The 57,671-nt window shown below is 33.7% G+C and carries 38 protein-coding genes, 1 tRNA gene and 1 pseudogene; 22 read left to right on the top strand and 18 right to left on the bottom strand.

What is annotated here, in order from left to right:
* Window positions 1-135: 135 nt before the first annotated feature.
* Entirely contained in the window at window positions 136-951 is an 816-nt protein-coding gene (murI, locus tag FcAc13_RS10455) for a glutamate racemase (RefSeq protein ID WP_187756170.1), read from the bottom strand.
* Between the two features lie 334 nt (window positions 952-1,285).
* Between murI and metK the strand changes: the two genes are divergently transcribed.
* From metK to gorA, 4 genes are all read left to right on the top strand, one after another.
* Complete coding sequence (gene metK / locus FcAc13_RS10460) at window positions 1,286-2,440, top strand: methionine adenosyltransferase (protein WP_187756171.1); 1,155 nt, start codon at window positions 1,286-1,288, stop codon at window positions 2,438-2,440.
* 56 nt (window positions 2,441-2,496) lie between these two features.
* Entirely contained in the window at window positions 2,497-3,021 is a 525-nt protein-coding gene (locus FcAc13_RS10465) for a SprT family zinc-dependent metalloprotease (RefSeq protein ID WP_187756172.1), read from the top strand.
* Between the two features lie 145 nt (window positions 3,022-3,166).
* Window positions 3,167-4,009, top strand: a complete 843-nt coding sequence (locus tag FcAc13_RS10470; RefSeq protein ID WP_187756173.1) for a 23S rRNA (adenine(2030)-N(6))-methyltransferase RlmJ — start codon at window positions 3,167-3,169, stop codon at window positions 4,007-4,009.
* A 117-nt stretch (window positions 4,010-4,126) separates the two neighbouring features.
* Complete coding sequence (gorA, locus tag FcAc13_RS10475) at window positions 4,127-5,482, top strand: glutathione-disulfide reductase (protein WP_187756174.1); 1,356 nt, start codon at window positions 4,127-4,129, stop codon at window positions 5,480-5,482.
* A gap of 155 nt (window positions 5,483-5,637) precedes the next feature.
* Here the strand turns inward: gorA and dacB are convergent, their stop codons facing one another.
* From dacB to rsmB, 5 genes are all read right to left on the bottom strand, one after another.
* Window positions 5,638-7,086 (bottom strand): serine-type D-Ala-D-Ala carboxypeptidase, encoded by a 1,449-nt coding sequence (gene dacB / locus FcAc13_RS10480; protein WP_187756175.1) that lies wholly within the window; start codon window positions 7,084-7,086, stop codon window positions 5,638-5,640.
* A gap of 165 nt (window positions 7,087-7,251) precedes the next feature.
* A complete protein-coding gene (locus FcAc13_RS10485) occupies window positions 7,252-8,244 on the bottom strand; it encodes a hypothetical protein (RefSeq protein ID WP_187756176.1) in 993 nt (330 codons plus the stop codon).
* 12 nt (window positions 8,245-8,256) lie between these two features.
* Window positions 8,257-8,886 (bottom strand): penicillin-binding protein activator LpoB, encoded by a 630-nt coding sequence (gene lpoB, locus FcAc13_RS10490; RefSeq protein ID WP_187756177.1) that lies wholly within the window; start codon window positions 8,884-8,886, stop codon window positions 8,257-8,259.
* 10 nt (window positions 8,887-8,896) lie between these two features.
* Window positions 8,897-10,249, bottom strand: a complete 1,353-nt coding sequence (locus FcAc13_RS10495) for a COG3014 family protein (RefSeq protein WP_187756178.1) — start codon at window positions 10,247-10,249, stop codon at window positions 8,897-8,899.
* 82 nt (window positions 10,250-10,331) lie between these two features.
* The gene (gene rsmB / locus FcAc13_RS10500) at window positions 10,332-11,624 is read right to left on the bottom strand and encodes a 16S rRNA (cytosine(967)-C(5))-methyltransferase RsmB (protein ID WP_187756179.1); all 1,293 of its coding nucleotides are present in this window, start codon (window positions 11,622-11,624) and stop codon (window positions 10,332-10,334) included.
* Window positions 11,625-11,883: 259 nt separating this feature from the next.
* Here rsmB and FcAc13_RS10505 point away from each other — a divergent pair.
* The 6 genes from FcAc13_RS10505 (at window position 11,884) to FcAc13_RS10530 (ending at window position 21,756) form a co-directional block, all read left to right on the top strand.
* A tRNA-Phe gene (locus tag FcAc13_RS10505) sits at window positions 11,884-11,959 on the top strand.
* Between the two features lie 538 nt (window positions 11,960-12,497).
* Window positions 12,498-15,089, top strand: a complete 2,592-nt coding sequence (locus tag FcAc13_RS10510) for a type I restriction-modification system subunit M (RefSeq protein ID WP_187756180.1) — start codon at window positions 12,498-12,500, stop codon at window positions 15,087-15,089.
* Between the two features lies 1 nt (window position 15,090).
* On the top strand, window positions 15,091-16,335 hold the full coding sequence (locus FcAc13_RS10515) for a restriction endonuclease subunit S (protein WP_187756181.1): 1,245 nt from the start codon (window positions 15,091-15,093) through the stop codon (window positions 16,333-16,335).
* Between the two features lie 9 nt (window positions 16,336-16,344).
* Window positions 16,345-19,536, top strand: a complete 3,192-nt coding sequence (locus tag FcAc13_RS10520) for a type I restriction endonuclease subunit R (RefSeq protein ID WP_187756182.1) — start codon at window positions 16,345-16,347, stop codon at window positions 19,534-19,536.
* Between the two features lie 231 nt (window positions 19,537-19,767).
* Window positions 19,768-20,676: a restriction endonuclease gene (locus FcAc13_RS10525; RefSeq protein ID WP_187756183.1), complete on the top strand. Its 909-nt coding sequence runs from the start codon at window positions 19,768-19,770 to the stop codon at window positions 20,674-20,676.
* Between the two features lie 60 nt (window positions 20,677-20,736).
* Window positions 20,737-21,756 carry a hypothetical protein gene (locus tag FcAc13_RS10530; RefSeq protein WP_223064589.1) on the top strand — a complete coding sequence of 340 codons (1,020 nt, stop codon included), beginning with the start codon at window positions 20,737-20,739 and terminating at the stop codon, window positions 21,754-21,756.
* Between the two features lie 259 nt (window positions 21,757-22,015).
* Here the strand turns inward: FcAc13_RS10530 and FcAc13_RS10535 are convergent, their stop codons facing one another.
* From FcAc13_RS10535 to FcAc13_RS10545, 3 genes are all read right to left on the bottom strand, one after another.
* Window positions 22,016-23,545: an AMP-binding protein gene (locus FcAc13_RS10535; protein WP_187756184.1), complete on the bottom strand. Its 1,530-nt coding sequence runs from the start codon at window positions 23,543-23,545 to the stop codon at window positions 22,016-22,018.
* A complete protein-coding gene (locus FcAc13_RS10540) occupies window positions 23,542-24,381 on the bottom strand; it encodes an SDR family NAD(P)-dependent oxidoreductase (RefSeq protein WP_187756185.1) in 840 nt (279 codons plus the stop codon). The genes FcAc13_RS10535 and FcAc13_RS10540 overlap by 4 nt, the downstream gene beginning before the upstream one ends.
* A gap of 896 nt (window positions 24,382-25,277) precedes the next feature.
* Window positions 25,278-25,775, bottom strand: coding sequence for a hypothetical protein (locus FcAc13_RS10545; protein ID WP_187756186.1), 498 nt, complete (start codon window positions 25,773-25,775; stop codon window positions 25,278-25,280).
* A 1,467-nt stretch (window positions 25,776-27,242) separates the two neighbouring features.
* Between FcAc13_RS10545 and FcAc13_RS10550 the strand changes: the two genes are divergently transcribed.
* The 6 genes from FcAc13_RS10550 to FcAc13_RS10575 all read left to right on the top strand — a co-directional run bounded on the left by FcAc13_RS10550 (window position 27,243) and on the right by FcAc13_RS10575 (window position 40,340).
* Window positions 27,243-30,035: a DUF2339 domain-containing protein gene (locus FcAc13_RS10550; RefSeq protein ID WP_187756187.1), complete on the top strand. Its 2,793-nt coding sequence runs from the start codon at window positions 27,243-27,245 to the stop codon at window positions 30,033-30,035.
* A 7-nt stretch (window positions 30,036-30,042) separates the two neighbouring features.
* On the top strand, window positions 30,043-31,437 hold the full coding sequence (locus FcAc13_RS10555; protein ID WP_187756188.1) for a DUF3999 family protein: 1,395 nt from the start codon (window positions 30,043-30,045) through the stop codon (window positions 31,435-31,437).
* A gap of 528 nt (window positions 31,438-31,965) precedes the next feature.
* A complete protein-coding gene (gene hsdR / locus FcAc13_RS10560; RefSeq protein ID WP_187756189.1) occupies window positions 31,966-35,487 on the top strand; it encodes a type I restriction-modification system endonuclease in 3,522 nt (1,173 codons plus the stop codon).
* Between the two features lie 111 nt (window positions 35,488-35,598).
* Window positions 35,599-37,200: a class I SAM-dependent DNA methyltransferase gene (locus FcAc13_RS10565; protein WP_187756190.1), complete on the top strand. Its 1,602-nt coding sequence runs from the start codon at window positions 35,599-35,601 to the stop codon at window positions 37,198-37,200.
* A gap of 2 nt (window positions 37,201-37,202) precedes the next feature.
* Window positions 37,203-38,594, top strand: coding sequence for a restriction endonuclease subunit S (locus FcAc13_RS10570; RefSeq protein ID WP_223064590.1), 1,392 nt, complete (start codon window positions 37,203-37,205; stop codon window positions 38,592-38,594).
* Entirely contained in the window at window positions 38,595-40,340 is a 1,746-nt protein-coding gene (locus FcAc13_RS10575) for a hypothetical protein (RefSeq protein ID WP_187756191.1), read from the top strand.
* 138 nt (window positions 40,341-40,478) lie between these two features.
* Here the strand turns inward: FcAc13_RS10575 and FcAc13_RS10580 are convergent.
* Window positions 40,479-41,875, bottom strand: a pseudogene (locus FcAc13_RS10580) (RtcB family protein).
* A 571-nt stretch (window positions 41,876-42,446) separates the two neighbouring features.
* Here FcAc13_RS10580 and FcAc13_RS10585 point away from each other — a divergent pair.
* Both FcAc13_RS10585 and FcAc13_RS10590 read left to right on the top strand, forming a co-directional pair.
* On the top strand, window positions 42,447-43,304 hold the full coding sequence (locus FcAc13_RS10585; RefSeq protein WP_187756192.1) for an NgoPII family restriction endonuclease: 858 nt from the start codon (window positions 42,447-42,449) through the stop codon (window positions 43,302-43,304).
* Between the two features lie 17 nt (window positions 43,305-43,321).
* The gene (locus tag FcAc13_RS10590) at window positions 43,322-44,317 is read left to right on the top strand and encodes a DNA cytosine methyltransferase (RefSeq protein ID WP_187756193.1); all 996 of its coding nucleotides are present in this window, start codon (window positions 43,322-43,324) and stop codon (window positions 44,315-44,317) included.
* A gap of 77 nt (window positions 44,318-44,394) precedes the next feature.
* Here the strand turns inward: FcAc13_RS10590 and FcAc13_RS10595 are convergent, their stop codons facing one another.
* The 6 genes from FcAc13_RS10595 to FcAc13_RS10620 form a co-directional block, all read right to left on the bottom strand.
* Complete coding sequence (locus FcAc13_RS10595) at window positions 44,395-44,568, bottom strand: hypothetical protein (RefSeq protein ID WP_187756194.1); 174 nt, start codon at window positions 44,566-44,568, stop codon at window positions 44,395-44,397.
* A 9-nt stretch (window positions 44,569-44,577) separates the two neighbouring features.
* On the bottom strand, window positions 44,578-44,808 hold the full coding sequence (locus FcAc13_RS10600; protein ID WP_187756195.1) for a hypothetical protein: 231 nt from the start codon (window positions 44,806-44,808) through the stop codon (window positions 44,578-44,580).
* A 650-nt stretch (window positions 44,809-45,458) separates the two neighbouring features.
* Window positions 45,459-45,911 carry a MarR family winged helix-turn-helix transcriptional regulator gene (locus FcAc13_RS10605; protein ID WP_187756196.1) on the bottom strand — a complete coding sequence of 151 codons (453 nt, stop codon included), beginning with the start codon at window positions 45,909-45,911 and terminating at the stop codon, window positions 45,459-45,461.
* Window positions 45,912-45,915: 4 nt separating this feature from the next.
* Complete coding sequence (locus FcAc13_RS10610) at window positions 45,916-46,344, bottom strand: SRPBCC family protein (RefSeq protein WP_187756197.1); 429 nt, start codon at window positions 46,342-46,344, stop codon at window positions 45,916-45,918.
* 476 nt (window positions 46,345-46,820) lie between these two features.
* Complete coding sequence (locus tag FcAc13_RS10615; protein ID WP_187756198.1) at window positions 46,821-48,395, bottom strand: alpha-glucoside-specific PTS transporter subunit IIBC; 1,575 nt, start codon at window positions 48,393-48,395, stop codon at window positions 46,821-46,823.
* 121 nt (window positions 48,396-48,516) lie between these two features.
* Window positions 48,517-49,845, bottom strand: coding sequence for a 6-phospho-alpha-glucosidase (locus FcAc13_RS10620; protein WP_187756199.1), 1,329 nt, complete (start codon window positions 49,843-49,845; stop codon window positions 48,517-48,519).
* 254 nt (window positions 49,846-50,099) lie between these two features.
* On the opposite strand from FcAc13_RS10620, the gene FcAc13_RS10625 reads away from it, so the two are divergent.
* The 3 genes from FcAc13_RS10625 (at window position 50,100) to FcAc13_RS10635 (ending at window position 53,151) form a co-directional block, all read left to right on the top strand.
* A complete protein-coding gene (locus tag FcAc13_RS10625) occupies window positions 50,100-50,816 on the top strand; it encodes a UTRA domain-containing protein (RefSeq protein ID WP_187756200.1) in 717 nt (238 codons plus the stop codon).
* 650 nt (window positions 50,817-51,466) lie between these two features.
* Window positions 51,467-51,709, top strand: a complete 243-nt coding sequence (locus FcAc13_RS10630) for a hypothetical protein (protein ID WP_187756201.1) — start codon at window positions 51,467-51,469, stop codon at window positions 51,707-51,709.
* 587 nt (window positions 51,710-52,296) lie between these two features.
* Window positions 52,297-53,151 carry an SIS domain-containing protein gene (locus FcAc13_RS10635; protein WP_187756202.1) on the top strand — a complete coding sequence of 285 codons (855 nt, stop codon included), beginning with the start codon at window positions 52,297-52,299 and terminating at the stop codon, window positions 53,149-53,151.
* Window positions 53,152-53,672: 521 nt separating this feature from the next.
* Here FcAc13_RS10635 and FcAc13_RS10640 read toward each other — a convergent pair.
* Together FcAc13_RS10640 and FcAc13_RS10645 are read right to left on the bottom strand one after the other, a co-directional pair.
* Window positions 53,673-54,902: an RbtT/DalT/CsbX family MFS transporter gene (locus FcAc13_RS10640; RefSeq protein ID WP_187756203.1), complete on the bottom strand. Its 1,230-nt coding sequence runs from the start codon at window positions 54,900-54,902 to the stop codon at window positions 53,673-53,675.
* 251 nt (window positions 54,903-55,153) lie between these two features.
* A complete protein-coding gene (locus tag FcAc13_RS10645) occupies window positions 55,154-56,110 on the bottom strand; it encodes a sugar phosphate isomerase/epimerase family protein (RefSeq protein WP_187756204.1) in 957 nt (318 codons plus the stop codon).
* Window positions 56,111-56,486: 376 nt separating this feature from the next.
* Here FcAc13_RS10645 and FcAc13_RS10650 point away from each other — a divergent pair, with 376 nt between their 5' ends.
* A complete protein-coding gene (locus FcAc13_RS10650) occupies window positions 56,487-57,407 on the top strand; it encodes a ribokinase (RefSeq protein ID WP_187756205.1) in 921 nt (306 codons plus the stop codon).
* Window positions 57,408-57,671: the final 264 nt, after the last annotated feature.

Raw genomic sequence — 57,671 nt, forward strand, 5'->3', positions numbered from 1 at the left:
TCAAAATTTTCTTCTACATACTGTTTGAATCAGAATTCCTTTCGTCGCTCTCAATCAATCAGTGGATGCGCATTATAGCGTCCTTTTCAGTTTGATCAAGTACAAAATGCAATTTTATTTCCGAAAGTGCAGTATTTAAACATCATCAACATTAAGATGTTGATATTCAACAAGATTATATTTCGCTATACTTTTGAGCACATTAGCCACTTGTGGATTAAATAACGTACTATTTACTTTATTAATTCCTTTATTACCATTCAATTTTGTTAAATCAAAATTGTCTTTCAATAAATGATAGACTCGTGAAGCTATCGCATAACCTGAATCTATAAATGAGGCTGATGGAAAAAGGGTTGCCAATTCATCTTTTATAAAAGGATAATGAGTACAACCAAGTACAATGGTATCAGGGGGAACCGTCAGTTGTAACCATGGCTGCATTAGATTTTTTAATTTTAGCATATCTACAGCGATTCCTTCTAATTTACGTTCAGCAAATAATGCCAATTCAGATAAACCTAGTAATTCAATATGGTAGCCTTGGGCAAATTCAGAAATTAAGTTTTGAGTATATTGCCGTTGTATGGTTGCTTTTGTTGCTAATAAACCAATACATTTATTTTTTGTGATTGTTGTTGCGGGCTTAATTGCAGGAACGACGCCTACAATTGGTATTGAAAAAGCTTGTCTTAGTGATGGTAGGCATATCGTGCTGGCTGTATTACAGGCAATAACAACAAGATCAATCGGATAAAGCGCAAGTTCTGCGCGAATGACTTTATTCACGCGTTTTATTAAAAACGCGTTTGATTTATCACCATAAGGAAATGCTTGGTTATCAAATAAATAAAAATAGTTTGCATTGGGAATTCTTTGCTGTATTTCATTATATACTGATATTCCACCAATACCCGAATCAAAAACAAGTATGTTAGGCACTCTACTCATTACATCGCCTATTTAACCATAATGGAAAAATCGAAAATTGTACGTTACGTATATGCTAAGCAAATTTTAATTTAATGCAATACTCCACCTCTAATTGATGTTTTTTCAGCTAACCAATCTCGATCCATTCGTTAAAAAACATGTACTATCGATACAATTGTTAATATTGGTCATCTATTTAATTAACGAAATTTAACCATGAAATTTTCTAAAATTAGCTGGTTTTTTAATACTGAGTTGATTAGAATAGCCATCTAGACGCTAAAACTGCTAGATAGATAATAATAAATATCGTCTTTCTACGCGCCCATTTAAAATTTAAGAGGGTATAATCATGTCAGAATATTTATTTACTTCTGAATCTGTATCAGAAGGCCATCCTGATAAAATTGCAGATCAAATCTCAGATGCCGTACTAGATGCCATTCTCAAGCAAGATCCAAAAGCTCGAGTAGCCTGTGAAACCTATGTTAAAACAGGTATGGCTTTAGTTGGTGGTGAAATTACCACTTCGGCTTGGGTTGATATTGAAGAATTAACCAGAAAAACTATACAGGACATCGGTTATACCAGTTCTGAAATGGGATTTGATGCTAACTCATGTGCAGTATTAAATGTGATCGGTAAGCAATCCCCTGATATCAATCAAGGTGTTGACAGAAAAAATCCTTTAGAACAAGGTGCAGGTGATCAAGGAATTATGTTTGGCTACGCTACTAATGAAATGCCTAATTTGATGCCTGCTGCGATTAGCTTTGCTCATGAATTAATGAAACGTCAGGCATTAGTTCGTAAAAACGGTTTATTACCTTGGCTAAGACCTGATGCCAAAAGTCAAATTACCTTAATTTATGAAGATGACAAAATTAAAGGTATCGATGCTATCGTTTTATCAACACAACACGCAGAAGAAATTACGTTAGACGTGTTACAAGAAGCTGTAATGGAAGAAATTATAAAACCGGTTTTACCAGCAGAATGGCTAACTTCACGTACTAAATATTTTATCAATCCGACAGGACGATTTGTCATTGGAGGTCCAATGGGCGACTGTGGTTTAACAGGGCGTAAGATCATTGTCGACACATATGGTGGCGCAGCTCGTCATGGAGGTGGAGCATTCTCGGGGAAAGATCCTTCTAAGGTTGACCGTTCAGCAGCTTATGCAGCAAGATATGTAGCTAAAAATATTGTGGCAGCCGGTTTAGCTGATCGTTGCGAATTACAAATATCCTATGCGATTGGTATAGCAGAACCAACTTCTATCTATGTTAATACCTTTGGCTCTGAAAAAGTCCCGCATAAAACAATTGTTGGATTAGTTAAAGAGTTTTTTGATTTACGACCATATGGACTAATCAATATGCTTGATCTCATTCAACCAATTTATCAAAAAACGGCCTCATATGGACATTTTGGTCGTGATGAATTCCCATGGGAACGTACTGACAAAGCTGAGTTATTACGTGATGCTGCAAATTTGAAATAAACAATAATTAATTACTTTCACGACATCACTGTGAAAGTCTTATAACGATGCGGCTAATGAATCATTCCAAGGTTCCTATTTTGTTACATAATCAAGTGATATCATGTTTAAAAAAACATATATCACTTGCAAATTTGTTTTTTAAAACAGACATTAACGAGCCCTTAATTCAGTATAAAAATAAAGGTAGTATTGCTGGTAGCGCTATATTAAGTAAATGGCAAATTCAAATTAACTCTATAATGTTAATCGAACATAAGCTAGATTTTATTTATGAAGTAATACCTCATGAATTAGCGCACCTTATCGTATATCAACAATACGGTCGCGTTAGCCCACATGGTAAAGAGTGGCAATTTGTGATGCAGGCTGTTTTCAATTGCGTCCCTAAACGCACACATGAATTTACCATTCCGTTATCAATACAAAAAAAACGCTATCGTTATATTTGCCAATGTCAGGATTATTGGTTGACCACAATTAGACACAATCGTATCCAACACCAAAAGGCGAAATATTATTGCAAGTTATGCCATACGTTATTGCAACTCAATAAGAATGATGTTAACAATTCAGAATAATGTTTTACACTTTATAGTTAAAAATACTATTCTATTAGAATAGATAACCTATTAATTTTATTAACCAATATTTAATAAGCAATATTATGATACAAACAAGCCTGTATTTGATGATTAAAAAACCTAAATTTAGAATGAGACCAAAATGTTAAGTTATCGTCATAGCTTCCACGCTGGCAATCACGCCGATGTATTGAAACATACCGTTTTAACATTATGTATCAATTATTTAAAAGAAAAAGAAAAACCATTTTTGTATCTTGACACCCATTCGGGGGCGGGACGATATTTACTGCAAAGTGAATATGCTGAAAAAACAGAAGAATATCTCGCCGGTATCGGACGCATATGGCTACAAGATCACTGTCCGGAATTATTAATGCCCTATTTATCCGTACTTCAATATTATAATCGTACTGAAAAGTTAAAGTATTATCCCGGTTCACCACTTATCGCCAAACAAATGTTAAGAGAACAAGATAAACTTAATCTCACTGAACTCCATTCAACCGATTATCCTCTTTTGAGGCAAGAGTTTATTAAAGATAAACGAGCAAAAGTACTTAAAGAAGATGGTTTCCAACAATTGAAGTCAAAACTGCCACCTGAATCACGTCGCGGCATTATTTTGATTGATCCTTCTTATGAAATAAAGGATGACTATCAAAATCTACCTAAAGCACTACTGGAAGGTTATAAACGTTTTGCCACCGGTAGTTATTTAATTTGGTATCCGGTTATAAATCGTTCTCAAACGCAACGAATGATTAACCAAATCACCAATTCTGGAATTAGAAATATTCTACAAATTGAGTTAGCCATTAAACCGGATAATAATCAGAAAGGTATGACAGCTTCAGGCATGATTGTGATTAACCCACCATGGAAATTACAACAACAAATGGCAACTATACTTCCTTGGTTACGTGAAAAGCTTGACCCCAGTAATATAGGTCATGGCTTAATTGAACAACTAGTTGCAGAATAGAGATAGATTAATGGTTTATTAATCGTTTTAATCTATCGTTTTGTTCTGATATTGTATCTTTTTTTATTGTTCTATTTATGACATAGTTAGAAAACTATTAAACACAGGATTTAGATAATGACAATAAAACATTATGATTATATTGCGATAGGTGGTGGCAGTGGTGGTATTGCTTCAATTAATCGTGCAGCTTCATATGGTAAGAAATGTGCCATAATTGAAGCAAAAGCTCTAGGTGGTACATGTGTAAATGTTGGGTGTGTACCAAAAAAAATTATGTGGTATGGTGCACAAATTGCTGAAGCAATCAACTATTATGGACCTGATTATGGTTTTGATACTGAAATTAAACATTTTAGTTGGCAAAAACTAGTTGCTAGTCGTTCCGCTTATATTGACCGAGTTCATCAATCTTATGATCGAGTATTAACAAAAAATAATGTAGACGTCATTAATGGTTATGCTAAATTTATCGATGCGAAAACATTAGAAGTGAATGGTAAGCACTATCGTGCTGATCACATTTTGATTGCCGTAGGCGGTAAACCAATTATTCCTAATATTCCTGGTGCCGAACATGGTATAACATCAGATGGTTTTTTCGCGTTAACGGAACAACCAAAACGTGTGGCTGTAGTTGGTGCGGGTTATATTGCTTGTGAAATTGCCGCTGTGCTTCACGCATTAGGAAGTGAAACACATCAATTTATTCGTAACGACACACCATTGCGGACCTTTGATCCATTAATTATTAATACATTAATGGAAGTGATTAGCACTGAAGGGTATCAACTCCATACACAATCAATACCAAAATCTGTGGCAAAAAATCAGGATAGCTCGTTAACATTAACCCTACAGAATGGTAAACAATGTGAAATTGATTGCCTAATTTGGGCTATTGGCCGTGAACCTGCTACTAACGGAATCAATCTTGAATCAACAGGAATTGAATTAACTGAAAAAGGTTTTATTAAAGTCGATAAATATCAAAATACTAATATTAAAGGGATCTACTCAGTTGGCGATGATACCGAAGCTGCGGCTTTAACCCCTGTCGCCGTAGCTGCTGGGCGTCGACTATCTGAACGTCTATTTAATAATAAACCTGATGAACATTTAGATTATACCAACATCCCAACGGTAGTATTTACCCATCCACCGATTGGAACCGTCGGCTTAACAGAACCACAGGCTATATATGCTCACGGCCAAGACAATGTAAAAATTTATCAGTCAACATTTACAGCCATGTACACCGCTGTCACACAACATCGTCAACCATGTAAAATGAAGTTAGTTTGTGTTGGCGAAGAAGAAAAAATCGTCGGTATTCATGGAATCGGTTATGGTATGGATGAAATACTGCAAGGATTTGCTGTCGCATTAAAAATGGGAGCAACCAAAAAAGATTTTGATAATACAATCGCCATCCATCCAACTGCAGCCGAAGAATTTGTAACTATGCGTTAATCATGTATAACACGATGAATGTATAACATTGATATATTCATCGTGGTATCTTTGAAAAACTATCCAAATTACATCTTTTATTACTAATTGGTTATAATAGATCAATCACACTCGATAAAAATCAACTCAAGCAGATTTATCTTCATAATGATGAATCATTTCTGAATAAATTTTTGATAAAGCGCTTTTTCGAAATTAATAATGGCAGTATTAGTCGGCTCATTATTGTTTTTCACATAATTGTAACCAGTAATAAATTGCACAAATGCAATATATTTATGCTCTTCTAATTTTATAAAACCGGCTAAATTATAATTACCTTCTAAATGTCCTGTTTTAGCATAAATGACTGATTTAAATTCTTTACCAGTGAAACTTTTACGATATTGTAATGTACCATCAACTCCTGCAATTGGCAGTTTATCAATTAAATGCAACGTCTCATCATTCGCTGCGATAAATTGTAAAATTGACATTAATTTCTTGGCATCAATAAGATTTAATCGCGATAGCCCTGAACCATCATTTAATACCGCATTTTCTAAATTAATATTTGCTTTAGTCAATAAAATCTCTTTCGTCGCATCACTGGCACTTTTCCATGTTCCAGGTACTTTAAAATGATGAGCGCCAATCGTTCTAAATAAAGTATCAGCGATTAAATTATTAGATTTTTTTAACATCATCGTTAACAATTCTGGTAATGGTTCAGATTGATTAATTGTCAATGGTATTAAGGCTTTTTTCAGTGGTTTTTTAGTTTCTCCAATTTTTCCGTTAAATTGTATATTTTTCTTTTTTAACTGGGATTTTAAAATTTTGCTAAAATAGTCAAGATGATCCATGATGGCAAACTTGAAATAACTTTTATTATGACTCTGTTTTATACAACCTGTTAAATGATAATGATTTTGGGTCCTAGGAATAATATCTAATTCACAATATTTATCAGCTAACGATTGGGACTCTTTAGCAATAGTACGCACATCACTGGTCAATGTTATTGGGTATAGTGGTGATACAGAAATAGTGGCTTTTTCACCAATTTTTTTACCCGGTAAAATTCCAGCATAGAAATAATTTTCGTCGATGAGCATCGCCGAAGGCGCTGTATTATACGAAGCGGTTAAATTATTCCATGACCATCCTAATGCTTTATCGTGACCATTAAATATTGAAGTATCAATAATAATATTCCCACTTATTTTATCTATTCCTTTTAATTTTAATACGGTCAGCATTTCACCAAGCTGTATCCGAGTAAAAGTCGGGTCACCACTCATTTGAATAACTAAATTACCTTTCAATTGCTTATTTTCAATTTTTCCATCCGTTAATATCTTGGTGATAAAACGAAAATCATTACCCAATTCTAATTGAGCGGCTAATGCAGTAATTAATTTTTGCAAGCTAGCCGGTTGTCTAAACTGACCATCTTGATAACTTAAAATTGTAGTTGGATTTTTTTCGACGGATTGCACCAATATCGAAATATCAGTACCATCAGGTAACAAGGATAAATAAGGAGCTAACTTCGCTTTATCATCGGCAAAACTATAAGTTGCCATAAAGCTCATCATTAGCATGATGAGTACTTGTCTCATGTTCATGCCTAACTGGTAAAACATTTAAATATATTAATATAAATTAAGTAATTAGACCAAATGTATTTAGTCATAAAATAACGATATTTTAATTCCTTAATCAGATTAACATCAATAATCGATAAATTAAAATATCATTCATCATAATATTAGGCTATAAAACCTTCAATCATAAGGTAATATTACACCACCACTATCGTTGCGTATTACCAATTCAGGAGCTGATGGCATACTTACTGGTATAATTTTACATATATCGCCTTCAGCCACTTGTCCTTCAAGAATTTTGCCGTAACTCAGCACACTGCTTGTTTGAATTATTAACAACTTACCGACGTTAGTTTGTTCATTTCCCAATACGCTATTAGTATAAACATCCTTTATCTTTTTGCCGATCCGAATTACATCACATTGCGTATCAACCGCTAAAGGTTGATCCAATATTATTTGTTCTCTGTCTGCTTTTAATACCCGAATAGGATAAATTTCATTGAGCAATTCATGGGTCACCAGCTCGGCAATTACTCGGATGGTATTATTCATCGTGGTGGTTAAATGCTCTCCATAGGTTGTACTTTTTAACTGATAATGTAATGTTCGACTGAAAACAATTTTATTTGTTTTAGATTCAATAAGTTGATACGCAAGTTTTGCTGACACGCGTTTTTCCTCAACACCTTGACCGGTTGCTTTTAATATCCGTACAGTCTCTTCAGCATTAAGATGGCTCAAGGTACTTTTAAGATAAAATTCAGCTTGAGCTCGCTTGTTAGAATAAATCGTATTGTTAGTGTTTTGATCAGATGCTAAATCTGATGGCTCATCATAATTTAATATCTCAAAACGATGTGAGTCATGCAAAGCATTCGTTATTTCGTGTGTTACCGTTTCAGAAAGCTGACGAGAAGAAACCGATGATTGATTTTGTTCAATAGCATCATCGATTTGAGCCGGCAAAACCACTAGTTTGTAACGTTCTGTTTGTTGTTGACCCAATCCATTTTCAAAAAGTGTTGTTTCATCAGCAATTTCTGCTAAATACGCCGTAGTTTGTTGTGCCTCATCAGAAGACGCTAGGTTTTCTGATTGCGCACTACACGCTGATAAAATAACCGTAGCCATAAACCCCATACTTAATTTTAATATTCTATTCATCATGATTTAATCCGATTACCATGCTGTTGATTTATTACTTCCTAACTTGCGTACCACACTTTCATTTTCCCAATAAGCTAAACCACTTTTAATATCCGTTAAAGTAAGTTGCAAGTAATATTCTACTAGCTGCTTATTTTTACCAGTTCGAGCAATACGTTGGGCTATTTTACCTGTTAATGATAAATCTGGTGCATATAATGTTCCTTTACCTGCAATGGTTTGTTGTTTAAATTCATCATTATCTCGCAATTCACGGACGTCATAAATTAAGTCATCAACATTTTTATTATCACCAGCAACTGCTGTTGTAACGACAGCTTTACCAGATTGCAACATACCAATACGAATTTTCTTAACTAGCATATCGGTATCAATGCGGATGGTCGTATCATTAATCATTTTACCTATTGCCACAACATAACGACCACCACCGGGTTTATTAAGTGCATTACTTGTCAACAATGAGTTTAATGACTCTTGAGCGGCTTGCTCAAAGTCTTGATTATCAAGTCCTAATGTAACCGCATCTTCAGCATTATCCTTAGTGACATATTCAACATTAGAAGAACACCCCACTAAAGTTAGTGTTAGTCCTAAGGTTATAGCAGTTATAGTTTTATAAAATGGTTTTGTTATTTTCATTAATATAGCCTCATTGATGGTAATTGATATTTTTTTGGATAATATGAACCTTAAAGTGATCGATTATATCCGATTTAATGTAAATTATTGCATCACGATCAGTTGATAATGGTGCTATTGTGGTTAATATTGAGCCATCTGGTTTATAAATATTGATCGGTTGGTTAGCCAATTTGGTTCTGGCAATTTGAAAATTTTTTGGTAATGTTCGCCATTGTCGTATATCAGCTTTATCTGTCGCAAGTTGATAAAATAAACCGATCCATTTCCCGCCATATTCAGCAAAATTGTCCTCTAAATAATATTGTATCGCAACTTTACTCGCCATATTCAGCATCGCATCAGTATAAACTGCTGGCAACTTTTTATTAAATTCAATTTGAATAATACTATCCATATTAGCGATTTCAGTGGTCTTTTGCTCATTCAATAATAGATAAGGATAAGACGTTGACCGTTGCTCAATGGTTGGTAAACTGACTTGAGCAGACACAACTTTATTAGTAAATAAATAGGCTGGGAATTCATAGGTAAACGACTGCTTAAGCATACCTTGCCCATTTTCATAAATAAGCCAAACATAATGCGTTTTTTTGGTTGAATTTTGTTCAATTAAGTTCAGATCTCGTTTAACTTGTTGCTGATTTGGTAACATGCGTAAAGTCTGTTTAAATAAATCACTCGCTTTACTGTAATCATTATCTAAATAAAAGAATAATCCACTCATATAGGTGGCAAATGGATTAATAAAATCTGGATAAATACTTTGTGCGGTGATGTCTCCCTCATAATCTGTGATTTCTGACGAACTATTTGGTAGCATAGACACCTCAGAACGCACACGAGAGCGGTTAAATTCCTGATAAGCTTCAGTAATCTCTTTTTGGAAATATTCACCGGCACGTCTTTGCCGATCAAGTGCCCGGTTGAATTCAATACGCGCGTTATCAAAATCATCTAATAGCATAAAGTCTAAACCTTTATAAACATTCATCATGATTTTTTCATAATTTTCGCCACGATAATTATTAACATTATTATTAATTAAAATGGATAAAACCGAACGTTCAGCACCTTTAATTTCCAGTTCTAATTCTTGTTGTTTAAAAATGGCTTCTGCCGTATCGAAAAATTCAATACTTTTCTGATAATCACCACAATGATAAGCTAACGCACCACCATTTAATGACCATAACAACGGATCACGTTCAATCTTATCTTTGATATCTGAATAATGACAATCATCAGCATAAAACTGCTGTTCATAATGGTTGAGATCTTTTTTATAATTATTTAAAGCATTACAACCATTTAGAGTCATCAAACTCATAATAATAATAAAGCTAAATATTAGTTCTTTCATCTATATTACTAAAAATTATTAGTATAATTTGATTATCATAGCAGAGATTGCCACAATCTATACATTACTGCGCATGAATTGTTCAAGTTTTGATTAATTTAGCATAAAAGAAACCATCACCACCATTAATGGTAGGTAAATACTGAATAATATCATTTACTAATTTCGCATCTGGCACAATAGCTAAAAAGCGCTCAATTTGTAAACGATTTTCATCAGGCAAAATCGAACACGTCGCATAGATTAATGTGCCACCCGATTTCAGATATGGCCAAATATTGGTTAAAATTTGAAATTGCAATTGAACCAGCTCAGCAATATCGCTTTCACGACGCAACCATTTAATATCAGGATGACGTCGAATCACGCCAGTTGCTGAACAAGGCGCATCTAATAAAATGCGATCGAATTGTTGCCCATGGGCCCACTGTTCCGGCGCTATGCCATCACCAACGATGACTTGCGCATTCAATTTCAAACGACTAAGATTTTCATCAATCCGTTTCACTCGCTCTGGATCAATATCAACAGCTAACACATTTGCTTGCGGCGCCAACTCCAAAATATGGGTAGTTTTCCCTCCAGGAGCGGCACACAAATCTAAAATTAACTCACCATTTTGAGGCTCAAGCAAAAAAGCGGCCTGTTGCGCGGAACGATCTTGTACCGTAACCACACCTCGCTCAAACTCTGGCAACTTATTTACTCCAACCGGCACATCTAATTGTAATGCGCTAGATAGCTGTGGATCACTTGTTGATGAGATATTCTGTGATTGCAGTAACATTTGATAATCTGGCACAGAATAATATTGTCGGTTTACACGCAGCCACATCGGTGGTTTTTGGTTATTATTATCAATAATCGTTTGCCAATCATTTGGATAGGCGTGCTTAATTCGCTTTACTAACCAACTTGGATGCAAGGAAGTATTTCCCTTAGCTAAAAACAGCTGCGTTAATTCAGCCTTCTCCCGTAAAAAAGTGCGTAAAACACCATTAACCATGCCCTTTAATGCTGGCTTTCTAAGTACATTCACGCCATTGACCGTATCACCGACTGCCGCATGTTCAGGCACTCGAGTATAAAGAATCTGGTATATTCCTACCATCAATAAATAATGAATAATACGATTTTTACCAGTAAGTGGTTTCGCCATTAATGATTGAATATAAAATTCCAATTCTGGTAATACGCGCATAATACCAAAACAGATCTCCTGCACTAATGCTCGATCTTTATCAGTGATGTTATTCGCTTGCTGCGATAAAGCACTACTTAATGAACTACCTTGATCTAAAACATCATAAATAATTTGGCTACAAATAGCCCGCAAATTATAAGGTTTAGGTTTAATTTGAGTCTTTAATACCATTGTATAAAACGATTACAATTAAAATTGTTGATAAGCATAACGTAATCCAATTTACTGTAAAGTCATTTTATTGTTAAAACGCTTTTAATTAAGTATAAACACGGTATTGCACTGCCAATTAACACAATATTTAACCAATAAATAGACACAAAATGGTCAATGTGTTATTTTTCAACCAATCAAACAATATTTTTAGAAAATAATAAATAAATGGGATTGACGAATTAAAGTTAATCATGTTTAATATGCATCCATTGTTGCCCGGATAGCTCAGTCGGTAGAGCAGGGGATTGAAAATCCCCGTGTCCGTGGTTCGATTCCGCGTCCGGGCACCAATTCCAAAAAAAGAACACCAGCGAAAGCTGGTTTTTTTGTGTTTGAAATTCCGCTAAATATATTCTCTATCTTTTTTAAGCATTTTCGTTGTAATACCAATGATAGTTATAATACTTGGAAATTCACTTTAAAAAATAAACTAAAATAAGATTAATCCACTAGTTCTAATTAGCGTTCATATCAGTTCCATTATTTTAGATAAAATAAACAGTATCAAAGAGCTTAAGCAGCAATTCAAAAAAACGATAATAGCGACATATAAAATAACTTATTTATGGTATATGGCTAAGAATGGCGTTTATGGATTTTTGAGGTATTCACCTGTATTATTATACTCAAAATAAGTCAATTAGGTTGTTCGTCAAAAGCATGAACTAGCTCGGCTAGCAAGATAAAACATTGCGGATTGGCGTTATGGCGCCTAAACGATTCAATTTTAAAAATTAGTTCATTTTGATAAAAATTATCAAAATTTATATTGTAAAGATAATTGTTAGATTTTATCTGATTTCGATAACATCACCAAACAGGATAAAAATGAATAAACAACAATTGGCTGCTAAGATTTGGGAATCTGCCAACCAGATGCGTTCTAAAATTGAGGCGAATGAATATAAAGATTACATTCTTGGTTTTATTTTCTATAAATATTTAAGTGATCAGTTAGTACAATTTGTTTCCAAAGAAGGCATGACACCAGACGATATCAAATTGCTTACTGAAGCCGATAAAGATACGGTAAAGTTCGTGCAAGATAACTTAGGTTACTTTATTGCCTATGATAATTTATTTTCCACTTGGATAGATCCCAAATATCCATTCGATGAATCTAATGTACGTGATGCACTATCAGCATTTAGCCGTTTAATTTCACCAACCTATAAAAAGCTCTTTGAGGGAATTTTTACCACTTTAGAAACCGGTTTAAGTAAGCTCGGTGAAAGTGCAGGTAAACGTACCAAAGCTATCAGTGATTTACTTCAATTAATCAAAAGTATTCCAATGAATGCTAATCAAGGATACGATGTATTGGGTTACATTTACGAATATTTGATTGAAAAATTTGCGGCGAATGCGGGTAAAAAAGCTGGTGAATTTTATACACCGCATGAAGTTTCAGTACTGATGTCAAACATCATCGCTCATGAATTAAAACATAAAAATACTATTAAAATTTACGACCCAACATCGGGGTCAGGTTCTCTGTTAATTAATATCGGTGAGGCGTTCCAGAAATACGGCAAAAATAAAGACAGTATTACCTATTATGCTCAAGAATTAAAAGCGAACACTTATAATCTTACTCGTATGAACTTAATTATGCGGGGTATTAAAGCCAGCAACATTAAAACCCGTAATGCCGACACATTGGAAGAAGATTGGCCTTATGTTGACGACAGTGACCCACAAGGTTCATATGACCCTTTGCATGTTGATGCAGTAGTATCAAATCCACCTTACTCCCAAAGCTGGGATCCAAGTTTTAAAGAGAGCGATCCTCGTTATTCTCGTTTTGGGCTCGCCCCCAAAACCAAAGCCGATTTTGCGTTTTTGTTGCATGATCTATACCATTTAAAACCCGATGGTATTATGACGATTGTTCTTCCTCATGGTGTTTTATTTAGGGGGGGTGAAGAGGGCGAGATTCGTAAGCAACTTATTGAACAGAATCATATTGATACAATTATCGGTTTGCCGGCAAATATCTTTTTTGGTACCGGTATTCCGACGGTAATTTTAGTACTTAAACAAAAACGTCAAAATACTGACGTATTGGTAATTGATGCCTCGAAACATTTTATTAAAGAAGGAAAAAATAACAAACTGCAAATTAGTGATATCAAACGTATTACAGATGCGGTGATTAATCGTGAAAGTATCGATAAGTTCTCGCAACTTGTTAGCAAGGATACTATACGCGCTAACGACTTTAACCTTAATATTCCTCGCTATGTGGACTCTTCAGAAGCGACACCAAACTGGGATTTACATGCCACCATGCTGGGCGGTATACCTAACAGTGAAATTGCTGAATTACAGCACTATTGGCAAACTTTTCCAGCGCTGCGTAACAAACTGTTTGCTGCTAAATCAGCGGCTTATAGCGAGCTGGCTATCGATAAACAAGTCGTCAATGTCACTATTGCGCAGCATCCACAAGTGTTGGCATTTATTGACGCCTATAATCAAGCCTTTAACGGTTTTGATACATACTTACAAACGCAATTAATTGAAAATTGGCAGAGTGTTAAACGTAATCAGTGTGAATCGGCGTTAAGTGCTGAATTATTTAACCGTTTAGCGTCAAATAACCTAATCGACAAATATCAAGCTTATCAGTTTTTAAGTGATCAATGGCAAATCATCAGCGTTGATTTAGAAATGATGCAAACAGAGGGTTTTTCGGCCACTAAACAAGTTGATGCCAATATGGTGATCAAGAAAAAAAACGGTCAAGACATTGACGTACAAGACGGTTGGAAAGGTCATATTTTACCGTTTGATTTAGTGCAAAAGACTTATTTGAACGATGCTTTACAAGCTTTAGCTGAAAAGGAAACTCGCTTAGCTGAAATTGCGAGTTTGCTGGAAGAGATTCTAGAATCGCTCACCGAAGAAGAAAAAGAACAAGATATCATTAAAGAGAGCCAAGATGGTTTTGCCAACACCGAAGTTAGTAAGGCCGCCAAAAACTTCTTAAAAGAGCAAAAAGAGAGCAAAATCAAGTTTGTTGAAGAAAGCTATGAGCACAAAATAATTCAAGCTAGTCGGTTGATTGACGAAGAAAAAACATTAAAGAAAACAGTTAAAGACGCCGCTATTGAGTTGCATCTAACAACCAAAACGACTCTTGAAAGTTTAACTGATGAACAGGTGAACAATCTACTATGCCTTAAATGGATTACCCCATTATGCAGTGAACTTGCCACAATGCCAAACGTAATAATTAACCAACTCACTACTCAAGTACAAGCACTTGCCGATAAATATGCCGTGACCTATTCGCAAATAGCTAATGAAATTAAAACCACCGAGCAAGAGTTGGCACAGATGATAGGTGAACTCACTGGTAATGAGTTTGATATGCAGGGCCTTGACGAACTCGCTAGCTTGTTAAAGGGTGAATAAGATGAGTGTGGATAGACAGTTGCCAGAGATACGATTTGAGGGGTTTAACGGAGAGTGGAATTCTCTTATTTTAGGTGAAAATGCTAAATTTACTAAAGGACAAGGATATTCAAAAGGAGATTTAGTTGAAAGTGGATCACCAATCATTTTATATGGACGACTTTATACAAATTATCAAACAGTAATTACAAATGTCGACACATTTGTAACGGAAAAAGATAAGTCCACTAAAAGTATTGGAGGAGAAGTTATCGTTCCTGCTTCGGGTGAATCATCTGAGGATATATCAAGGGCTGCAGTCGTTAGAATGAAAAATGTAATTCTTGGAGGAGATTTGAATATTGTCTTACCCAACAAAAATATTCATTCAATTTTTTTAGCCTTAGTATTATCAAATGGACGTGTAAAAAAAGAACTCTCTTCTAAGGCGCAAGGAAAATCTGTTGTCCATATAAGAAATTCAGACTTATCAGATTTAAACATTATCGTACCTTCTGAAGATATAGAACAAACCCAAATCGGGAACTACTTTCAAAAACTCGATAACCTTATCAACCAACACCAAAAAAAGCATGATAAGCTTTGCAATATTAAAAAAGCCATGCTGGAAAAAATGTTTCCCAAGCAAGGGAAAATCATTCCAGAAATTCGTTTTAGAGGGTTTAGTGGGGAGTGGGAAAATAAAGGAATAGAGGAAATTTCTAAAGTTTTCATAGGGTTGGTGACAACAATGACTACTTCATATAGAAATCAGGGGGTATTATTGATAAGAAATTCGGATATAAAAAATAATAGATTTGAGTTTTCGGATAGTCCAATTTATTTAGATAAAAAATTTGCGGATGAGAACTCAAGTAGAAAATTAATGCTGGGTGATGTTATAACTGTTCATACAGGGGATGTCGGTACGTCAGCAGTTGTTACTGAAAAAGAGGAAGGTTCAATAGGATTTGCAACTATTGTTTCAAGACCAAATAAAAATATTGTTGATTCAAATTATTTAAGTGTATTTTTTAATACGGATATTCATAAAAATTTTGCAATGAATGTCTCTACCGGAGATGGTAGAGCTAATTATAACTTAAAGGATTTTTATAAATTAAAGGTTCCACTTCCAGCTATTGATGAGCAAATAAAAATAGGATTATTAGTTCAAAAACTTGATGCCTTAATCAACCAACACCAACAACAAATCACCAAACTCAATAATATCAAGCAAGCCTGCTTGAGCAAAATGTTTGTTTAAGGAGAAACAATGATAACCTTTAAAACTGAAGCCCAATTTGAGCAGGCCTTTATTGATGTCCTTACCCAAAAAGGGTGGGAACAGGAAATACTTAAAAATAAAACTGAGGCGCAATTGTTGCAAAATTGGGCAACTATCTTGTTTGAAAATAATCGCCAACAGGATCGGTTAAATGATGTGCCCTTAACCAATACTGAAATGCAACAAATCATTGAGCAAATCAAAGAGCTTAAAACACCGATTAAACTAAATGGCTTAATCAACGGTAAAACCATTGCCATCAAGCGAGATAACCCATTAGATACCTTGCATTTCGGTAAAGAGGTCAGCTTAAAAATTTACGACCGCCAAGAAATTGCCGCTGGTCAAAGCCGTTACCAAATTGTGCAACAACCCAAATTTGAACGTGGTAGCCCTTTGCGTAATGACCGTCGTGGTGATGTTATGTTACTCATTAATGGAATGCCGGTGATTCATGTAGAGCTAAAGCGCAGTGGTATTCCGGTTAGCCAAGCTGTTAACCAAATTGAAAAGTACAGCAAAGAGGGGATATTTAGCGGGCTGTTTTCGCTTATCCAAGTATTTGTGGCTATGGAGCCTGAGGAAACGAAATACTTTGCCAATCCGGGGGCAGATGGCAATTTTAACCCTGATTATCAATTTCACTGGGCTGATTTTAATAATGAGCCGATGAATCATTGGAAAGATATTGCTTCGACCTTGTTGTCTATTCCTATGGCACACCAATTGATTGGTTTTTACACTGTTGCTGACGATACCGATGGCATCCTTAAAGTGATGCGTAGTTATCAGTATTATGCTGCCAATGCAATATCGGACAAAGTTGCCAAAACCAATTGGCAACAACTTAGTAATACTGCAAATAATTCAGATTGCCTCGGTGGTTATGTATGGCATACTACTGGCTCAGGTAAAACCATGACCAGTTTTAAATCGGCGCAGTTAATTGCCCAATCCAAAGATGCCGATAAACTAATTTTTTTAATGGATCGAGTTGAACTCGGTACACAATCCCTTGCAGAGTACCGCAATTTTGCCAATGATGGTGAAGACGTTCAAGCTACAGAAAATACCAATACGCTCATTACCAAATTGAAAAGTAGTAATCCAGCCGATACATTAATTGTTACTTCCATTCAAAAAATGAGTAATATTTTTGAAACGGTTAATGATGAAGGGACGGCTACTAACTCTGCCGATATTGAAAAAATTCGTACCAAGCGCTTAGTGTTCATTATCGATGAGGCTCATCGATCAACGATGAGTGGCGGTAATGAAGATAAAGAAGGCATGTTGGTGCGAATAAAAAGGACTTTCCCTAAGGCACTCTTTTTTGGTTTTACTGGCACACCGATTCATGAGGAAAATCAGATCAATCTCAATACTACCGCTGATGTGTTTGGTAACGAACTACATCGTTACAGTATCGCCGATGGTATACGCGATGGCAACGTACTGGGTTTTGACCCCTATAAAGTTTCTACGTTTAGAGATATTGATTTGAGGGAAAAGGTAGCGCTTGAGCAAGCTAAAGCTAACACCATTATAGAGGCCATGAACGATCCCGTAAAGAAGGAAAAATTTAATTATTTTATGAATGATATGCCTATGGCTGGCTATAAAGATGCTATGGGTAAATATCACAAAGGCATTGAAGACTATATACCGAAAAGCCAATATTTATCCGATGCGCATCAAGAAAAGGTTGTCAGCGATATCTTAGATAAATGGGAAATACTCAGTCAAGGCAATAAGTTTCATGCTATTTTAGCTACAAGCAGTATCGCCGAAGCCATTGATTATTATCGACGATTAAAAGCAGCCAAACCGGAACTGAAAGTGTCCGCCTTATTTGATCCACATATTGATAACAGTGGTGATGAAAATCGAGGCCCAACCTTTAAAGGGGATGGTTTAGAAGAAATAATAGCCGATTATAACGCACGTTACAGTCAGAATTTTGATTTTGCCCGCCATGCTGCTTTCAAAAAAGATTTATCGACTCGTCTTGCTCATAAAAAACAATACAAACATATACATACTGAGCCTGCAAAACAGTTAGATTTATTGATTGTAGTAAACCAAATGCTTACCGGTTTCGATTCTAAATGGCTTAATACGTTATATTTAGATAAGGTTATTGAAAATCAACATATTATTCAAGCGTTCTCGCGCACTAATCGCTTGTTTGGTCCCGATAAACCTCACGGCATCATTCGCTATTATCGTTACCCACACACCATGGAACGGCACATCAACGATGCGGTAAAACTCTACTCAGGTGATAAGCCGATCGGTTTATTTGTTGATAAGTTAGTAAACAACCTTGAGGCTATGAATGAATTTGTCGCAGATATTCGAGAGCTGTTTATTAACGCTGGTATTGATAATTTTGAAAAACTGCCAGAGGATATTGATACTTGTGCTAAATTTGCAAAATTATTTAATACGTTTAATCAACACTTAGAAGCAGCAAAAATACAAGGATTTAATTGGAAACAGTCGATCTACTCCTTTACTGAAAAGGATAAACCGTATGAGGTAACATTAGCTATAGACGAACAAACTTACTTGAGTCTCATTTTACGTTACAGAGAGTTAGTTGCAAAAGGCGAAAGCATTGGTGCGAGAGGGGGGGATGTCCCTTTTGATGTCAGTGGTTATTTAACGGAAATCGATACCGGTAAAATCGATGCCAACTATATGAATAGTCGATTTGATAAATATTTGAAAGAGCTGAATCAAAATTCAATCAATATTGAAAACACCTTAAATGAGCTGCATAAGTCATTTGCTTCACTTTCTCAAAGTGAGCAAAAGTACGCTAAACTTTTTTTACATGATTTACAACGTGGTGATGCGCGGTTAATTGATGGTCACACTTTTAGGGATTATATCAATATTTACAAAGATAACGCTGAAAATGCGCAAATGAATATGGTGGTTGATGCGCTTGGTTTAGATAAAAAACTACTTTTAACGTTAATGAGCGATAGAGTGAATGAGAATAATCTCAATGATTTTGGTCGATTCGATGCCTTAAAAGAAACGGTCGATAAAGCAAAGGCGAAAGCCTATTTTGAAAAACAAGACGGCATCACAATATCATTATTTAAGCTCAATATTCGCATTGAACAGTTTTTGAAACAATTTATTTTTTCACGAACAGATGATCTTTAAGATGACGTTGTTTGTAGGGATTTTTTCAAATTAAATTTTTTAAATAAGTTTTAATCTAACCATTACGACAAACTTTGGTTTTTTCGATTCAATTCATAACGTTTTGTAACGTTATACAACAGATTATAGAGTTTTTTTCTCTATTGATATGAATAAGTTGAATTTAATGGGACCGATATAGATGGTTGTGATAAGCTTAAAAATATCATCCATTATATTAAGGAGAAATAAATGGCTATTCCCGATTATCAAACGCTTATGCTACCACTTTTAGAATGGTTATCCGATGGAAAAGCGCATACGACAAGGAAAACGTATGATCATTTGATTCAGCTATTCAACTTAACACCTGATGAAGCAAATCAATTACTCCCTAATAGCAATCAAGCGATTATTGAAAATAGAATCGGTTGGGCTAAAACCTATCTGAAAAAAGCAGGATTAATTGATAACGCTAAACGAGGTATTTGGCAAATAAGTGAATTGGGATTAAAGTTTTTACAAAGCAAGCCTACGCGATTAACAAATGAAGAGTTAATGCACATACCAGAATTTGTATCATTTAAACAATCATCGTCTGCCACTCCAACGCAAACAAAGCCAATTAACGTTGAATCAGAAAACACACCGACAGAACTTATGGATTCATCCTATCAAGAAATTCGAGGCTCACTTGTCACTGATCTACTGAGTTCAATTAAAACGTGTTCACCTGCATTTTTTGAACGGTTAGTCTTGGACGTTATGCTTGCTTTAGGTTATGGTGGCTCTCGCCGTGATGCAGGGGAGGCAACTCGCATAGCAAAAGATGGTGGCATTGATGGGATCATCCGAGAAGATAAGCTTGGACTTGACATGATTTATTTACAGGCTAAAAAGTGGGAAGGTACTGTCGGCCGACCTGAAATACAAAAATTTGCTGGCGCCCTACAGGGTGTAAAAGCTAGAAAAGGCGTGTTTATTACAACTTCCAATTTTAGCAATGAAGCAATTGATTACGTAACACATTTAGAGTCAAAAATTATTTTAATTAATGGTAGTCAGTTAGCAGAGTTAATGATTGATCACAATGTTGGGGTTTCAACAAAGCAGACTTATGAAGTAAAGCAAATTGATAGTGATTACTTTGAGGAGGTTTAGTAAAAGGTATTTCCTATATGAGTTTAATGTCATCATAAATCGATACTTTATTAACGCAAAATGAAAAATAATGCGGAATTAGTAACCGTTGCTCCGATAAATTTTTCCAGCATTTATCCAATACAACGATTATTAAATATAGAAAAGGGAAATAATATGGAATCTGCTCGTGATAAATTGACAAGACAAATTGTTGAAGCTGAGGATTTATGGAAGCTAAATGTTGTTGACCCTAAAGGTTATGAATGTTGGGGGTGCGGTATTGATATGGCACCCCGTTCATGGCGTAAAGAAAATAAATTGCGTCCAAATTTCTCTAAATATCCAAATCAATCTCATGCTGAAAATTGTGATGCAGACGCAGAAGAGAAAATTATTAATCAAGGGATAGGAAAAAAACAGAGTATCAAAGATAAATTAGAAAACACGCCTGGATTATCGCCTTCAGGATTAGTTCTGATTGAAAAAAGAGAGCATGTGGGGGATTCAGTAAATCCAAATAGCAAAAAGACATCCTCATCAGTTAATACAAATAGTAAAAACCAAGATCTAAATCATGATCTTAATAAAAAATCCAGGCGGGCTGCTAATACTATTCGTCCAATATGTCGGGCTTTTGTCAACTTTCCTTACGATCGTAATATGTCTTTAAATGTTCCCGAAGTTTCTGGTTATAATTATATGACAATTTTCAAAAAAATTGAAAATAATGCGATTAAAAAATATAACGAAAAGAAAATTTTTTATTCTCCATTGCAATGGAATAAAATCATACATAATGATGAGTTATTGATTATACCGTTGACTGCTGGAATTTGGACTGACAATAAACCAGAACGTACTTATAAAATTCACATCGATTGGTCTACATGGTCTCAAGCTAAAAAAACAATGTTATTGAATGAACTCGAAGCCGCTCAAGACGAGGCAAAGCAGGCTAAAAAAGAAAATAAGAAAGATAAAGCTTGGGTCTTTTTTATTGGCGAACAAGATGAAGAAAACGATGATATTTTTTATCTAAAAGATCAAAGGCTGATTTGTTCTATTGTTGGTCATATTATTTATCCACTCAGAAAATAGATTTTCGGAGACATTAAGAAAAATCATAACAAAAAATAGTACAAAAAGAGAAGTTAACATTAGTTTTTCTTCACGTCTCTAACAATTCCAATCAGAACTACACTTTTGCCGATAAAACTTAGTTATTATGGTGATTTGTCATTAATAATATTTGGTCTAATTTTATTATTTTATTAGTTTGCCGCTTTTTTACCATCTAATAAGATGATGTTTGCAATATTATATAAAACAAAGAAAAAAGAAGATATCTAACTATATTTTATACATTACTAGAATGAGTGAAAAACAGCTGTTGTAATTTTTTACGGTCTATTTTTCCAACGCTTGTCATCGGTAGTTCGTCGATAAAAATGATTTTTTTTGGCATCTGATAACGGGCTATTTTTGATTTAAGCCAATCCTGTATTTTAGTTTCGGATTGTTCGGTATTAGGATTTAAAACAATAAAAGCGACCAATCTTTGCCCGAATTCTTCATCCGGCACACTTATCACTGTTACATCATTAATTTCCGGATGAGTTGATAAGCAGTGTTCAAGTTCATATGGATAAACATTTTCACCACCTGAAACAATCATATCATCAACTCGACCTGCTAAAAAGTAATAACCGTCAGCATCTTGATAGACTAAATCTCCTGTTGAAACCCAATGGTTGCCTACAGTTGACCAAGCACATTTAATAAACAGCTCATGGTGTTTTTGTGATTCATTGTTTTGCTTCTGTAATTTAGTTGATAATCCTCTCAGCGGTTTACCAATGGTTTCTGGCTTGATAGAGAGATCATCTGGCGAGGCAATCATGCAAATACCTGCTTCTGATGTGCCATACAAATTGAATAATATCTTTCCAAGCGTAGCAATGACTTGATCAACTAATATTGCTGTAATTGGCGCTCCTCCAGTAATAATACATTTTAAACTAGTGAGTTGATGTTTAGAGCATTTCAACATCCTATTTAACATTAAAGGAACAAGTGTGACCACCTCTATTTGGTTACTAGCAATTAACCCACATGCTTTTTGACTATCAAATTTTTTTGTTAAAAACATTGTTGCACCTAATAACACAGCTATACATAAACTTGCCATGCCATACCCATGATAAATAGGCGTTGCAATATAGATTTTTTGATAACGGAAAAGATTTAGTTTCACCAGTAGTTGACAAAATGGGTTAATAAAATTTTGTGCCTTACTATCGCGTTCTGCTAATTTAAAACGTCCTGTTGTGCCACTCGTTAACACTGTAATTTTTGAGAAGTGGGTCGTTTTAATTTTTACATCAATTGTCGAGGTAGAAGCTAATAGAGAGTGAATTGACATGAGGCTTTCATGATAAATGGGTAAACTTTTTACATTTGATAAACACGCTATTTCTGGATCATGAATTATCCAGTCAAAACCGACATTTTCGTGAATGGACTTAAGTTGATTTGTCGACAGTTCAGTATTGATAAGATAAACATCAACGCCTAATCTTGTCATAGCAAATAAAGTGTGAACTAAGAGTAGGTGGTTGTGCGCTATAATAGCGACTTTTTGATGACGCTTTATTTTAAAATTAATCGCTAATTGTTTGGCAAGGTGCTGAGATTGATTAAAAAGGGTACGATAATCAGTGCCAGTGCCGTTCTCATCGATAGCAATTTGGTTAGGAGAAAGTTTTTGACGAACATAAAGCAACGCCATTAAATTGATACCAACAATATGAATGCTATTTAATAAGTGCCAAATGCCTAATAAAGTTAATAATTTCTTTTTATACAGCGCTTTAATAAGTTTTATCATAGCTTTTTCTTCAAAAAATAACGGTTCAATTTAACCCAAATATTATTAAAAAATAATGAGGCAAGTTGAACTATAATGGTCCACCATGGTTTATATTGATGTTTTTTTGTTTGTAATAAACGGCAAATTATGGCTGCAGCTTCATCAGCTTGCAAGGCAGGAAATCTCTTATATATCTTAGTAGGTTCAATCATTCGTGTTTTAACAAGAGGTAAATAAGCTGTTGAAACCTTGATTTTCTGATTTTCCAATTCTGGCCTTGCACAGTTTAACCATTGGTCAAAGGCCGTTTTTGAGGCTTGATAAGCAGCCCAATTAGCCGTTGGGGCTAAAAGTACGTTTATGGCGGAAACATTAATAATTTGCCCTTGATTACGCTGTAAATGGGGAATTAACGCCAAGCAGAGTTTGACCGGTGCATAATAATTTAACTTCATCGTTCTATCAAAATCATGCATACGTGATAATGATTGCAGTATTGGTCGACAAATTGATTTGCCAGCATTATTGATTAAGATATCAACAGAGTATCGCTGTAAATTAGTCATTAAATTATCCAATTGTTCCGATTCGCGCAAATCAACCGAAAATATATCAATCTTAGCTTTTTTGTGAGCTAATGACTGCTGTATATTTATTAATTTATCATGTGTTCTAGCAACTAAAATAAGATGGCATTGAATATTGGCTAAAAGATTAACCAGACTTTCACCAATTCCATAGCTAGTGCCGGTAATGACAATCACTTTATTTTCTAATTGCCGATTTAATTTTGAATAATTAGGCTTAACGATTGGAAAGAGTACACAATTGAGAAGATTTGAGGAGTTGAACATTTTTGTACTGCCGGTAAACAATTGCGCATAGTATAAGGTAAACATTCAATCAGTCAACAAGTTAATGTTTTTTAAAATAAGTTGATTTTAAAGTTTATATCTAAATAAAAAACAGCCCTTCCTTAAGAAACTTGAAATTATTGTATTGATCTCTAATTGTCAGTATTTCAAGCTTGTTTCTTACTAGCTTGCTTGTCTCCTATTTAATGAAAAAAGAAACCCTAATTTTATTGTTAGAAATAAATGAATTTTTTAATAAGGTATTAAATTTATAAAAAGATAATATTTTTGGGTATAACCGTGCTGAAAAAATCCCTAACACTGATAGGTTTTTGATATCTATATTCGATACCACCAACTATACCTATCAAGTTAAGGATATTACCGCATATACATTCTAGCTTCTAAAAGTCCTGCCAAATTACTATTATATCAAAACTTAGAAAATGCGCTTCTATTATGTATTTGAACACCAATTCCCAAAAACACCAGCGAAAGCTAGTTTTTTGTATCTAAATTTTCTTATTATAATTTTTTCATCTTGTTTGACTAGTCAACAAAATTCATTAGAAATCAAACTTCAAAATTATTATAATCCAGCTCATGATTTAAAAACGTGATAGGTAAAATTGATCTGAATCACAGATCCACACATCTCTTGAACAGAAACTTGGTCTATTAAAATGTATTTATAATTTTAAAAATCGTGAATTGACCGAGTTATAAAGTAAACTCACCAAAAAAAGGAGATTATTAATAATCTCCTTGTTCATTTTTTAGGATGCAATATTATAACAATTAGCCCCAAAAATTAGTGAGTTACTGAGGTTAATTTTTACAATATAAAAAAAGCATTTTAGTCATTTTAATAAAAAACACATATGTTTATTTCTAAACTATCTAAGACTTTGCTCATAGATATTTATATCGCTAATAACCTTTTTTTGCGTATCTTTATCCCAAGTTTTAAGTATTGTTATGAGAGCTTTACTTTGCTCTATTTCTCCATCTTGATTTTCACTTAATATATAGACTTTGGCGGTCGTCTTAATTCGTTTTTGATAACGATCTAAAAATAGACATAGTTTTTCTTTTAATTCTTTATCTTGTTCTTTTGATGGAGTAATTTTCCATTTTTTTAATATTGCGTCTGTTTGTCTACCATCTAACTTATTTTGATTTTTATTTTCATATTCCTCTAAAGACATTTCTTGATAACCTATAAACTTACTTGGTGCAAATATCCAATTTCCTAATTCATCCTTATGGGCAAACCAATTTGTAAATTGACCTAAAGCATTAACTAGATCATTTTTTCCATTTTTTTTATTTAATTCAATTTGAAATTTCTTTATATTTTCGATAACTTGGTTAATATTAGTAGTTAATAACATTTTATATCTCCTTTGTTTAATAATTTAACTCATTCGATTCATGAATCGGATGCATTGTATGAAATGAATGTTATTAGGTCAAGTTTTAATTTAAGAATATTTAATTTAATTCTGAGAGATATTTGATAAATTAAAAAAATCAAATCATTAAAGATAAGAACACAGATACATTTCCCTATCTCAAATTTGCTAACTCAACACCTCTAATACTTAAGCGGTATCTTAGATTCCATGTTCGATCGACACCAATCAGCAAATTTTATGACCTGCTTTTAGCCGTTTTTTATGTCTAAAGTCTTTTCTGATAACCCTTGCTTTTTTAATGCCCAACCAAGTTCCAACGCAATTTATCTAAATAAAGCTAAAAAGTAAGTATAGTCAGGTAACTAATGGTTTTAGCTACCTTCAGTAAACAGATTAAAATTTTTGTAAGCAATCCCACAAAATAATATAATATTGTTTACATGGTTTAATTTATATCAAAACTGCAACAAAAAATGACTGATATCATCATTTAGAAAAGGATAAACAACTTCTCCCCCCTAGTTGTAACAATGAGATTGCACTTTATTCATAACATCATTCCGTTTTTGATATGGGTATATAATGGGCTTGATAATAGCTTAAACATCAAAGTATTAAGTGGCGTAAATGCCAATCAAATAGCAGAAAATTATTTCTGCAATTTTGCAAGCAAAATAAAGAAGGAACAACAAAAAACTCATACACCAGAACATTTATCTGTTGTTATTCGTTATCTTACTAACCCCCTGATTTTAAAAAAAGGGATTAACAAAACCGCAATGTTTAAGCGACGAAGATTTCAGTCCAGAATTTGAGAGAGACAAGAAAAAAATATCCAAAAAAATAACAAAAATGATTAAAAATTAGCTTTAAATTTAGAGATGATAGTAAAATTTATCAAGACCAGCCTCTAATATTAATTATTTTTGTTGATTAGGATTCAATTATTTGCCTTTGTTTCCTTGGTTTTTATCATAAGTTTATTTGTTTATTGTGTCCCTTTATTTTTGTTTTTCATATCTGCTGGATGATTTGCTTTTTTATTCATCTTTATACTTCTTTCTGATTATTTTTTAATTAATAAAACTTGATATATTTTCTATGATATCAGAATAACTATAACATCATATTAAGGGACTTTAGGAACAAATAAGAGTTATACCAATTAAATTTTTTCAAAAAATCTAAATAAGACATCAAATATAAAGCGAAATTGATTATCTTAATTTAAATACCGTCTTCTCACTATTTTTTACAGCAGGAAATTGCTAGTAAGAAATAAAATTTATTCTGATTTTTAAAAAGGTTATTTATCTTTTTTATTTATGTTTCATGTTTCTTAGATAATTCCATCTTTAATAAAATTGTAAATCGATTTATTTATTTATCATTGTGCATTAAAATGGCGAATTACTATCCAGAATAACATATGAGAAAGTGATAATGGGATATGATATTGATATACTCAGTATAATATTAAGTTTGATTGCTATAATAATGGCTTGTAATGTATTCACCAACTTATCTTACTTAAAAAAGCAAATTAACCAGATACAAACGCAATTAACCGAGTTAAATAAGAAAATTTACCCATCTGAGATAAGTGAAAAAAAAGAGATTACGGATACAGCGGAAATAGCAAATACGGCGATTCCTGAACCGAAAATTAGCAGTGAATCAATAGTCCACACACCGATAGAATTAGAAAATAACTCGCTTCAAACCAATACTGACAATCAGCCAATCATTGGAAAAACACCATCGTTGTCATTAAAAGAATCTGAAATCATTATCTCATTAAATGATGAAATCCCCCCTAAACAGCAATCTATGCATCAACAGGGTTTTAATTCCCAAGAAAAACAATATCTTGATTTTATTAACTATTTTATTACATGGCTGTTTAAAGGTAATGTTGTAGCCAAAGTCGCCATTATCATATTGTTTTTCGGTCTATCTTATCTGTTTAAATATAGTATTGATCATGGATTATTATCACCAGAGATTCGTATATTAGGCGCTTTCGTTTTAGGAATTGTACTATTAACTTTTGGATGGCGTTTACGTCAAAAGAAACAACCTTACGCATTAATATTACAAGGTGGTGCCATTGGCGATTTATATCTAACCATATACGCTGCTTTCAAACTTTATCAACTCATTCCTTCAACATTCGCCTATATTTTACTGCTCGTCATATGTGGAACGAGTGTTTTATTTGCGGTATTACAACGTGCAATCAGTTTAGCTATTTTGGCTAGCGTTGGTGGCTATCTTGCACCCATTTTATTATCCACAAATTCCGGTAACCATATAGCCCTATTTAGTTATTATTTAATGATTTCTAGTAGCTTTCTCATCATCGCCCACTGGCAATCATGGCGAATACTAAATTTAATCGGTTTTGCCTTTACCTATATAGTATCTTTAATATGGGGTTATAATAACTTTCGTCCAGAATTTTATGCCGAATGTCAGTTTTTTATTTTAGCTAATATGTTGATCTATGGTGTTTTAGCTGTGTTGCTGTCTGTTCGCTATGCAAATAAAGAATCCAATCAAAACATTATCGATTTAATCTTACTGATAGGTACACCGCTACTAGCTTTCTTATTACAATATGCCATTACTAAACAATGGGAATTTGGTCCAGCATTTTCTGCGCTTGGGTTTGGGTTATTTTATCTTACTGGCTCTTACATTATATTACGCCGTTATCCACTATTTACCAAAACAGTATCCTTATACGGGCTAGCAATTGGTCTTTCATTTAGCAATCTGACCGTTGCACTGGCATTTGATCCTCAATGGATAGCTTTGATTTGGTTATTTGAAGGTTCTGCATTAAGTTGGGCTATGCTTACACAAAAACAGCCCCGTTTAGCGTGGTGTGGCGCCTTAATTACATTGTTAGGTTTCTTTTCCGGAAATATATACCTTTCTTCTTATTTAGAGAACAGCCCCTATATTATCGCTTTTGGGTGTATAAGCATCTATATGCTGTTTAATGCATGTTTATGGCATTATTATCAACCGTTAGACTTTTCAACCAAGATAATAAAATTATTATTTATAACCCTTGCCGGCATTACGTGGATTATCTGGATTGTGAGCAGTATTATGAGAATAAACGAAATAACCGCAAAACTGCAAGCGATTACTTTATGTTTTATGATTTCGACATGGTTATGGTATATCATCGGTCAGAAAATTAACTGGCGTATTCTCAATAATGCGGTTATCATCCTTTGGCCTATTCTCTTCATTTCACGCCTAACAATCATTCGTTTTATTTTCGATGACACGGTATTAAACAGCAGTCTTTGGTATTTATTCTGGCCAATCGCCTTCTTAAATGCATATTTTTATTTATATCTTTCAGTAAAACGCCATATTGCATTGCCAAAATGGCTTTTATTGGCATTACATATCAGTCTATTTTGGATAACGTTGGATTGGTTATTCGATGGAATAGAATTATTGTTTATTTTATTGCCAATGGGATTAGCAACGGTTGAGTTTAGCGTATTACTGGCAACCAATAGTAGTATTGTTTTATTATTCTACATGTTAGTTAAACGACGTATTATTACAACACCGTATCTTGCTAAAACCTATTGGTTAATTGGTTTAACTCCGATAATTCTATATTTAGTCTATCAGTTATTAATCGGTATATTTATGAACGGAAAAATTAATAATTGGTACTATATACCATTTATTAATCCACTGGAGATAAGCGCAATATTTGCCTTAATGATGCTCGGTGTCTGGTTAAAATTAGCTGAAAACCATTTGCGAATAAATAGCCAATCAACCAACATGGCGAACTTAAGTGCATCATTACCAAATATCATTTTAATATTATTAACTTTGCTCACTTTTTTATGGGCAAATAGTCTGGCATTAAGGTGCTTAAGTCAGTGGTTCAATATTGATTGGTCATTTTATTTTTTATGGCATTCAAATATTGTTCAAGCAACATTGTCATTGATTTGGACATTAATTGCCGTCGCATTAGTAACTACTGGCCACCGTTATTCAAACCGGAAACTATGGTACACCGGTGTCTTCATCCAATTAATTGTGGTGATTAAATTAATATTTGTAGATAGTGTTGAACTCGATGGATTGTTACGTGCATTTGCTTTTATTGGCGTGGCGTTATTAATGTTATTAATAGGTTATTTGGCTCCGGTGCCTCCAAAAATAAAACAGCTATCTAATGAGGAATAAATAAATTATGAAAAAACGATTAATGTATGCATTACTATTGTTTAGTGGATTAACTCAAGCTGAAGATACGCTAGATAATTATCTCTTTGGTGCCATAATTGAAACCGCCAATGAGACAAGCATGTATAGTCGTATTGATATCCCTGAAGATATGTATATTCACACATCATCTACACATTTAGATGATGTGCGAATATTTAACAACAAAAAGCAACCGGTTCCTTTCGCGTTAGCCAATCAGTACGAACAAAAAGAAAGCATCCAAACGTTTCCTGTGATCATTTACGCTCTGGACCAACAACCCAAAAAACCCCAAAATAGCTCGCAAGATTCATTAGATGTTGATCAATATCATGTTAATATTAATAGCAAAGATATTCAGATTAATGTTGATAAAAAGAAGGGTAAAAATATATTCACAGCCAATTATTTATTGCAAATTCCAGATAACATTAAATTAGAGTCTGGCGCTATCCGTCAACTAACGCTTGATTTTGATGATAACGAAAATCCTAATTGGCAAGCGAAAGCAAAATTGCTTTACAGTTATGATTTAAACAATTGGCAAATAGCTAGTAGTAACATCCCTTTAATGTCATTAACTGACCAGAATAATCATCAATCCCTCAAAGTACACACGATTGATATCCCCGCACAAAGTAACGACCAGATACGTTATTGGCTTATTACTTTAACTTCAGATCAGTATATAATTCCGACAATTAAACAGATTGAATTTACATCGAAAATCAGAATTCCTCAACAAGTTCAATATCCGCTTAAGTTCGATTTAATTGCATCCGATCATGAAGAAGCTATTTATCAACTGCCTTCACCACAGCCGGTAAATGAAATTACTATTGAATTACAAAGTTCGCGTACCATTTTACCGCTCAGCATCTTTTATAAAGCTACCGATAGTGATAAAGATAAATCGTGGCATAAACTTAATGACTATATAATCCGTCGTAATGGTGATCAAGATGAACCACAAAAAATCATCTTACACGATGCGAATATAACAATGAAACAATTAAAAATAAAAGCTATCAATGCTAGTTTTACGACTGCACCTAACATTATCGCTTATCGTAATCGTATCAATCTAATCTTCAATAGTGGTGACAATGGACCATTTACTTTAGCTTGGGGCTCAACACAAGCAACCCGTGTAGCATTACCACAACATGTATTAATTCCTGAAACACAATCAATAGCAGATTTACCAGAAGCACATATTGGTAAAATCTTCAAACTTGCTGGTAAAACTGACATAGAATCACAAAACAGTAAAAGTACTATGCTTAATTGGGTAATTTGGCTGTGTTTAATTGCCGGTGCTGCTTTTTTAGTTATATTAGGATTTAAACTATTTACCGAAATCAAAAAGTCACCGCAATAATTCGCCACAACTGTAATCACATTTATCGAGATTAATTGATGAATGTGATTCACCTTTCTTTTACTATTATCACGAGAACGAATAGTATATTTGGCAATATCATATTTATTCAGCGTATTTACATGTTGATGTTGATAAACTACACGATCACTAAAACACTTAGTCGTTAATATTTCGCATATAATGATAGATTTTCATTTAACTCTGATGCTATTTAAATAATTTATTAGAATAAACAATTAATTATAGATAATTGTCTTTATCATACTCACCTAAGTAATCAAAATATTAACTGTTTTTGCGAACTTACTAATAGGCTGTTTTTTCTATTTTTATATTAAAGATAAGTTGTTAAGTGCTAGGTTAACTGCTGGGCGTCGGTTTGCAACACTCATTCTTATCCATATTGCTTAAAAAATTCGTAGAGATTATTTTGTGCGTCAAAAAATAAAAATAGCTATAAAATTAGACAAAATTTGCGATAATAAAAAAGAGAAAGGGATATAACGTCAATGGAGATAGTGCTTAATGATAATAATTAAAGAGCAATCGAATTTTGGTTTTTTAGCTGAACACGATCCACTGTTTGTCGAATTAGCGTGTACAGCAGAGCGAGCATTTAGCAGTGATCCTAATACCACATTAATAAAATTACGGCAATTAGCTGAAGCAATGGCACAACATATTGCTGCCAAGGCTGGTATTGAATTTAATGAACGCACTTCTCAGTCTGATTTGTTGTATAAGATTAGTAATGAACTCAAATTGGAACCCATTATCCGTAATCTTTTTCATACATTACGTATTGAAGGGAATAAAGCTACTCATCAATTTAAAACCAAGCACAAAGAAGCAAAAGATGGACTTTTAGTTGCTTACAAATTAGCGATATGGTTTCACCAATCTTTTAGTCAAGCTGGTGTGCAATTTAAACCAGGACCTTTCAAACCACTTGCTGATCCTAGCGAGCACTTGCGCAGTTTACAGTCAGAAATCAGTAAACTTAAAATAGAACTAGAACAAGCCAATATTGAACTCAATTCCAGTCAACAATTTAATGAATTACTCGCTAAAGAAAAGACTGAATTTGAAACCTTAGCGTTAAAAATGGATGAAGAGGCGCGATCCCTATCTCAACAGGCCCAAGAAAATGAGGCAATGTTACTCAAACAACAGAAAGAATATGAAATAAAGATTAAGGATTTACAACAAGCACTTGCTTTACAAGATGTAAAAGCTCAAAAAGTATCTCGTAATACAATAAGTAAGAAAGCTAAAAAAGCAAGTCAACAAATAGAATTAAGCGAAGAACTCACACGAATTTTAATTGATATGCAGCTTATTGAAGCGGGTTGGCAAGCTGACACCGAACAGTTAAATTATAAAAAGGGTACTCGCCCAGAAAAAAATAAATATTTAGCCATTGCCGAATGGCCGACAGAACATAAAGGCGAAAAAGGATGGGCTGATTATGTTTTATTTGCGGGATTAACACCAATTGCAGTTGTTGAAGCTAAGAAAAAGAATAAAAATGTTTCCGGAAAAATCGGTCAAGCTGAACGTTATAGTAAAGGCTTCCAAGTATTACCACCATTGATTGGTGCCTGGGAACTTGAAAAAAGAACGATTGCTTGGCCTGATGAATCAGATTGCCACTACAAAATTCCTTTTGTTTATTCTTGTAATGGTCGTCCATACATTCAACAATTAGCTGAACAGTCAGGAACATGGTTTCGTGATGTTCGTGATGGCGCCAATTTAAAGCGTCCTTTATTATCTTTTCATTCGCCGCAAGGACTCTTAGATCTACTTAATCGTAGTCGAGAAAACGCTGAACAACAACTAAAACAAGAACCATTTGCCTATTTGCAATTAAGGGATTATCAAGAAAAAGCAATTGTTGCGACAGAAAATACCCTTTCCAAGGGGATACGAACCGCTTTACTTGCGATGGCAACAGGAACAGGTAAAACTCGCACAATTATAGGATTGATGTACCGCTTTTTAAAAACTGAACGATTTAAACGAATTCTATTTTTAGTCGATCGTACCGCTTTAGGAAAACAAGCAATAGATTCCTTCAATGAAGCGCCATTAGAACAAAACCTTACTTTATCTAAAATTTATAACTTAGCCGAGCTTGGTTCTATGGCTACTGAAGCTGAAACACGAATACAAGTGGCAACCGTGCAAGCAATGGTCAAACGCATTTTTATGAGCGATAATCCACCTTTAATCGATCAGTTTGATTGCATCATAATTGACGAGGCGCATCGTGGTTATACATTAGATCAAGAGATGACAGAAGGTGAGATGGCAATACGTGACGCCACGCAATATTTATCAAGTTATCGTCGAGTATTAGATTATTTTGATGCGGTAAAAATTGCGCTAACGGCAACACCCGCAAAACATACTAGCGATATTTTTGGTAAGCCTGTTTATATTTATTCATATCGAGAAGCTGTTGCCGATGACTGGTTAATTGATCATGAACCGCCAATACGTTACCAAACTTTATTAACACAAAATGGTATTACGTTTACCAAAGGTGAAAAAGTCAGTGCCATCAATACGCAAACCGGTGAAGTTGAAACCGCTGAATTAGAAGATGAGCTTAATTTTGAAGTCGACGCGTTTAATCGTCGGGTTATAAATGAAAACTTTAACCGAGTAATTTGCGAACAATTGGTGAATGAACTCGATCCGTTTGGTGAAGAAAAAACATTAATCTTCTGTGCTACCGATCTACATGCAGATATGGTTAAACGCTTATTAGATGATGCATTTAAGAATCTCTATAATGGTGAATATAATCAAGCAGCTGTCGCTAAAATTACCGGGCAGAGTGATAAAGTTAATCAATTAATCAAACAATTTAAAAATGAACGCTATCCAAATATAGCTATCACTGTTGATTTATTAACAACGGGTATTGATGTGCCTAAGATTTGTAATTTAGTCTTTATGCGCCGAGTCAAATCCCGTATCTTATATGAACAAATGATTGGTCGCGCAACAAGACGATGTGATAGTATAGGTAAAACGGTATTTCGAATATATGATCCGGTTGATATTTATGCCGCACTAAAAGACGTTAATACTATGCAACCGTTAGTTAAAGATCCTAATATCCCCCTTGAACAATTAATTGAGGAACTAAGTGATCCTAAATTATTATCTAAAGCATTACAAACACCTGGCGATATGGCGGGTGAAACTTATGCTGATGTAATTTTAAATCAATTAAATCAAAAATTAATGCGAATCTTGCGTAAGGCAGAGCAAAAAGCAGAAAATAAACCTGAATTAAGACAAAAGTTAGATGAATTACAAACCTTATGGGATGTTGAACCGAAAAAACTACATAATTATTTACATGAAATTGGTCCTGAATCTGCTGCGAATTTTATCAAACAACATCATGGGTTAATTAATCAATTAAATGAAGTCAATCGATTGCTAGGTAGTGAACGTTTACCACTCATTTCTCAACATGAAGATCATCTTCGAGAACGCTCGCAAAGTTATGGCTCTCACCAAAGACCCGAGGATTATTTAGACAGTTTTAATCATTTCATTCATAATCAATTAAATGAAAGTGCTGCGTTGTCTGTGGTTGTTAACCGCCCACGTGATTTAACCCGTGCGCAATTGAAAGAAGTTAAACTGTTATTGGATGGTGCAGGTTATTCGGAAGCTAATTTACGCACTGCCGTACGCAATCAAACTAATCAAGATATTGCAGCGAGTATTATTGGTTATATCCGACGTGCTGCCTTGGGCGAACCATTAATTCCTTTTGAACAACGTGTTAAACAAGCCATGCAACAAATCTACCAAAGCCATAGTTGGACACCGGCTCAACGCAATTGGTTAGATCGTTTAGCCAAACAAATTATCTTTGAGATCGTTATTGATAAAGAATTTATTAATCAACGCTTTACTGATAGTGGTGGTGCTAAGCAGCTTGATAAAATATTGGGCAATCAACTTGATACGGTATTAGATGAATTAAGCGAGGCTATTTGGTCAGCACTTACCGCATAATATAGCAAAGTCACTTGAAGTTGCTAAAATATACATTTACTCTAATTCATAATGGCGATGAAAATACTGGTCTTGCCTATTAAGTATACGAGTATAAACTTGGGATAAAAAATGACTAATAACAATATTGTACAAAAACTGTGGAATTTATGTGATGTATTGCGTGATGATGGTATTAACTATTCAGATTATGTAACTGAATTAGTACTTTTATTATTTATTAAGATGGTACATGAAAATACCGAAGCAGGGATTTTGCAAAAACATCCTTTACCTGTTGGGTGTCGTTGGACTAATCTCAATGATAAATCAGGTATTACCCTATTAAATGATTATAAAGCCATGTTATTAGCCTTATCAACAGGTAAGCGTCAAGAAATCGATCCTGAAAATCCAGAACAATACATTGAAGTGACAGTACATAATGACCCATTAATAAGCGCCATTTATGCCGATGCACAAACTCGATTACGAGAACCACGCCATTTAGAGCAATTGATTAAAACATTAGATCAAATTGATTGGTTTAGTATTCAAAAGGATGGGCTGGGTGATCTTTATGAAGGATTATTAGAAAAAAATGCCAATGAAACAAAATCCGGTGCTGGTCAGTATTTTACGCCAAGACCACTGATTAATTGTATGGTGCGGTGTATTAAACCACAAATAAAACATATCATCCAAGATCCTGCTGCCGGAACGGCAGGATTTCTTGTCGCAGCAGATCAGTATTTACGGCAACAAACCAACGATTATTATGATCTTGATGCTAAAGATGCTGATTTTCAAAAAAACGAAGCGTTTATTGGTGTTGAATTAGTACCAAATACTCGTCGACTTGCCTTAATGAATTGTTTATTACACGGTATAGAAGGCGGTAATGATGGTGCAATTTTATTAGGCAATTCACTTGGTCAAGTTGGGCAAGACCTAAAACCTGCGGATATTATTCTCGCTAATCCACCATTTGGTACCAGTAAAGGTGGCGATGCCAGTATTACTCGTAAAGATTTAACTTATGAGACCACCAACAAGCAATTAGCTTTTTTACAACATATTTACCGTAATTTAAAACCCGGTGGTCGCGCTGCCGTGGTATTGCCTGATAATGTATTGTTTGAAGCGGGTAAAGGGACTGATATTCGTCGCGATTTAATGAATAAATGTAATTTACATACAATACTACGCTTACCGACCGGGATTTTTTATGCCCAAGGTGTAAAAACCAATGTGCTATTTTTCACTAAGGGCTCAGTAACAAACAAACTGCAACAAGAAAACTGTACGCAAAATGTTTGGGTTTATGATTTGCGTACCAATATGCCAAACTTTGGTAAACGTACACCATTTACTGAGCAATATTTACAACCATTTGAAACCGTTTATGGTATCAATCCCGACGGCACCAGCCCAAGACAGGAAGGTGAATGGTCATTCAATCCAGATGATATCAAAGCAAACTCGTCAGCCAGTCAAGAAAACTTAGACGTTAATAATCAACTAGCACAATCAAGATGGCGCTGTTTTAGCCGCGATTGGATTGCTGACACAAAACAGGATTCACTCGATATCAGTTGGTTAAAAGATAAAAATAGTGTGGATGCAACCAAACTCCCAGAACCAGCCATACTCGCCAAGCAAGCAAAAGATGAGTTAATAGTTGCTTTGGATAAGTTGGAGAGTTTGTTGAGTGCTTTGGGAGGGGGTATATAACAATGGATTTATTAGAAACGAATTGGGCTAATATAACTTTAGAAAAACTTTTCACACATATTATCGGTGGTGATTGGGGAAAAGACGAAAGTTATGAGGATGATGATTACAAGATGGTTTCTTGTATACGAGGATCCGAATTCAAAAACTGGAAAAATGATTATGGTTCAACCGCAGTCAGAAGAAAGATAAAATTATCAAGTTTAATGTCTCGTTGTTTAAATAATAATGATATTTTACTCGAAATATCAGGTGGCGGACCAGATCAGCCTGTTGGTCGAACCGTGCTTATCACTCAATCTATTATTAATAACTTCCCTTACCCCGCGGTTTGTACTAATTTCTTACGTTTAATGAGACCAGTAAAGAATATTAGTGCTACATATCTGAATTATTATCTTAATAAATTTTATTTATCTGGGGAGGTAACCAATTATCAAGGAGGAAGTAATAATCTTCGTAATCTTAAGTTCAAAGAATATTCAAAGATTAACATTCCAATTCCCTCAATAAATGAACAAAAAATCATAGCTGAAAAACTTGATTTATTACTAGCCCAAGTACAAGAAACAAAATCACGCCTTGAACAAATTCCCGAACTTTTAAAACAGTTTCGGCAGTCGGTGTTATCGGATGCAGTGAGTGGTAAATTAACGGAAGAATGGCGAGAAAGTAAAAATCTAAATGATTGGAAAAATGGAATACTTAAAGATTTTATTAAAAAACCTTCATATGGAACATCTACAAAATCTAAAAAAGTTGGTTCTGTTCCTGTTTTAAGAATGGGAAATCTTAAAAATGGGAATTTAGACTGGGCTGATTTAGTTTATACATCTGATCAAACAGAGATAGATAAGTATGAATTAATAGCCGGAGATGTATTATTTAATAGAACAAATAGTCCAGAGTTAGTAGGTAAAACTTCTATTTATAGAGGTGAAAGAAAAGCTATTTATGCAGGATATTTAATTAAAATTCAGTGTTTAGATGATTTAAACCCTGAATATCTTAATTACAATTTGAATAGTCCAGAAGCAAAGCAATATTGTTATGAAGTCAAATCAGATGGAGTGAGTCAATCTAATATTAATGCACAAAAACTTGGCGAATATCCAATCCAAATTCCTTCATTACAAGAACAAAACGAAATCGTCCGTCGTGTAGAACAATTATTTGCCTATGCTGATAAAATTGAACAACAGGTTAATACAGCTTTAGAAAAAGTGAATCATTTACCGCAATCAATTTTAGCCAAAGCGTTTCGTGGTGAATTAACCGCACAATGGCGCGCTGAAAATGTTGATTTAATTACGGGTGAAAATTCAGCAGCATCCTTACTTGAAAAAATTCAGGTTGAGCGCGCGCAAAACAATAAAAACAAAAAGAAAAAATAAATGCTTCAAGAACAAATTGATTTGCTGGAAATAATCACCATTAAACAAAATAGTAACCCTGAAATCAACACATTGTTTAAAGGGTTATTATATTCACCTTGGCAATGCTCGAATAAATTAATCGATAAATATGTTACTAAATCATTAGCAAAAATAGTAAAACGATATAAACAGTCTGTGTTACATTTTGTTTTTAATACAACTAAATTTAATTACTACCAAACTTATATTTGTGGAATTGATTTAGTGCTTAGTGATAGCAAAACAGGTGAAGAAGCAAATTTCTTAGCGCAATTAAATTTGTACAAAGAAGTAATTTCGGAAGATCTCGAAAAAGCTAACCTTAACTTTGATGAATTATCATCACAAGGGCAAGGTACATTAGTCGGTTTGTATATTTATGCGACCATCGCAGTATATGAGGTGGCGGGAATTATACAACCTATCGATAATTCAAAACACTTTCATCTCAAAATTAAAAAATGTTATTTAGATGCTTATTTAATAAAACAGTTTAGAACTTTTTGCAATCAATATAGTTGTATATCAGATTATTTAACTCTCTATGAATTAACCAAGGATTTAGGACTATCTCAATTACAAAAAAATAGTGAACCATTGAAAAGTATTACTAACCATTTAGTCGATAAAACCTTATCCATTAATATCAAATATCTTGATACGCCGCTTTCTTATTCATTCCAACAACTTTTTAATCGAGCCCAACTGTTAACTTTTTTAACTTGCTTTTTAGTTGTTCATTGTTCAACACCAAATAAAATCGAATTAAAACCAGTCAACATTCATAATGTGGAAATTCTCAAAGCTGGGTTTAATCAAAATGAAATTGACAACTTAATTGCCGATATTGACAATAGAACAGGATTTTATAATACAGTATTAGAAAGAACGGAGGTGAATGATTGGCTTAACTTAAAAAATTTCAATCTTTACTACATGTTCAATATTCACGCCAAATCATTGTTAGATAAAGCGTTAAGAGCACATCAAAAATGGTTTGAAATTAACTATTTAATTCCTTATTTTCGCAAAGAGCTTGATCAAGAAAGATTTATCATTGGTCAAGGTTTCAAACGAACTAATAAATATCAAAATAGGATCGCTAATTATGATGTCGATGTTGTTATATATGATAAAAAAACAGATCTTATTTATTTTTGTCAATTAAAACACACGGTAAATTTTCTAACAACTAACTTTAGAAATGAACTAAACACATTTAGTAGTGAAATCCTTGAAAAAGGCGTTAATCAGTTAACCGCACTAAGGAAAATTATCAATGATGATTTAATCAAGCAGCAACTTATCACCGCATTTCAAAATACTCCTTTAACAAAATCATATATAAGAAAAAATGATTTCTCTAAAAATAGTCGTTTTATATTAATTCATAATATGCAAGATTTCGATCTTTGTACAAAAAATAGCATAACCTTGTATGAATGGAACACCTTGCGTAACCTACTGAAAGGGAGTTGCATTTTTACAAAAATAGATAAAGATCACTATTATCGTGGTGAAAAAATAAAAGAATTGTCGATTGATTTGGCTGATCTAAATGCGGTAAAAGAACATAGCTATATGAATAATAATATTAATTCGAGCTTCAAAATTAGTAAAGAATACCTTGAGTTATCAATATATAGCCATTCACAAACCGTCATTTTCAACAAAATAATTATAAATAATATAAAATTAGATTGTATAGCTCCTTATTTTAATTAGTTATCAATAAATTTATGACTAGATATTTTATATTTCAAGCAGGTATCTAAAAAATCCTTCCTTGCTGAAGGAAAATCAACGTCAAAACAGCAAAATTAAACTACACCAACCTAAGTCGGTGTAGTTTTGACTTTATGGCTATACTTTAAACGTAATCCACGGTTTAAGTTTAACCACTGTTTGAATCAAACCGGCGTTTTGTTGTGCTTCAATCACTGGTGTGATCGGTTTGTAGGCTGTGGGCGCCTCTTCACGTAGCCGTTCTTCTTTTAAGGTAATACATTGCCATGGCAAGTTGACCTTATCATATTCGACTTTTTTGCTACGCATAGCTTGTCGTCTTTCTGCTCGACCTGCACCGTGTGAGCAAGACCATAACCAATCTGCATTACCTTTACCTACTGCCACATAAGAGTGATCACCCATCGAACCTGGGATTAAAGCTATCTGACCAGCATAAGCCGGCGTCGCTCCTTTACGATGAATATTCATCTCATGTTCAGGCAAAATAATATTGTGCGAAATATCGACCACAAGTTGACTATCATCTTGATGAAAAATAGTTGAAAGCGATTTACGTATCAATTCGGTAATCACAATTCGATTAATCCAAGCATAACGCGCAGCAACGCCCATAGCTTGTAAATAGGCCTGTGCGTGACTATCTGTTAAACCAAACAATCCTGATTTTGGTTGCTTTTCATTAGTCGGCCATAAAGCTTTTGCTTTATCTTGCCAACGCTGACCAATGTAAAAACCAACATCACGCAATCCGGTGTGAATCATGACGACGACACTATTTTTTTCAAGACCTAATTGATAAGCTAAATGTCGATCGATAATATCATCAACAATTTGTAACTCGACAAAATGGTTACCAGATCCGACAGTACCTAAACTCGCTGGGCGGATAATATCGCGCTTTTCAAAAAAGGCTTCAGGTGCATACTGACTATCTGCCTTAATTAAGTGATTACCCGATATTTTATTAAGCTCTGCGTGTAATCGTTCATAATTAACTGAATTCCATAAACCTTGCTGCGGTAACTCCGATAACCATGCTGCAAGACCTTGATCGAATAATGCTTGAAAAGATTGCGGAGTAACAGGTACATCGCGTTCATCTTGCAATAACACACGTTTTAATTGAGCAATAATTGTCGATTTTGTTCACACACCTGATCAAAGCTTAAACCGGTGGTAAAAAGCCGCATACCGCAATTAATATCAGTACCAATTGCTTCAGGAATAATTAAATCCTGCGTAGTTGCAACAATACTACCAACAGGCGCAACCGCACCTGGATGAAAATCGGGTGTAGCACGAGCCATGCAAACTTTCCCTACACTATTAGGGACGTTCACTGATGCAAAGTTCAGAAGCTGTTCTACCGCTTTTTGCTCTAATGGCAATGGACTCGGTAACAAAATCTGAGCAGATGTATTTTCTTTATTTAAAGTATAAATATCATTATTAAAATGACTTTCAATCCCAAGACGGGACAAACGTTTTTGTAAACGGGAAAATGTAGACATAATAGCCACCTAGAAAACAATAAAAAAGCGTCCCCTCAAATCGAGAAGATAATTACTGTTTTCCTGCAGCAGCAATTAGTAGCCAACGCCACTAATCACGAGCTTGACATCACCAAACAACAAAATACCCAAGAGCTGGCGATCAAAAATGGGTTAAACAGCTTGATTTGCAATATCGACGGATAAAGTTGGTTTTCTATAGAAAAGCTAAGGGATTAATTTTAATGATTATAACCAACAAAAATTGAGGAACAATCCTCGATATATATAAGAATATAGAAAACAATAATCATTTTCTTTAATAAAATTCAACCATTCATCTAAAGATAAGTTTGTAGTATCTATAAACTCTTTATCTTTTAATTTTCCGTTCATTTAATTCCTTATCAAAATTAATAGAAAAAAAGTTATTTTATATTAGTGTTATAACTAAAAATATTCTAATTTATCTTTAAAACTATTATTAATAGTAGTAACAACTATCACTTTCTCAAAATATCATTTCTAATGCTTGTGCTTTGCCTTAGGTTATATTCGAGTATAATATTATATTTAATATGAGAGTTTTTGAATGGAAACCAATTTAATAAAAGCTATTTTATACTTAGTAAAATCGCCAGTATCTCAAATACTGCAAATGAATAGTGGAAGAAATAGAATAAATAATCAAGGCAAAGGACTTGAAGAATTTATTATTGATCTCTTTTGTGGAACTGTTGGTGAAATAGATGAACAACTACGTATTAGAAGACGAAATGAATTGTTTAGCTATCTAGGGAATCAAAATAATCCGCCTGATGCCATGATATATGCTGGTGATGCGATCGAAATTAAAAAAATTGAAACTACAAATGCTGCTATTGCTCTAAATTCGTCTTATCCAAAGGCGAAATTATTTTCAAATAGCCCTATGCTTGTCAAATCTTGTGTTTCTTGTGAGGATTGGATTGAAAAAGATATGATTTATGCAATAGGTCAGATAAATAATCAGAATTTACTTCATTCCTTATGCTTTGTTTATGGCGTAGATTATGCAGCCAGTTTAGATATTTACGAAAGAATTAAATTAAAAATTAAACAAGGAATTCTAACCATAGAGGGTGTTGAATTTTCTGAAACAAAAGAATTAGGTAGAGTAAATAAAGTGGACCCTTTGGGAATTACAAATTTAAGAATACGTGGAATGTGGCATATTGATAATCCTATTAAGGTATTTAATTATATTTATGAACCTCAAAAAAGTGCTTCTTTCAACATGATGGCACTAATTAATATTGAAAAATATTTAACATTTAGTGATGAAGATCGCAACGAATTAGAAAAAAATGAAAAAGAATTAGAAAATCTAATGATAAAAGACGTAAAGATTAAATGTCCTGATAATCCAGCAAAACTTAAAGATGCTAAACTAATCACCTTTTTCTTATAGCCAAAAGAGTCGTATATATGAATATTATTTCTTTATTTTCGGGAGCCGGCGGACTTGATTTAGGTTTCAAAAATGCAGGTTTTCAAATAGTTGTTGCTAACGAATATGATAAATCCATTTGGGAAACTTATGAAAAAAACCACTCCACACCATTAATTAAAGGTGACATTCGAAATATAAACTCAGATATATTTTTAAAAAATACAAATAAAATTGATGGGATCATTGGCGGTCCACCATGTCAAAGTTGGTCTGAAGCTGGTGCACTAAGGGGAATTAGAGACGAAAGAGGAAAATTATTTTTTGAATTTATTCGACTTTTAGAGGATTTGCAACCTAAATTTTTTGTTGCTGAAAATGTTTCTGGGATGATGTCAAAAAGACATTTAGAAGCCGTTCAAAATATAATTCATTTATTTGATCAAGCAGGATTAGGTTATGATGTTTCTATCCAAACATTAAATGCCTGTGATTACGGTGTTCCACAAGACCGAAAACGTGTATTTTATGTTGGTTTTAGGAAAGATCTTGAAGTTAAATTTGAATTCCCAACACCTTTAAAAACAAAAGTATCATTGAAAGATTCTATTTTTGATTTACAAAATTCTGCTGTTCCTGCATTAGAAAAAAATAAATCTCATGGGGATAAATTATCTATACTAAATCATGAATATTTTACGGGTGATTTTTCAACAATCTTTATGTCTCGCAACAGAGTAAGGACATGGGATCAGCAGAGTTTTACTATTCAAGCTGGAGCTCGGCATGCACCTATCCATCCTCAAGCCCCGATTATGATTAATGTCGGTAAAGATAAATTTCAATTTGTTGAAGGTAAGGAAAAATTATATCGACGATTGTCAGTTAGGGAGTGTGCAAGAATTCAAACTTTTCCTGATGATTTTAAATTTTATTATAACTCACTTGCTGATGCGTATAAAATGATTGGAAATGCTGTACCTGTAAAGTTAGCAGAAGCTGTAGCTAATCAAATTAAAGTATTTTTACGGTAAAAAAAAATTTTCTTAAATTCTGTGTTCTTTTAGTAACAATTCGAAATAACACAGAAAATAAGAATCTTTATCAAAAATTAATTTATTGATATAACCCTCTCCACAGCCTTAATCCCCAAAATCTTAGCAATATCTTCAACCGAAACACCTTTATCCAACAAAGCATTAATCAATATTTTCTTTTCAGTCTCAGCTTTTCCTTTTATTTCTTTTGCTTTTTGTTGAGCTGTTTTAGTCTTATCCTTCTCCACCGCTAACTTCTATTTAGCAATCTGCTTTTCTTCTTTACGAATACGAACAACCACTTGATAAGCTGGGACGTATTTTAGGCTTTGTTCTAACTCGTCCATAAGTTTGGTACTGCGGAAGCTGATATAGGATTTTGGGGTGATGATTAGGTGGTAGATTTGGTTATCACGCAATAACACACGTTGCATAATGCTGTAGACATCATCCGTGCCTTCATCATGCTTGGTGAGTTTTATATCCATCTTATCGCCTTGTAAAATCAGTTAAAAAATAATGTAGCCTATTCTGTTTCGGATGGCCTGTTATTAAATAAACAATTCCGCAAGCTGACTTTTTGGGCTGTATTTTTGTTACAATTATTCAGAAGTCTATACCGTTTTAATTATTAATTAAGATTCTTGTAAATCAAAACAGATAATACAAGTTGATAAATAATATTTTATGTAATTGATTCATTTAGTCACTAGTCTAAACATCACCAAATTATTATATTGCTTAAGGTTGCAATAACAATAGTTCTACCATCCCATGAGAATCCATAGCAAAAAACATAGCCAGAAAAAATTCTGGTAATAGTAAGTTTGAAAATGTTCAATAAGAACTGATTTTTCATTAGGGAACAAATAAATATTATTTTTTAGACATAAAATAATTTACGAATTAGATAGTTAACGTATTGTGACTCTATTGACTTACTGCTAAAGCGCATATTGTGATGATTTCCAGCAATCTGGTGTCTAGCATGAAGAAGGTTTGTTATAAAAGCGACCAAGTAAACGGAAAATCGCCCACAGTTAAACTTTTTTAACAGTCAAAATCAAACAAACTACTTTGAGTACAAGTCGAAGTTGGCACGTATATGCCAACTTGAAAACAATTTAACTATGGAGATTTAAAGAAGTTTTTTGAATAATGCAATCAAGGATAAATTCTTTTCTCCTAGTCGCATAAAAAATTTCTTATCTGTCTCTTCAACAACTAACGTTGCCTTAGCCGCAATGTTTAGGCCTGCTTTTGTTACTGAAATCGCTTTGGCTCGGGTATCTTGTGGGTGAGGAATACGCTCAAAATATCCCGCTTTTTCAAGCACACGAACAACCTGAGAAGTCGTCATTGGATCACTACCGGTTAATTGTGATAACCGAGCTTGTGTCAGTGGCTCCTTTTCATAAAACCAACTAGCTACAGCTAAAACAACAAATTGTGTGTGTGTCAGTCCAATGTGTTGCAAAGCATTTCGCTGTTCCCTTTGCCAACTATTTGACACTCTCCATAGCAAAAAACCAGGGCTGTCATATGGTCCTTCAAAACAACTTGGTAAAGGCTTGTTAGATTTAGATGACATACAATCAAACCATCTTATCAGCTAGATATTTTGCTAAACCAGCCATCACATGTGGAAAGTCTGAGCTAATACCTTCTCCGAAAGCCTGCGCATCGGGACCTTGTGTATGAATAGCGTAGATAAATTTGCTCTGACCTGGGTTCACTACTTCTATCCGATGTTCGACTCGGACCCGTGTTTCACCTATTAAGGTTTCGTCAATAAAATGTATTTCTTCAGCTACATCAACAAGCTGACTACGGACGATCTCACCATCAGGAAGTTCCATTGAAAACCATGTTCCTGACACAAATGGCCCTTCAATCTTGATTGATTTTACCCCTGGATTCCACTGTTTCCAGTTAGCAGTATCGACAAATACCTGCCAAATTTGTTCCGGCGTATTATTGACATTTAACTCAAAAGATTTACTCCAAACGTTATTTTTATTCATAGAATGTTCCGATATTATTATATGTAAGTGCAAATATTATATGTGCGCTTATAATATCACTATTAGTACTAATTTCAAGTATCAGTACTGATTAAAGATTATTTTAATTTTTCTGAATAATGATCTTACTTATCATCTGATTAGGGTGGTGCTTTCTTTTAAAGTTATTATTTTCTCGAATCTTCAACCTCGTTTTGTGCTAAATAATATTACGATTCAGGGCATGGAGAATATGCTGACTCACTATTTGAGTAGAAAAATAAACTAGCTAAAATCTAATTATTGATGATAATAATCTCATCTGAAAGGGAATTTTTAACATCCACAACGAAATACAACAAAAAATGATTTAAATAAAAAATAACCCACCTCCCTTCTTGTTTAACCGGAACTAAAAACGCCTCTTATTTTAGTTCCGGTTAACTATTTACTGTATCGTGTAATACATTTTCATTGACTTAATTGCTTAACATTATTTATTTCATTAAGATATTCATTTCTTCCCTAACTTGCGGTACCGTTAAACCGACAATAATTTGTAATGATTGACCTTTGTAGACAACATTTATCGCACCATGGCTTTGAAAATAAGCAGTTTCCTCAACCAATTCAGGATTATCTACTTGGATACGTAACCGTGTTGCGCAGTTAGTTATGTGTTTAATATTTTCTTTACCGCCCAATCCTTCAATAAAGGCGATGGCTTTTTGTGTCACGACATCATGCTCATTTGTGTCAGACTCAGCATGATGCGCATCCTCACGTTTACTTTTTTGGTAATCAGATTTTGTAAAGAGTTTGATCTTAGCATCGGAACGACCTGGCGTCATAAGATTAAATTTAACAATGAGGAATTTAAACACATAGAAGTAAATGACAGTGAAAGTTAAGCCAATAGCAATTTGAATAACATACGTTACCCAATGATTTGCCCCTAGTGGTAACCAGTTTTGGAAAAGAAAATCGACAACACCTAAATAGAAATTTCCTGATACACCAAATAGGTACATAATTGTTGCCATCGTTGCTGCCAAAATGGCATGTACCAAAAATAGCATCGGAGCAATAAAGATAAAGGTAAATTCAATTGGTTCCGTGATCCCCGTCAACACAGCCGTTAGCGTTGCACCGATTAACAGTCCGGCAACCATTTTCTTATTTTCTGGCTTAGCCGTAGCATAGATAGCCATAGCAATACCAGAGCAACCGAATACTTTTCCCATTCCAATTAACATAAATCCACCTTGTGGGAATAATTCGGTTAATGGTGCATCGCTGTTAGCAAATTCAGAAATATGAGAAATCCAATAATTGACAGTACCACCATCGGTAACAATTGGACCAAAATAGACCGGACCATAGACAAAGTGATGTAGACCAGTCGGAATTAAAATACGTTCTAAAAAGGTAAACAACCAAACGCCGATCGCACCAGAATCTAAAATAATAATCTGTAAACTTTGAATTCCACTTTGGATAGGCGGCCACACCAACACCGTCAAAATTGCTAAAATAAGCATTAAAGGAAAACAAAAAATTACGATTAATGGTGTCCCAGTAAAGATATTCGCCCAATCAGGTAAACGTAAATCAAAAAAACGATTATGCATCCAAACGGTAAAAGCAGCAGTCATAATCGATCCAACAATAGAAGTATCTAAAGTTAATACGCCGCCAACTTCGGTTAATCCTGTTTGACCAGCTTGATAATTGATACCGAGCTGCTCAGACCAAACATCAATGATTCCACCAATAAAATAGTTGAATGTTAAATAAGAGATAAAAGCAGCCAATACCGCACGGCCGGATGCCTTTTTAGCTAATGCAATTGGTAAACCAAGAGCAAATAACATTGGCATATTTTGAAACAAAACCATAGATGCTTTTTGAAATATACCAACAATTTTCACATAAGTAGAGCCTTCTACTGCAAAAGGAAATAAGTGAGGATCAAGTAAAACAACCGTTAGTCCCAATAAAATGCCCGCAGCGGGAAAAAGTAAAACAGGAACAAACATTGCTGCACCAAAACGTTGAATTGTATTTCTCATATACATTAACCTTTTATTAATATATTGATTTTATTATTTTGGAAATAGTGATGTGCATTTTTAAGAATAACACTAAGCATTGATTTCAACCTTAGTGTTACTCCCAGTAATGATATAAAAATTATTTAAAGAACTGTGGCAAATAGTCTTTATTTTCGTTTAAAATCTCTTCAACAATGGCTTTGGCTTTCGGAACATTTACAACAGTTCGATTAAGTGTTAATGCATTGATTAATTTCTGTTTAGAACCTTCATACCACGCATCAACCACTAATTTTTCATAACCTAATTGAATTTCAATCATGGCTTTTTGGAATGTAGGAATAGTACCAATTGCAAATGCTTTTGGACCATCTGAAGTCAGCATACATGGTACTTCTACCATCGCATCATCTTGTAGGTTACGAATAGCACCATTATTTGGCACAATCACCAGATAGATATCACCTTTGTTATAGGCAAGTGATGCAGCAACTCGAATCATATAACGGCCGTGGATGTCATCATGAACATCTTCACCAGCAATGGAATTTTTTTCAATAATGCGTCTACACATTGCAAATACGTTTTTTTCACGACCATTAATGACTTGGCGGGCTCGGGTATTGTTAATGTCTTCTTTACTTACCATTTTTTCTGGATATAAATAGTATTGTAAATAAGTATTTGGTAAAAACTCAGGATTATCTCTTAACATGGTTTCCATGTTTTTAAATGTTGCTTGCCAAGAGGCATCGTTAGCAATCACCGCATCAACTGCTTTGATACCATCTTTTAAAATAATATCTTTAATACGTTGAGTTAAATCCTCACCTTGTTTATTTTTAATTTTAGTAAACCAACCATAGTGATTTAAACCAAAGTATTCAGGTACAAAATCCCAAATTTCACAGCCGAGCAAATTAGCATAACTCACCATGATCGCCGCTGGCATATCACAGATATTTAAGATTCGCTTATCATCCGGAAATTCCCTATTTAAGGCTTCTGCGACGATTGCGGCTGGATTAGTATAATTTAAAATCCAAGCTTCTTTTTGATAAGAGCGAATTTCACGAACTAATTCAATCATATCGCCAATTGACCGCAATCCATAAGCCATACCACCTGCTCCACAAGTTTCCTGACCGACACATTGATGTGACAAAGGAATTTGCTCATCACGTTCACGCATTTTTAAACCGCCAGAACGAATTTGCATAAAAAAGAAATCAGAATTTTCAAAAGCAACTTTTTTGTCAGTGGTATAAATAAACTCTTCAATTTCGGGATAGAGTTCTTTAAACATAATTTCCGTTGCTTTTGCATTTAATTCTTGTCGAGCAGCATCAATATCATAAAAAACTACCCTTTTTAATGGAAAGCTTTCTTTCTCTGTAACCAAACTTCGCATAATACCTAATGTATAAGTACTACCAGCGCCGACAACAGTTAAATTAATCTTTTTCATAGTATGCTTCCTAAATTATACTTGTTAAATAAAACTCACACTCAATATGTTACCAATAAGTATCTAACCAAATAATACCAATTTAATACAAATGTGAAAAAGATCACAAAATTTTTTCATTTGTTATAAGTTATAAGCTAGGAAATTATGTATATGGTAAAGTAAGAAATGCTAATAAGATGAGGCTATTTTGTATATGCTATTTGAATTATTCAATGTTAAAATAATACAAATTTAATACTAGAGAAAATACCGTGAGTAAACCACTTTACCGACAAATTGCTGAAGCTTTTGAACAAAAAATTCGCTCCGGTGAATTAGATGTTGATGATGTATTACCAACCGAACAATCTTTACAAGATATGTATAATGTAAGTCGAGTCACCGTTCGAAAAGCTATTGAACAACTTGAAAATCAAGGTTTAGTTCAGCGTATCAAAGGAAGTGGCACGTATGTAAAATATAATCCAGCCAAATATGATAGTTTTCAATTAAAGGGATTCGACGAAAATATTACCGCCCAAGGACGTACAGCTGGTACAAAAGTAATACATTTTCAATTAGAACCAGCACCATCGGCTATCGCAGAACATCTAAAAATTGAAGCGGGTACGATGATATTCTCAATTATACGAATTAGAACAATCGATGATGAACCAGAAATATTGGAACAAAGTTATATGCCTCTTTCACTCTTTCCAGATTTAAGTGTGGAAGTGATGCAAACATCAAAATATCACTATATTGAAAAACAAAAAGGCTACCAAATATCCCATAGTCGACAAGATTTAAAACCGGTTTTAGCTACTGATGTGATAGCCAAGCATTTAAATATTAAAACCAATCATCCTGTAATACGTCAACGTTCTACCAGTGAGTTAATAAATGGTGAAATATTTGAATATAGCGTTCAATATTTAAGAGGATTCCAATACCGGTTTGAGTATATTGCCCGCAGAGGATTGGAATAGGAATTCATCAACACAGTAAAGAATTTTTGATATTAATAAAAAATAGGTTTTTATGTACATCATTATTAATTGTTAAACTCGTAATACGATATCGTATTGCTAGTCGCGGTTCACGTGAATGAATTAAATTACGATTAATTGGTTAAATTAATTAAATTTACCTTATTCAGTATTAATGATCTAATGTCAAAATAGAATTTTTAACATGTACAACAAATTAAAAAAGCTAAAGAATTGAATAAAAAGATTAATAATCCCGTCGAGGTGAAACGTTAAACTGTCCTTGATTTTTGTTATATCATTCAAGGTCAGCATGCTTACCCTCTCACCAATTGGTTAATGAAAAGCAACTTGAACAACACTTATGTGGTTTAGTGAATGTGCCACATAGTCGAGATTTATATGCGCTTTTTTAAGATGCATCTGGGGATTGTGATTATCATGGCATTATTCAGCATGATGATTCGACCGAACTGTGCTCGTCGTCGGTAAAAGTAGGCCCCCCAGTAAATGCTTACTTAAGTTTTAATCGTGATGGTTTTTCATCGCATTGTCGTGATTATAAGGCTTACTGGCAATGGGTTGCTAAACGTAATGAACAGCGTTATCGTAGCAATATTGAAAACGGTAATGATTTTGATGCTAAAAATATGATGCATACCATTCGCTTATTACAAGTTGCTCACGAAATAATGACCAAAGGCACCATTACCAATAAATGCGTAAGTCGTGATGAACTGCTCGCCATTAAAAATGGTCAATTAAGCTATAATGAGATTATAAATATGGCCAAATCATTATTTGCTGACATTGAAACCGCATTACTATCCTCAACCTTACCTATAACAACCCAATACTACACAAGCGATTGCATTGTTGGTTTCGATATGTAAAACATGGTATCTCGATTGACAAGATTTCCCTAATCTGCCATCGATGAATAAAAATGGCGAAAGTTAAGGTGTATTAATATTTAATATCATTTTATTCTCATATAAATATCAATTTATAATCCTTTAGCCATTAGTTAATGAATTCGCCATCTATAAATATGTCATATAGCAACGAAAATAAGAACGTTACCTGAATAAAATTTGGTGATTATTTTTATCATTTAATCAGATAAAGGCGTAATAGCCATTTTTACTTAAAATATTACCAAAAATAAAATTTTTTATTATGAAGTATTAGGTTAAATTTAATTTTAAGTAATAAATAAATTAAATATTTTCTTTTTCAATATTTTTGAATTATAAATAACTTACTTTTTAGATAATTGGCATTTTAGTTAGAGTGATAATCATTTTTAATGCTTAAATCAGACATCATCATTATGTCATTATTAACCGTTAAAAGTATTTTTAGTTTGATATATTTATAAACAAGTTATTACTTAATAACAATTAGATGACATGCAGTAGTAAGGCTAATTGCCTTGGCTTTATCATAATAGGTCAATATTACAATATGGTTTATCTATATGACTAAAAATCTTAAAGGTAATGATATTATTATATATGCTAAAATTCTCATTCCTTCTTTAGGTAAAAAAGAACGTTTAGTGGCGAATTTTATTGTAAATAATTATGAAAATTTAAAAGCCATAAGCATTATTGAACTATCAAAACAGTTAAAAGTAAGTACGGCATGTATTACTAAAGTTGCGAAAAAGTTACGATGCAGCGGTTTTTATGATCTAAAAAAAGCCATTTCACTGAGTGAGCAAGAACAGCAAAAATCCGAATCAATCACTCGCTATGAAGATGTTTTAGAACAAACTTTTTTGAATTCAATCTTAGCATTGCAAGAATCACTATCCTTAATTGATATGAAACAATTTAAACAGATAGTGTCATTATTAGTAAACATTAAAGATAATAACAAAATCGTTATGGCTGGATGTGGTGGTTCTGGCGCCATATGTGAAGATTTTTGCCACAAGCTGTTAAAAATTGGTATTTTCTCTATTGTGTACCATGACTCCCACTTGCAACAAATGGGAGCATCGTTATTAGAAAAAGGTGATATTGTGATAGGTATCTCGCACTCAGGAAAAACAGCCGATATCGTTAATATGTTAGAAATTGCCCAGAATAATGGTGCTACAACAATATGTATGACCAATTATGTGAATAGTCCAATCACTTTTGTTTCAGACCATCCTTTGATATGTTCAGTAAAAAATCATCCTATTACTGGTGAAAATGCGACTACCAGAATTGTATTGTTAAATATACTAGACGCTATATTTACCATATTAGCCATGCAAAAAAATTCAAGTACTCAAAATAATTTATTAAAAACTCAAAATGCGGTAAAAAATAAAAGATTATAATTAGTTATCCATCATCGAGAATGATGGTTTAACCATGTTAATTATTTTCAATATTGGTATAAAACCATCGCAATAATATTGACAAATTTCAAATCCCTTCTGCTACCGATCGAGCTTTAAAATAACATTTCCTAGTTTTATTGATGAGTGATATATTCAATAACACTGATTACATACAAGTAAAGTCAATATAATCAAAACATAAAAGGCATAATAAAATAGTTATCCTGAAAACAAACATTAAGTCCACCCAATATTCACTATGTATTTATGTGTTTGTTTAAAAGTCATAACTGTTTATCGATAAATCTGTTCCTAGGGGATTTATTCTAATACCCTTTTTAATTCAGAATAATCCCCATTTATATATATTTATGGCGCATCTCGGGCTTGATTATGTATTAATCCAGCTGACAATTTTTTTAAACTTTACGACAGTAAATCATCGTCGTTTTTTAGATTGGTTGTTAAATCTAGTATTATGCTAATAAAACTATTTACTACCCAATTTTCAAATTATATTATTTTACGGCGACGTCTTCTTTTGCTACCAATTCATCTGGTGTTTTAAGTAATGGTGTCAATATTGCACTAAGAATATAAAGTCCCGAATAGATACCAATAACGCCGCCAGCCCCAATTATTGAATAAAAAACCGCTGTGATAGCTGGTGCGATAAATGCTCCTAATCCTGCACCTAAATTAAGAATTGACATAGCCGCGCCTTTGTTATCAGGGGCTAACATTGGGAATAAAGCAGATAACGGTACATAGCCAGCCATGGTGACACCACATAAGCATAGTACAACCGCCATGATATAAAAGTTATGACCTAAAATTTGCGGAACTAACCAAACAAAAATTAAAACGATAGCATAACTAACGCCTCCCACCCACATTATGGTATTTCGCCAACCAAAACGATCGCCGAAAAAGCCAAAAAATAAGTTGGCAAAAATCGCGACTAAAAACACTGATGACCACATATGTAACCATTCCGTTTTGGAATAACCAAAACTGATTAAGTAAAGTGGCAAAAATGTTGCCAATCCATATTGTGCAATTCCATTAATTGATTTAACGACTAATCCAATTGACATCACTGGACGTTTTAAAATAGTTATTGCTTTTACTAGTTCTGCGATACTAAATGGATGAATCTCCTCTGCAGCCACTGTATCTTTATTGATTAAAATCGCTAATATTGCCCCAATAATGACAAAAATCATCCCAGTCCAGAGTAAAGATTTCTCACCCATGATTGGTAGTGCCATGGCTGAAAACCAAGGTCCAATAACACTTAACCCTAAAGAAAAAGTAAACCAAAACCAGCCTACCGCCGTTGAACGACGATTAATTGGTGAACTGTAATTAATCCAGACAAGAAATGAATAGGCAAATAACGGATAACCAATTCCTCTGATAGCATAAAAAGGTAGCATCACCATCATTTCCATATTGCGTAAACCAATACCAATAAAACCAATACTACCAATTACAAAAGCAATAACGCCAAAAAACATCACCTTTCTCGGACCAAGTGTTTGTACTAGCACTCCTGTAATCCAAGCTGCCAGCGTAACTGTCACACCATAAGCCGTAATCAGATAGGAAGCTTTAGCAACAGAAAGTCCTTTTTCAACCAACCAAATAGATATCCAAGCCTGTTCCAAGCCATCGCCAATCATAAATATTGTTAACCCAATATAACCCCATAGCAAATTTTTGGGTAATCCTAACTTATCAAACATAGTAATCTCCAAGCAACTTGGTTGTATCATATAAAACGAGATAAAATGTTTATACACAAGTTATATTCAGGTGCGATTCCATCACTTTATTTTGACAAACTAAAAATAGTAATATTAATTTCTTTTCTAAGATGCCTAATATTTAAGTATTTCAAATATTATTATTTTTATGACAGACTACTTGCTTTAAGGGACGCTTCAAATTCATCCCCTTTATCTCTTTTGCACCTTGAGAATAATTTGGTATAGCGTTATTTATCACCAATTAATGTCATTAATAATTTTTGTACTTTTATTGCATCTTGATGGCGAATAATATCAGCAATATTGTCCATACCGATTTGATCAATAAAACGTGATATTTTCTGATACATTCTGATATTCTGTGTACATTCGGCCACAGGATCTTCACGGGTTGGAAAAGTATCAAAATAAATAAGACCGGAAAAATTAACGCGTTTAGCATAATAGATATATTCTAATGTTTGCATTAAATGCACAGAACCCAGCATTAGACCATCATCGCAATAACCATATCCATCATTCAGATGAAATCCAACTAAACGTTTTTGCATTGAAGTTAAAAACAGAGAAAAAGCAGGATTTTCTTTTTTCATAATCATATGGCAAAAATCTAAAGTAACGCCTAAATTCGGTGAGCCGACTTTTTCTATTAATAACAGTGTTGCCGCACAATCGCCAATAAATGAGAAAGTTCGCGGTTCATATGGCTTGTATTCAAAACTGAATTGCATATCAGGATTAGGTAAAGTTACCCGACGTAACGCATCGACAAGTAATTCATAAGCGCAAAAATAATCTTGTTGAAAACAATAGTCATAACCATCATAACCAAACCATAATGTCACTGTATTTCCGCCCAAGAAACGGCACATATCTACAGCATCTAATGTAATTTGTATAGCTTTTTCTCTGATCGTTTCATTAGGATTGGTGAATTCACCGTCAATAAATTCTTTATTGTAACGTAATGCGATCCCCCCCATCTTAAGGTTATTATCTTCAATACACTTTTTGATAGCTTGTTTATCTTGATTAATAAAATGTTCAGGATAATTTAATTCAATATGTGTCAAACCTTCTACTTGACCCATGCGATTTATAAGATCACAAGTTGTCATAGTGTTTTGTGATTGATAAAGATCTGGACGAGATCGAAATGAATTGATACGCGAAGAAAATTTCATAGTTATATTACCTCTTGTAATGTGTTTTTTTTGTTATAACCAATATTTTTATGGAGGTAAATGAAGGTTGTTAGATGTTACTAAAAATAAAATTAACCCGGCTAAAATCTTGTCGATATTTTATTTCTAGTAACATTTTTGTTTAAAAACTTTTAGGTTTTGTGATTGGTTAACTCTTTACATATTATGTGAAGGAGTACTCATTCAGATTTAAATTTAACGATGTTTTTTTATTTTAAAAGGTTAAAAAAATGGTGATTTAAACATCATTCAGCTGAATTTTTAATTAGAAACATTGACTAGTAAATACCAGTATAAATCTGAAAATACATACAAATTCTGCTGAGAATAAAAACAATTTAAGTAAGGAGTTGCCATGAAACATGATGTAGTAGTAATTGGTAGTTTAAATTATGATATTTTAATTCAGCAAGATAGGTTACCTTATGTCGGTGAAACTTTTATTGGTAATGAATTATTAATGATGCCAGGAGGTAAAGGTGCAAACCAAGCGGTTCAATGTGCAAAACTGGGTCTTAACGTAAAATTTATTGGCTGTGTTGGTAATGATATATATGGAGGTGAACTATTAAAATCACTAATAAATAATAATATCGCAACAGATGATATTTATCAAAGAGGTCCGAATTCAGGAATTGGGATTGTCCAAATCTTAGCATCTGGCGATTATTGTAGTACGATCATAAAAGGAGCTAACTATTTACTAACTAAAAATGATATTAAAGATACCTTTTTTACACATACTAAATTAGTGATTTTTCAATCCGAAGTTCCTGTCGATGTGGTTGAATATGCTATTGAGCGCGCAAAATTCTATGGCAGCCAAATCATTGTAAATAATGCTCCAGCCAGACATATTCCAACCGAAATATTAGCCAAAATAGATTATCTTATTATTAATGAAACCGAAGCGACATTTATGTCAAATCAAGATATTGTCAGTATTGATGATGCTCAAAGCTGTGCCTATACGTTATGTCGTGATCATAATATTAAAAATGTTATTATTACGTTAGGAGAACAAGGTGCTATTCATGCTGATGAGAACAAAGCTCTTCATTATCCTGCGGTATTTTGCCCGCAAGTTATTGATACAACAGGCGCCGGTGACTCATTTATTGGCGGAATTGCATGGGGAATTATTCACAATAGACCGATTGCGCAAATTATGCCTTTTGCTGCTGAAATTAGTGCTTATTCGATTCAAAAATATGGCGGTCAAAGTTCCTTTCCGTTGTTATCAGATGTTAAACATGCATTAAAAACATCTGATTAAAACTTAAAAATAATTGTTTTCTTAAAAGCCAATATTGGATAAAACGTATTTAATCATTAATATTTACCCTAAAATTGGCTTTAAATTTTGAAAATTTATTTTCTGATATTAATTTATTACTGATAACGATAATGCAAAATAGAATGATTTCATTACGTTAACTTCGTTTATTATTGGTCACTCTGGCAATATAAGTCTTATCTCGATTAAATACTCTATCTAATGTATTTGGTGCAACATCATGATAAGTTCCATCCTCGGTTT

Source organism: Frischella japonica, assembly GCF_014489845.1.
GTDB classification, from domain to species: domain Bacteria; phylum Pseudomonadota; class Gammaproteobacteria; order Enterobacterales; family Orbaceae; genus Frischella; species Frischella japonica.

Bases quoted from the DNA above. Each gene is read 5' to 3' on its own strand.
- FcAc13_RS10470 (WP_187756173.1), top strand. From the start codon at position 3,167: ATGTTAAGTTATCGTCATAGCTTCCACGCTGGCAATCACGCCGATGTA.
- FcAc13_RS10515 (WP_187756181.1), top strand. From the start codon at position 15,091: ATGAGTGTGGATAGACAGTTGCCAGAGATACGATTTGAGGGGTTTAAC.
- FcAc13_RS10585 (WP_187756192.1), top strand. From the start codon at position 42,447: ATGGAAACCAATTTAATAAAAGCTATTTTATACTTAGTAAAATCGCCA.
- FcAc13_RS10545 (WP_187756186.1), bottom strand. From the start codon at position 25,775: ATGTTATTAACTACTAATATTAACCAAGTTATCGAAAATATAAAGAAA.
- FcAc13_RS10550 (WP_187756187.1), top strand. From the start codon at position 27,243: ATGGGATATGATATTGATATACTCAGTATAATATTAAGTTTGATTGCT.
- FcAc13_RS10510 (WP_187756180.1), top strand. From the start codon at position 12,498: ATGAATAAACAACAATTGGCTGCTAAGATTTGGGAATCTGCCAACCAG.
- FcAc13_RS10495 (WP_187756178.1), bottom strand. From the start codon at position 10,249: ATGAAAGAACTAATATTTAGCTTTATTATTATTATGAGTTTGATGACT.
- rsmB (WP_187756179.1), bottom strand. From the start codon at position 11,624: ATGGTATTAAAGACTCAAATTAAACCTAAACCTTATAATTTGCGGGCT.
- FcAc13_RS10640 (WP_187756203.1), bottom strand. From the start codon at position 54,902: ATGTTTGATAAGTTAGGATTACCCAAAAATTTGCTATGGGGTTATATT.
- gorA (WP_187756174.1), top strand. From the start codon at position 4,127: ATGACAATAAAACATTATGATTATATTGCGATAGGTGGTGGCAGTGGT.
- FcAc13_RS10465 (WP_187756172.1), top strand. From the start codon at position 2,497: ATGAATCATTCCAAGGTTCCTATTTTGTTACATAATCAAGTGATATCA.
- FcAc13_RS10635 (WP_187756202.1), top strand. From the start codon at position 52,297: ATGACTAAAAATCTTAAAGGTAATGATATTATTATATATGCTAAAATT.
- FcAc13_RS10520 (WP_187756182.1), top strand. From the start codon at position 16,345: ATGATAACCTTTAAAACTGAAGCCCAATTTGAGCAGGCCTTTATTGAT.
- FcAc13_RS10555 (WP_187756188.1), top strand. From the start codon at position 30,043: ATGAAAAAACGATTAATGTATGCATTACTATTGTTTAGTGGATTAACT.
- FcAc13_RS10605 (WP_187756196.1), bottom strand. From the start codon at position 45,911: ATGTCATCTAAATCTAACAAGCCTTTACCAAGTTGTTTTGAAGGACCA.
- dacB (WP_187756175.1), bottom strand. From the start codon at position 7,086: ATGAGACAAGTACTCATCATGCTAATGATGAGCTTTATGGCAACTTAT.
- FcAc13_RS10590 (WP_187756193.1), top strand. From the start codon at position 43,322: ATGAATATTATTTCTTTATTTTCGGGAGCCGGCGGACTTGATTTAGGT.
- FcAc13_RS10620 (WP_187756199.1), bottom strand. From the start codon at position 49,845: ATGAAAAAGATTAATTTAACTGTTGTCGGCGCTGGTAGTACTTATACA.
- metK (WP_187756171.1), top strand. From the start codon at position 1,286: ATGTCAGAATATTTATTTACTTCTGAATCTGTATCAGAAGGCCATCCT.
- FcAc13_RS10565 (WP_187756190.1), top strand. From the start codon at position 35,599: ATGACTAATAACAATATTGTACAAAAACTGTGGAATTTATGTGATGTA.
- lpoB (WP_187756177.1), bottom strand. From the start codon at position 8,886: ATGAAAATAACAAAACCATTTTATAAAACTATAACTGCTATAACCTTA.
- FcAc13_RS10600 (WP_187756195.1), bottom strand. From the start codon at position 44,808: ATGGATATAAAACTCACCAAGCATGATGAAGGCACGGATGATGTCTAC.
- murI (WP_187756170.1), bottom strand. From the start codon at position 951: ATGAGTAGAGTGCCTAACATACTTGTTTTTGATTCGGGTATTGGTGGA.
- FcAc13_RS10615 (WP_187756198.1), bottom strand. From the start codon at position 48,395: ATGAGAAATACAATTCAACGTTTTGGTGCAGCAATGTTTGTTCCTGTT.
- FcAc13_RS10540 (WP_187756185.1), bottom strand. From the start codon at position 24,381: ATGTTCAACTCCTCAAATCTTCTCAATTGTGTACTCTTTCCAATCGTT.
- FcAc13_RS10575 (WP_187756191.1), top strand. From the start codon at position 38,595: ATGCTTCAAGAACAAATTGATTTGCTGGAAATAATCACCATTAAACAA.
- FcAc13_RS10610 (WP_187756197.1), bottom strand. From the start codon at position 46,344: ATGAATAAAAATAACGTTTGGAGTAAATCTTTTGAGTTAAATGTCAAT.
- FcAc13_RS10570 (WP_223064590.1), top strand. From the start codon at position 37,203: ATGGATTTATTAGAAACGAATTGGGCTAATATAACTTTAGAAAAACTT.
- FcAc13_RS10485 (WP_187756176.1), bottom strand. From the start codon at position 8,244: ATGATGAATAGAATATTAAAATTAAGTATGGGGTTTATGGCTACGGTT.
- FcAc13_RS10650 (WP_187756205.1), top strand. From the start codon at position 56,487: ATGAAACATGATGTAGTAGTAATTGGTAGTTTAAATTATGATATTTTA.
- FcAc13_RS10535 (WP_187756184.1), bottom strand. From the start codon at position 23,545: ATGATAAAACTTATTAAAGCGCTGTATAAAAAGAAATTATTAACTTTA.
- FcAc13_RS10525 (WP_187756183.1), top strand. From the start codon at position 19,768: ATGGCTATTCCCGATTATCAAACGCTTATGCTACCACTTTTAGAATGG.
- FcAc13_RS10630 (WP_187756201.1), top strand. From the start codon at position 51,467: ATGATGCATACCATTCGCTTATTACAAGTTGCTCACGAAATAATGACC.
- hsdR (WP_187756189.1), top strand. From the start codon at position 31,966: ATGATAATAATTAAAGAGCAATCGAATTTTGGTTTTTTAGCTGAACAC.
- FcAc13_RS10645 (WP_187756204.1), bottom strand. From the start codon at position 56,110: ATGAAATTTTCTTCGCGTATCAATTCATTTCGATCTCGTCCAGATCTT.
- FcAc13_RS10530 (WP_223064589.1), top strand. From the start codon at position 20,737: ATGAAAAATAATGCGGAATTAGTAACCGTTGCTCCGATAAATTTTTCC.